General features: G+C 64.9%; 52 protein-coding genes (1 of these 52 only partly in view). 26 read left to right on the top strand and 26 right to left on the bottom strand.

The genetic code is table 11. The annotated features are described in order from the left end of the window. The 6 genes from AC27VE_RS00260 to AC27VE_RS00235 all read right to left on the bottom strand — a co-directional run. Nucleotides 1-828 carry the 5' portion of a M81 family metallopeptidase gene (locus AC27VE_RS00260; protein WP_488702779.1) on the bottom strand. It extends 618 nt beyond the left edge of the window, so only the first 828 of its 1446 coding nucleotides appear in the window; it begins with the start codon at nucleotides 826-828; its stop codon lies beyond the left edge, outside the window. 116 nt (nucleotides 829-944) lie between these two features. Then, nucleotides 945-1340, bottom strand: coding sequence for a RidA family protein (locus AC27VE_RS00255; RefSeq protein ID WP_488702778.1), 396 nt, complete (start codon nucleotides 1338-1340; stop codon nucleotides 945-947). A gap of 29 nt (nucleotides 1341-1369) precedes the next feature. Continuing rightward, on the bottom strand, nucleotides 1370-2506 hold the full coding sequence (locus tag AC27VE_RS00250; protein WP_488702777.1) for an NAD(P)/FAD-dependent oxidoreductase: 1137 nt from the start codon (nucleotides 2504-2506) through the stop codon (nucleotides 1370-1372). Nucleotides 2507-2680: 174 nt separating this feature from the next. Beyond that, nucleotides 2681-2986, bottom strand: coding sequence for a hypothetical protein (locus AC27VE_RS00245; protein WP_488702776.1), 306 nt, complete (start codon nucleotides 2984-2986; stop codon nucleotides 2681-2683). Nucleotides 2987-2990: 4 nt separating this feature from the next. Next, a complete protein-coding gene (locus AC27VE_RS00240; protein WP_488702775.1) occupies nucleotides 2991-3770 on the bottom strand; it encodes a tyrosine-protein phosphatase in 780 nt (259 codons plus the stop codon). 84 nt (nucleotides 3771-3854) lie between these two features. Next, a complete protein-coding gene (locus tag AC27VE_RS00235) occupies nucleotides 3855-4346 on the bottom strand; it encodes a MarR family winged helix-turn-helix transcriptional regulator (protein ID WP_424626737.1) in 492 nt (163 codons plus the stop codon). A 135-nt stretch (nucleotides 4347-4481) separates the two neighbouring features. Here AC27VE_RS00235 and AC27VE_RS00230 point away from each other — a divergent pair, with 135 nt between their 5' ends. The 3 genes from AC27VE_RS00230 to AC27VE_RS00220 are packed head-to-tail and all read left to right on the top strand — an operon-like array spanning nucleotide 4482 to nucleotide 7257. Continuing rightward, the gene (locus tag AC27VE_RS00230) at nucleotides 4482-5747 is read left to right on the top strand and encodes a flavin-dependent oxidoreductase (RefSeq protein ID WP_488702774.1); all 1266 of its coding nucleotides are present in this window, start codon (nucleotides 4482-4484) and stop codon (nucleotides 5745-5747) included. Next, a complete protein-coding gene (locus AC27VE_RS00225) occupies nucleotides 5744-6241 on the top strand; it encodes a DUF3237 domain-containing protein (RefSeq protein WP_280025769.1) in 498 nt (165 codons plus the stop codon). The genes AC27VE_RS00230 and AC27VE_RS00225 overlap by 4 nt, the downstream gene beginning before the upstream one ends. A 50-nt stretch (nucleotides 6242-6291) precedes the next feature. Next, nucleotides 6292-7257 carry a Bug family tripartite tricarboxylate transporter substrate binding protein gene (locus AC27VE_RS00220; RefSeq protein WP_488702773.1) on the top strand — a complete coding sequence of 322 codons (966 nt, stop codon included), beginning with the start codon at nucleotides 6292-6294 and terminating at the stop codon, nucleotides 7255-7257. Nucleotides 7258-7339: 82 nt separating this feature from the next. Here the strand turns inward: AC27VE_RS00220 and AC27VE_RS00215 are convergent, their stop codons facing one another. Further along, nucleotides 7340-8158: an aminotransferase class IV family protein gene (locus tag AC27VE_RS00215; protein ID WP_488702772.1), complete on the bottom strand. Its 819-nt coding sequence runs from the start codon at nucleotides 8156-8158 to the stop codon at nucleotides 7340-7342. A gap of 110 nt (nucleotides 8159-8268) precedes the next feature. Here AC27VE_RS00215 and AC27VE_RS00210 point away from each other — a divergent pair, with 110 nt between their 5' ends. The 3 genes from AC27VE_RS00210 (at nucleotide 8269) to AC27VE_RS00200 (ending at nucleotide 11249) form a co-directional block, all read left to right on the top strand. Then, nucleotides 8269-9192 carry a LysR substrate-binding domain-containing protein gene (locus AC27VE_RS00210; RefSeq protein ID WP_488702771.1) on the top strand — a complete coding sequence of 308 codons (924 nt, stop codon included), beginning with the start codon at nucleotides 8269-8271 and terminating at the stop codon, nucleotides 9190-9192. Between the two features lie 166 nt (nucleotides 9193-9358). After that, complete coding sequence (locus AC27VE_RS00205) at nucleotides 9359-9958, top strand: nitroreductase family protein (protein ID WP_006223672.1); 600 nt, start codon at nucleotides 9359-9361, stop codon at nucleotides 9956-9958. A 235-nt stretch (nucleotides 9959-10193) separates the two neighbouring features. Beyond that, a complete protein-coding gene (locus AC27VE_RS00200; protein ID WP_081534071.1) occupies nucleotides 10194-11249 on the top strand; it encodes a sensor domain-containing diguanylate cyclase in 1056 nt (351 codons plus the stop codon). 25 nt (nucleotides 11250-11274) lie between these two features. Here the strand turns inward: AC27VE_RS00200 and AC27VE_RS00195 are convergent, their stop codons facing one another. After that, entirely contained in the window at nucleotides 11275-11982 is a 708-nt protein-coding gene (locus AC27VE_RS00195) for a hypothetical protein (RefSeq protein ID WP_488702770.1), read from the bottom strand. 182 nt (nucleotides 11983-12164) lie between these two features. On the opposite strand from AC27VE_RS00195, the gene AC27VE_RS00190 reads away from it, so the two are divergent. The 3 genes from AC27VE_RS00190 to AC27VE_RS00180 all read left to right on the top strand — a co-directional run bounded on the left by AC27VE_RS00190 (nucleotide 12165) and on the right by AC27VE_RS00180 (nucleotide 14779). Then, the gene (locus AC27VE_RS00190) at nucleotides 12165-12593 is read left to right on the top strand and encodes a VOC family protein (protein WP_488702769.1); all 429 of its coding nucleotides are present in this window, start codon (nucleotides 12165-12167) and stop codon (nucleotides 12591-12593) included. Nucleotides 12594-12770: 177 nt separating this feature from the next. Continuing rightward, complete coding sequence (locus tag AC27VE_RS00185) at nucleotides 12771-13913, top strand: COG3904 family protein (protein ID WP_424626733.1); 1143 nt, start codon at nucleotides 12771-12773, stop codon at nucleotides 13911-13913. Between the two features lie 65 nt (nucleotides 13914-13978). Next, nucleotides 13979-14779, top strand: a complete 801-nt coding sequence (locus AC27VE_RS00180) for a lysozyme inhibitor LprI family protein (RefSeq protein WP_488702768.1) — start codon at nucleotides 13979-13981, stop codon at nucleotides 14777-14779. A 52-nt stretch (nucleotides 14780-14831) separates the two neighbouring features. On the opposite strand, the gene AC27VE_RS00175 is transcribed toward AC27VE_RS00180, so the two are convergent. Further along, nucleotides 14832-15818: a Bug family tripartite tricarboxylate transporter substrate binding protein gene (locus tag AC27VE_RS00175; protein ID WP_488702767.1), complete on the bottom strand. Its 987-nt coding sequence runs from the start codon at nucleotides 15816-15818 to the stop codon at nucleotides 14832-14834. A 58-nt stretch (nucleotides 15819-15876) separates the two neighbouring features. Further along, the gene (locus tag AC27VE_RS00170; protein WP_488702766.1) at nucleotides 15877-17298 is read right to left on the bottom strand and encodes a CoA transferase; all 1422 of its coding nucleotides are present in this window, start codon (nucleotides 17296-17298) and stop codon (nucleotides 15877-15879) included. Nucleotides 17299-17400: 102 nt separating this feature from the next. Here AC27VE_RS00170 and AC27VE_RS00165 point away from each other — a divergent pair, with 102 nt between their 5' ends. Beyond that, complete coding sequence (locus AC27VE_RS00165; RefSeq protein ID WP_488702765.1) at nucleotides 17401-18321, top strand: LysR family transcriptional regulator; 921 nt, start codon at nucleotides 17401-17403, stop codon at nucleotides 18319-18321. On the opposite strand, the gene AC27VE_RS00160 is transcribed toward AC27VE_RS00165, so the two are convergent. Next, a complete protein-coding gene (locus AC27VE_RS00160) occupies nucleotides 18293-19063 on the bottom strand; it encodes an extracellular solute-binding protein (protein WP_167390020.1) in 771 nt (256 codons plus the stop codon). The two genes, AC27VE_RS00165 and AC27VE_RS00160, sit on opposite strands and share 29 nt — an antisense overlap. A 191-nt stretch (nucleotides 19064-19254) precedes the next feature. Here AC27VE_RS00160 and proA point away from each other — a divergent pair, with 191 nt between their 5' ends. Both proA and AC27VE_RS00150 read left to right on the top strand, forming a co-directional pair. Further along, the gene (gene proA, locus AC27VE_RS00155) at nucleotides 19255-25242 is read left to right on the top strand and encodes an anti-phage protein ProA (protein WP_488702764.1); all 5988 of its coding nucleotides are present in this window, start codon (nucleotides 19255-19257) and stop codon (nucleotides 25240-25242) included. Nucleotides 25243-25577: 335 nt separating this feature from the next. Beyond that, nucleotides 25578-26300 (top strand): META and DUF4377 domain-containing protein, encoded by a 723-nt coding sequence (locus tag AC27VE_RS00150; RefSeq protein WP_234818231.1) that lies wholly within the window; start codon nucleotides 25578-25580, stop codon nucleotides 26298-26300. Between the two features lie 76 nt (nucleotides 26301-26376). Here AC27VE_RS00150 and AC27VE_RS00145 read toward each other — a convergent pair whose 3' ends face one another. From AC27VE_RS00145 to AC27VE_RS00125, 5 genes are all read right to left on the bottom strand, one after another. Further along, complete coding sequence (locus tag AC27VE_RS00145) at nucleotides 26377-26808, bottom strand: hypothetical protein (RefSeq protein ID WP_488702763.1); 432 nt, start codon at nucleotides 26806-26808, stop codon at nucleotides 26377-26379. A gap of 85 nt (nucleotides 26809-26893) precedes the next feature. Beyond that, nucleotides 26894-29356, bottom strand: a complete 2463-nt coding sequence (locus AC27VE_RS00140; RefSeq protein WP_488702762.1) for a penicillin acylase family protein — start codon at nucleotides 29354-29356, stop codon at nucleotides 26894-26896. A gap of 293 nt (nucleotides 29357-29649) precedes the next feature. After that, nucleotides 29650-30306, bottom strand: a complete 657-nt coding sequence (locus AC27VE_RS00135; RefSeq protein WP_488702892.1) for a cysteine hydrolase family protein — start codon at nucleotides 30304-30306, stop codon at nucleotides 29650-29652. 157 nt (nucleotides 30307-30463) lie between these two features. Continuing rightward, nucleotides 30464-31171 (bottom strand): TehB-like domain-containing protein, encoded by a 708-nt coding sequence (locus tag AC27VE_RS00130; protein ID WP_488702761.1) that lies wholly within the window; start codon nucleotides 31169-31171, stop codon nucleotides 30464-30466. 114 nt (nucleotides 31172-31285) lie between these two features. After that, nucleotides 31286-32005: a Crp/Fnr family transcriptional regulator gene (locus tag AC27VE_RS00125; RefSeq protein ID WP_488702760.1), complete on the bottom strand. Its 720-nt coding sequence runs from the start codon at nucleotides 32003-32005 to the stop codon at nucleotides 31286-31288. Nucleotides 32006-32066: 61 nt separating this feature from the next. Between AC27VE_RS00125 and AC27VE_RS00120 the strand changes: the two genes are divergently transcribed. The 6 genes from AC27VE_RS00120 (at nucleotide 32067) to AC27VE_RS00095 (ending at nucleotide 38253) form a co-directional block, all read left to right on the top strand. Beyond that, nucleotides 32067-33071, top strand: a complete 1005-nt coding sequence (locus AC27VE_RS00120) for a substrate-binding domain-containing protein (protein ID WP_488702759.1) — start codon at nucleotides 32067-32069, stop codon at nucleotides 33069-33071. Then, on the top strand, nucleotides 33068-33847 hold the full coding sequence (locus tag AC27VE_RS00115) for an ABC transporter permease (protein WP_088587887.1): 780 nt from the start codon (nucleotides 33068-33070) through the stop codon (nucleotides 33845-33847). Before AC27VE_RS00120 ends, AC27VE_RS00115 begins: the two co-directional genes overlap by 4 nt. A gap of 1 nt (nucleotide 33848) precedes the next feature. Then, a complete protein-coding gene (locus AC27VE_RS00110; RefSeq protein ID WP_488702758.1) occupies nucleotides 33849-34475 on the top strand; it encodes an ATP-binding cassette domain-containing protein in 627 nt (208 codons plus the stop codon). A gap of 34 nt (nucleotides 34476-34509) precedes the next feature. After that, complete coding sequence (locus tag AC27VE_RS00105) at nucleotides 34510-34953, top strand: CopD family copper resistance protein (RefSeq protein WP_088587889.1); 444 nt, start codon at nucleotides 34510-34512, stop codon at nucleotides 34951-34953. 32 nt (nucleotides 34954-34985) lie between these two features. Next, nucleotides 34986-37124, top strand: coding sequence for a TonB-dependent receptor family protein (locus AC27VE_RS00100; protein ID WP_488702757.1), 2139 nt, complete (start codon nucleotides 34986-34988; stop codon nucleotides 37122-37124). Between the two features lie 79 nt (nucleotides 37125-37203). Then, nucleotides 37204-38253, top strand: coding sequence for a hypothetical protein (locus AC27VE_RS00095; protein ID WP_488702756.1), 1050 nt, complete (start codon nucleotides 37204-37206; stop codon nucleotides 38251-38253). A gap of 25 nt (nucleotides 38254-38278) precedes the next feature. Here AC27VE_RS00095 and AC27VE_RS00090 read toward each other — a convergent pair whose 3' ends face one another. The 5 genes from AC27VE_RS00090 to AC27VE_RS00070 form a co-directional block, all read right to left on the bottom strand. Then, nucleotides 38279-38611: a DUF4148 domain-containing protein gene (locus AC27VE_RS00090; protein WP_488702755.1), complete on the bottom strand. Its 333-nt coding sequence runs from the start codon at nucleotides 38609-38611 to the stop codon at nucleotides 38279-38281. Nucleotides 38612-38824: 213 nt separating this feature from the next. Continuing rightward, nucleotides 38825-39910: a LuxR family transcriptional regulator gene (locus AC27VE_RS00085; protein WP_488702754.1), complete on the bottom strand. Its 1086-nt coding sequence runs from the start codon at nucleotides 39908-39910 to the stop codon at nucleotides 38825-38827. A 293-nt stretch (nucleotides 39911-40203) separates the two neighbouring features. Next, a complete protein-coding gene (locus AC27VE_RS00080) occupies nucleotides 40204-41307 on the bottom strand; it encodes an ABC transporter substrate-binding protein (RefSeq protein ID WP_488702753.1) in 1104 nt (367 codons plus the stop codon). Further along, nucleotides 41297-42706 (bottom strand): sensor histidine kinase N-terminal domain-containing protein, encoded by a 1410-nt coding sequence (locus AC27VE_RS00075; RefSeq protein WP_488702752.1) that lies wholly within the window; start codon nucleotides 42704-42706, stop codon nucleotides 41297-41299. Before AC27VE_RS00075 ends, AC27VE_RS00080 begins: the two co-directional genes overlap by 11 nt. Before the next feature lie 3 nt (nucleotides 42707-42709). Then, nucleotides 42710-43420, bottom strand: coding sequence for a response regulator transcription factor (locus AC27VE_RS00070; RefSeq protein WP_280025733.1), 711 nt, complete (start codon nucleotides 43418-43420; stop codon nucleotides 42710-42712). Between the two features lie 159 nt (nucleotides 43421-43579). Here AC27VE_RS00070 and AC27VE_RS00065 point away from each other — a divergent pair, with 159 nt between their 5' ends. Continuing rightward, complete coding sequence (locus AC27VE_RS00065) at nucleotides 43580-44920, top strand: CitMHS family transporter (RefSeq protein ID WP_006223695.1); 1341 nt, start codon at nucleotides 43580-43582, stop codon at nucleotides 44918-44920. A gap of 37 nt (nucleotides 44921-44957) precedes the next feature. Then, entirely contained in the window at nucleotides 44958-45698 is a 741-nt protein-coding gene (locus tag AC27VE_RS00060; RefSeq protein ID WP_315132623.1) for an SDR family oxidoreductase, read from the top strand. Between the two features lie 12 nt (nucleotides 45699-45710). Here the strand turns inward: AC27VE_RS00060 and AC27VE_RS00055 are convergent, their stop codons facing one another. The 3 genes from AC27VE_RS00055 to AC27VE_RS00045 form a co-directional block, all read right to left on the bottom strand. Beyond that, nucleotides 45711-46115 (bottom strand): hypothetical protein, encoded by a 405-nt coding sequence (locus AC27VE_RS00055; protein WP_006223697.1) that lies wholly within the window; start codon nucleotides 46113-46115, stop codon nucleotides 45711-45713. A 200-nt stretch (nucleotides 46116-46315) separates the two neighbouring features. Continuing rightward, nucleotides 46316-47611 carry a hypothetical protein gene (locus AC27VE_RS00050; protein ID WP_488702751.1) on the bottom strand — a complete coding sequence of 432 codons (1296 nt, stop codon included), beginning with the start codon at nucleotides 47609-47611 and terminating at the stop codon, nucleotides 46316-46318. Between the two features lie 59 nt (nucleotides 47612-47670). Next, a complete protein-coding gene (locus AC27VE_RS00045) occupies nucleotides 47671-48114 on the bottom strand; it encodes a hypothetical protein (protein WP_088587900.1) in 444 nt (147 codons plus the stop codon). Nucleotides 48115-48576: 462 nt separating this feature from the next. On the opposite strand from AC27VE_RS00045, the gene AC27VE_RS00040 reads away from it, so the two are divergent. From AC27VE_RS00040 to AC27VE_RS00025, 4 genes are all read left to right on the top strand, one after another. Further along, nucleotides 48577-48780 carry a cold-shock protein gene (locus AC27VE_RS00040; RefSeq protein WP_006223700.1) on the top strand — a complete coding sequence of 68 codons (204 nt, stop codon included), beginning with the start codon at nucleotides 48577-48579 and terminating at the stop codon, nucleotides 48778-48780. A gap of 40 nt (nucleotides 48781-48820) precedes the next feature. Continuing rightward, the gene (locus tag AC27VE_RS00035; protein WP_081534077.1) at nucleotides 48821-49078 is read left to right on the top strand and encodes a hypothetical protein; all 258 of its coding nucleotides are present in this window, start codon (nucleotides 48821-48823) and stop codon (nucleotides 49076-49078) included. Between the two features lie 131 nt (nucleotides 49079-49209). Next, nucleotides 49210-49746 (top strand): hypothetical protein, encoded by a 537-nt coding sequence (locus AC27VE_RS00030; RefSeq protein ID WP_175216751.1) that lies wholly within the window; start codon nucleotides 49210-49212, stop codon nucleotides 49744-49746. Between the two features lie 106 nt (nucleotides 49747-49852). Beyond that, a complete protein-coding gene (locus tag AC27VE_RS00025) occupies nucleotides 49853-50209 on the top strand; it encodes a gamma-glutamylcyclotransferase family protein (RefSeq protein ID WP_088587901.1) in 357 nt (118 codons plus the stop codon). A 16-nt stretch (nucleotides 50210-50225) separates the two neighbouring features. Here AC27VE_RS00025 and norR read toward each other — a convergent pair whose 3' ends face one another. Continuing rightward, complete coding sequence (gene norR / locus AC27VE_RS00020) at nucleotides 50226-51755, bottom strand: nitric oxide reductase transcriptional regulator NorR (protein WP_488702750.1); 1530 nt, start codon at nucleotides 51753-51755, stop codon at nucleotides 50226-50228. A 153-nt stretch (nucleotides 51756-51908) separates the two neighbouring features. Here norR and ytfE point away from each other — a divergent pair, with 153 nt between their 5' ends. Continuing rightward, nucleotides 51909-52580 (top strand): iron-sulfur cluster repair protein YtfE, encoded by a 672-nt coding sequence (gene ytfE, locus AC27VE_RS00015; protein WP_088587903.1) that lies wholly within the window; start codon nucleotides 51909-51911, stop codon nucleotides 52578-52580. A 212-nt stretch (nucleotides 52581-52792) separates the two neighbouring features. Further along, entirely contained in the window at nucleotides 52793-53710 is a 918-nt protein-coding gene (locus tag AC27VE_RS00010; RefSeq protein WP_488702749.1) for a DUF808 domain-containing protein, read from the top strand. Between the two features lie 42 nt (nucleotides 53711-53752). On the opposite strand, the gene AC27VE_RS00005 is transcribed toward AC27VE_RS00010, so the two are convergent. Next, a partial coding sequence (locus tag AC27VE_RS00005; RefSeq protein WP_488702748.1) for a TonB-dependent siderophore receptor occupies nucleotides 53753-56040 on the bottom strand: 2288 nt, incomplete at its 5' end.

Genomic DNA, 56040 nt, shown 5'->3' with positions numbered 1-56040 from the left:
GGGCGGCGCGAGCTGGTCGCGAAAGCCGATGATCTCTTCGCCCAGCGTGCGCGCCAGCGCCTCGGCCTGGCGTTGATCACCGTCGGTATAGACCAAGACCTTCGAGCCCATGTCCGGCGTATCGCCCCAGGGAAAGCCGTGGGCGATGGAGACCGACAGCACGCCTTCCTTGCCTTCCATGGCCAACAGGCGGTCGACGAAGCTGCGCATGGGTTCGCGGCTGGTGTGCATGATGGAGATCATCTCGCAGTCGAACACCGCGCGCGTGGGGGTGTTGCGGCCTTCGGCGCGGGCCACGCACAGGTCGACCAGGTCGAATGCGCGGTCCAGGATGTCGGTGTGCGGATATTCCTTGAAACAGACCAGGAAGTCGGCGCTGTCCACCATGGCGTCCGTCAAATGGCAGTGCGGATCCAGCTCGGCGCCGATGACGGTGTCGGGGCCGACGATCGCGCGGGCGCGGCTCAGAAGGTCGCCTTCGCAGTCGTCATAGCCGTCGGCCACCATGGCGCCGTGCAGGCCGAACAGGGCGATATCCACCTTGCCGGCGCGGCGCAGGTCTTCAAGCAGCTCGTCGCGCAGCGTTTCGTAGGCGTGGCGGGTGGTGACCCCCGCCGGGGTGGCGCCTGCGGTCATGCCTTCGATCAACGTCCAGTCCTTGCCCACCGCGCGCTGGCGCGCGGCCCACAGCGGGCCCGAGAACATCTGCATGCGGTCCGGATGCTGCCCGGCGGGGTAGTAGCCACGTGCCCGGTAGGCGGACAGGCCCGTCGGGATGGGGGAAAAAGTGTTGGTCTCGGTCGCCAGGGACCCGGAGAAGATCTTCATGGATGACGCTCCGCGCAAAAGTGGGATATCAGGGCGCGGGCATCAGGGCGCGCGCATTGGGGGCTGCCCCGCCAGGCACGCGGCCCGGCGGTGTCATGCAATCAAACGGCTGGGTTTCAGGCCTTCGAAGCCGGGGCTTGAACCGCGCCCAGCCACGCCTGCACTTCGATCTCTACGTCCACGTCCATCGCCAGCTTGGCCTCGACGGTCGAGCGCGACGGGAAGTCCGACGCGAAATGGCTGCGATAGGCTTCGTTGAACTGCGCGAACAGCGTCAGGTCCGACAGCCACACTGTCACGCGCACCACGTCTTTCAGGGTGGCGCCCGTCAACGCCAGCGTTTCCTTGATGCGTTCGATGGCGGCATGGGTCTGGACGGTGATATCGCCGCGCACGACCTGCCCGCTGGCATCCATCGGGATCTGGCCTGACAGGAAGAGGAAGCCGCCCGCCTGGCTGGCGCGCGAGAACGGCAGAGGCAGGGAGCTGGGGTAACGGGTGATGGCGGTCATGGGAGTCTCGTGGAAGGGGGGGATGAAGGTCAGCGCAGGCGCTCGGGGCGCACCGCGTCGGCATTGACGCCGTGTGCGTGCAAGTGGTCGGGAAGCGGCTGATGCGTCAGCAATGCCGCGGCCAGTTCGGAGGTGGCGGCGGCTGTCTGGATGCCGTAACCGCCTTGCGCCGCCAGCCAGAAGAAAGCCGGGGCGTGCGCATCCCATCCCACCACGAAGTCGCCGTCGCGCACGAACGAGCGCAAGCCCGCCCAGGTGTGCTTGGGACGGCGGATGGTGAGCGACGTGGCCGATTCGATGCGGTAGATGCCGGTCGCCACATCCAGCTCTTCGGGCACGACGTCATGCGCGGCCACCGGGTCGGCGTTGGCGGGCGACCCCAGCAACTGGCCGGCATCGGGCTTGAAGTAATAGCTTTCATCCACGCCGACCACGGCCGGCCAGTGGGAAAAGTCGGTGTCTTCGGGGCCCGAGAACGTGAACGCCGTGCGGCGGCACGGTTGCAGACCGATGGGGGCGGCGCCGCACAGGGCCGCGGCGTGGTCCGCCCAGGCGCCGGCGGCATTGACCAGCACCCGCGCCCGGAGGGCGCGGCCGTCCGCCAGCGTCAGGACCCAGGCGTCGTCCGCGTAGGCGGCGGACACCAGTTCCGCGTTGTTGTGCAGCACCGCGCCTTGCCGGCTCATGCCGCGCAGGAACCCCTGGTGCAGGGCATGCACGTCGATATCGCGCGCATCCGGTTCTTCGATCGCGCCGCAAAGCTGGTCGGCGCGCAGGCAGGGCACGCGCGCCACGGCCTGCTCGGCATCGATCAGCGTCACGTTGGGCGACTGGCGGTGGAAGTCTTCGAACACCTCTTGCAGCAGGTCCTTCTGTTCCGGCGTGGCGATGTACAGCACGCCCCGGGGGCTAAGCAGCGGATGCTCGCTGAACCCTTGGGGCGGCTGCTCGTAGAAGGCGCGGCTGGCGCGGGTCAGCGCCTTGATCTGGGTGGTGCCGTAGGTCTCCATGAACATGGCTGCGGAACGGCCGGTGGAGTGATAACCCGGTTGGGACTCGCGTTCCAGCACTGCCACGGACGCCGTGGCGCTCAGGCGGTAGGCCACGGACGCGCCGGCGATACCGGCGCCGACCACGGCGAAATCGTATAGGGGTTCAGCAGTCATTTTTGTCGGAAGCGAGAATTCTCTTATTTGATAATTCTCGAATACGATAGTTTTTTGACGGCAGACGGGTAATAGGGGAATGCCCTGATGGCGGGTGTCAGGGTTTCAACGCGAAGAAAAAAACCCGCTGGCACGGACCGTCAGCGGGTTTGATGGAAAGCGTCGGATGCGGGTCTAGGTCACATGGTGGCCAAACGCGACCAGCGACGCCACGAAGGTGGCCGCGCCGATCGCGGCCAGCCAGTACGCGCGTTTCGCCGCATGCGGGGTGCTGCGGCTCAGGCCCAGCAGCAGCGTGACCAGCGTCCACACGCCGGTGAATGCCAGCAGGGCCAGCGTGTAGACCCAATTCGACAGATCGTAGCCGCCGCCGCCGATGGATGGATAGCCGGAGTGCTTCGGCCACAGCAAGGCGATCAGCGTGCCGGCGACCAATGCGAACACGGCTAGCCAGATCTGGAATCCGCGGTCTTTCAACATGTGCTCAATCATCCAGATAGTGAGCACGCAGGACGTCCACATCCACGTCCAGCACGTCGCGCAGATACGTGCCCATGCCGCCGTACGCGTCGTCGATCGCCTGCACTGACGCCTCCAGGTAGGCAGGGGCGACTTCCAGCAGCGGCATCATGACGTCGTCGCGCACGCCGCGTTCCGCGGATTTGGCCAGAATCTCCTGGAAAAAGCGCGCGTTCCAGTGGTTCGATTCCAGGTAGTTCGCCACGATGTCGTCTTGCGACACGCCCAAGGCCGACAGCAGCAGCAACGAGGCGAAACCCGTGCGGTCCTTGCCGGCGGTGCAGTGGAACAACAGTGTCTTGCCGCTGGAGGCTGTCTTGAGAAAGCCGCCGAAGGGCGCCTGGTAGCGGGACGGGAATTCGCGGTAGATGTCCACCATCATCGCGTGGGCGGCGGCTTGCGTGCTTTCGCGCAGCTTGGGCAAGAGCACGGCCATGGCCATGTTGCCATCCAGCACGGGCGACGCGATCCAGGGGAAGCGTTTGCCGAAGTGGGGATCGTCCTGCGCTTTCTCGGTGTCGGCGCGAAAATCGATGACGGCTTCTAGCCCCAGCGTGCTCAGGAATTCCAGGTCGGCAGCACTGGCGCGGCCGGGATTGCCGCTGCGAAAGAGCTTGCCGTCACGCAGCCGCCGGCCATTCGCGCCGGTCAGGCCGCCCAGGTCGCGGGCGTTGTGCACGCTGTCCAGCGCGAGGCGGCGTCGGCCGGTGGCAAGCGGCGTGTCGGCAGGATTCGAACTGGGCATGGGGCAGGTTCCTTGGTCTTTGAGGCTTGCCGATGATCGTATCACCGTGCCCCGCGCGCGCCAGGTGGCGGGCTACCTGGCGGGCTACCCCAGCTTGCCCAGCAAGCCGATCAATTGGTGCTTTTGCGCGGGGCTCAGTTGCGCGCTGATACGCGCGTCATGCGCCTGGACGGCTTGGGTGATCTCGGCCAGCACCGTTTCGCCGGCCTGGGTCATCGCCAGCGAATACGCGCGCTTGTCGTGTTCGGCTTCCTGCCGCTCGACATAACCCAGGTCCTGCAGCTGGTTGACAATCTGCACGGCCCCTGAACGAGCGATGCCCAGGATGCGGGCCAGGTCCGTGAGCTTCAAATTGGCGTTGGCGGCGATCAGAGACAGCGACGAAAAACGCTGAGGCGTGATGTCCCAGGGCGCCAACGCATTCAGGAAGTCTTCGTAGATCACGATCTGGGCGCGCCGGATGGCGTAGCCGACCAGGTCGTCCAGCGCGCCGTAACGGATGCCGGGCACATGCGGATCGAAATGCTCGCCCCGCGCGGCGGGGCGCCGGGGGCGTTGGGATGCGGCTCTGGACATGGGGCGATCGCGATTAAGGGGCCTCAACACTAATGCACCTATTGTCGCCGCGCTACCGCATTACGGGAAATCCCCGGGGTGCGGAATCCACCTGAATTTTGTTATGTTGCATAACAAATAAAACCAGGAGCAGACATGCAAATCGTCATCGCCGGCGCCGGCATCGGCGGGCTGACGCTCGCCTTGATGCTGCATCGGCGCGGCATCGATTGCCGCGTCTTTGAAAGCGCGCAGGAACTCAGGCCCTTGGGCGTCGGCATCAATCTGCTGCCGCACGCGGTCAGCGAACTTGAACCTCTGGGCCTGCTGCCCGGCTTGGCCGAGCGCGCCATCGAAACCTCGCAACTGCACTACTACAACAAGTTCGGACAGCCGATCTGGCGCGAGCCGCGCGGCCTGGATGCCGGTTATCCGCTGCCGCAGTTCTCCGTGCATCGCGGGGATTTCCAGATGCTGTTGGCGCAGACCGTACGCGCGCGGCTGGGTGAGGATGCCATCGTCACGGGCCGGGTGCTGGAATCGGTGGAACAGGACGCCTCTGGCGCCACGGCGCATTTCCGGTGCCGGGCCGACGGGGCCCTGCAAAGCGTGCGGGCGGACATCGTGGTGGGCGCCGACGGCATCCACTCGGCCCTGCGCCGCCAATTGCATCCCACGGGTGACGAACCGCGCTTCTCCGGCCGCATGCTGTGGCGCGCCGTGACCGAAGCGCCGCCGTACCTGGACGGCCGCAGCATGTTCATGGCCGGCCATCAGGACCAGAAATTCGTCTGCTACCCGATTTCAGAACCGCTGCGCCGGCAGGGGCGGTCATTGATCAACTGGATCGCCGAACTGTCGGTGCCGGGCGCGGAGTTGCCCGCAACCGATTGGAACCGGCAGGTGGACAAGTCCGTGTTTGCGGACCGCTTTGCGGATTGGCGTTGGGACTGGATCGACATCCCCGCCATCATCGACGGCGCGCAAGCGATCTACGAGTTCCCGCTGGTGGACCGTGACCCGTTGCCGCGCTGGACGCGGGGGCGCGTGACGCTGCTGGGTGATGCCGCGCATCCCATGTATCCCATCGGTTCAAACGGGTCGGCGCAGGCGATCCTGGACGCGCGCTGCCTGTCCGACTGGCTGGCGCAAGCGTTGAGCGGCGCGGTGCGTACGCCGGAGATCGCCTTGCTGGAATACGAGGCGGAGCGGCTGCCGCGCACAGCCGGCATCGTGTTGCGCAACCGCCTGAACGGGCCAGAGCAAGTGATGCAGATGGCCGAAGAGCGTGCGCCGCAAGGTTTTAACGATATTGGCAACGTGATCGCGCCGCAGGAGCTGGCGGCGGTATCGTTGCGCTACAAACAACTCGCGGGATTCGATCCCGCCACCGTGCGCAAGAGCCGGGGGGAAGCGCCATGAACGACAAGACCCATGCACCCGCCGCTTCGGCGGACCCGTTGGCGCCGCAGCTAGAGCACGTGGCCACCGTCGTCGTCGAGGTCGGCGCGCCGCAGGAAGTGGGCGACACCCCGCAAGGCTGCCGCCGCGTCATTCCCATCACGGGCGGCACGGTGGACGGCCCGCGCTTGCGCGGCAAGGTCCTGCCGGGCGGCGCGGATTTCCAGGTGATCCGTTCGGCCACCTACACCGACATTCACGCGCGCTACGTCATCGAAACGCCCGACGGCGAACGCATCTATGTCGAGAATACCGGCATCCGCACGGGGCACGCCGACGATATCGCCCGCCTGGTGCGCGGCGAAGCCGTCGACCCCGCCCGGATCTACTTCCGCAGCTACCCGCGCTTTGAAACCGCGTCGCCGGGCCTGGGATGGATGAACGAAAGCCTGTTCATCGGCACGGGCGCGCGCTACCCCGACCGCGTCGAATTGCGCTTCTACCGCATCTGCTGAACCCGCGGCGGCCGCCGCGGCATGGATAACAAGACCACTCGGAGACAACCATGACATCGACGTTGCGCCGCTTGTTCGGCGGCTTCCTGCTGTGCCTGCCGTTCGCGGCGATGGCGCAATTTCCCAATGGCCCCGTGCGCCTGAACGTGGGCTTTCCGCCGGGTACGGGGCCGGACATCGTGGCCCGCACGCTATCGCAGCACATGGGGCCGCTGCTGGGCGAAAGCGTCGTGGTGGAAAACAAGGTGGGTGCAGGCGGGCAGATCGCCGCGCAGACGGTGGCGCGCAGTCCGGCGGATGGCCAGACGCTGCTGCTGGGGGAGGTCGGTTCCATCAGCATTTCGCCGGCGACCTATCGCAACCTGAACTACGACCCGCCGCGCGACTTCGCGCCTATCTCCGAAGTCGTGCGCGCCGACTTCGTGCTGGTGGTGCCGGCGGATTCGCCCTATCAGGATCTGGGCGCGTTCATCGACGGGGCCCGCAAGGCATCGGACCGCCTTAATTTCGCGACCTTTGGCGCGGGCACCCCGGGGCATTTCGGCGCCGAGCTATTCGCCCGCGAAGCCAGCATGAAGATCGAGGCCATCCACTACCGCTCCACGGGCGATGCCGTGTCCGGCCTGGTGTCGGGCGCGGTCCAGGCCGCCTTCGTGACCACGGCGCTGGCGGTGCCGCAGGTGCAGGGCGGCAAGCTGCGCGCGCTGGCGATCACCGGCGCGCAGCGTTCGCCGGCCCTGGCGTCGGTGCCGACGTTTGCCGAACGCGGCTTGCCCGCGATCAACTTCGGCGCCTGGTTCGCGCTGTTCGCACCTGCCGGTACGCCGGATGCCGTGCTGAACCGATTGCAGCGGGACAGCGCACAGGCGCTGCGCCAGCCTGCGGCGGTGCGCAGCCTGGGCGACGCCGGTTTCGTGGTGGTGGGGTCCGACCGGCAAGCGCTGCAAGCTTTGCTGGCGTCGGAATCCAGGCGCTGGTCAGACGTCGTGAAAGCGACGGGATTCCGCGCCGATTGAATCGCCTGAAGGGGGGGCAGGCCGCGGCGGATAGACCGCGGCGGTCTGCCGGATGCCGGGGTCAGGTCGGCCGGCACGGTTATCAAGGCGATACCGGTGCCTCCGCCCCATAGGCCGCATGCAGCAATTCCATGAAGCGGGGCGCGGCGGGCAGGGCGGCCGCGCCGATCCGGTGCACCGCCACCCCCGGCGTCCACGAGTTCATGACGACGGCGCCCCGCAGGTCTCGAAGGCTTTCCTGCGTGACGGCCTGCACCCGTTGCGGCACGCCCATTCGATCCAACTGGCGCCGCACGATGCCCATGGTCGTGCCGGTCAGCATCGCCGCATCCGGCCACACGACGGCCTCGCCGTCCCAGAAAGCCAGGTTCCAGATGGAGGCTTCGCTCAGGCGGCCTTGCCGATCCACGAACGCCGCATCATCGAAACCTTGCGCGGCGGCTTCGCGCAAGAGGTAGGTCTTGGCTACCTCGCCTACATGCTTCACCGAAGGCAGCATCCGTTCATGCGGGATCGCCGCCAACGCCAGCGGACCGTCCGGCCCGGTAGCGGGCGGGCCGGTCCGCACCAGCAGTTCCGGCTGCACCTCGGGCCCTGCCACCGTGAATTCACCGGCGGGCGAGTACACCGTGGCCACCAGCGAGACGTCCGCCGGCCCGGCCTGGATCGCCGCCCGCAGCGCCATCACGATCTGCTCGTCGGGCAAGGCTTGCCCGTACATCCCGATCGATGCCGCGCGCAGCCGTGCCAAATGCAAGTCCAGCCCGCGCACCCGCCCGCCCCGCACCTGCATGGCGGTGAAGTGGGCGTAGCCGGCAAACGCCAAGGGCGTCAGATCCTGCAAGGTGGCCGGCTGGCCATTGCGGTGCGTGACGAAGGAAGCGGGCGGAGAGGTCGGCATGGAGAAGCTCCTGGAACGGGTTGATCATCAAGGAGTTCTACTATCCGCAATTGAATCCCCCGGGGGAAACGAGTAATTTTCATCTGATCATTAAATTTGGCTTGAAGATCATGAATCGACTGCTGCCCGGCACGCGCGCCCTTCGAACCTTTGAAGCCGCCGCCCGCCACCTGAACTTCACGCGGGCCGCCGACGAGGTCGGGCTGACGCCTGCCGCCGTCAGCTACCAGATCAAAGAGATCGAGGACCAGCTGGATGTCGTGCTGTTTACCCGCAGCAGCCGCAGCATCCAGTTGACGCCGGCGGGCGCGATCCTGTTCGAAGCGGCAGCCGATGCGCTGCAAACGCTGCAGCGCGCGGCTGCCAAAGCCAGGCGCGTGAGCCGCGGATCCGAACATCTGCGCCTGTCGGTGGGCGCGCGCTTTGCCACCAACTGGCTGCTGCCCCGGCTGCCGCAGTTTCGTGCCGCGCATTCTGGGCTGGAATTGACGTTCGACATCAGCGACGAGGTGCGGGATTTTGACGCTGACGATGTCGACGTCGCGATCCGTTTCGGCGCGGGAAAGTACGACGGGGCGATTGCGCATCGCCTGTTCCATACCGAGGTGGTTCCCGTATGCAGCCCGGCGCTGCTGCGGGCCGGCCCGCCGTTGAAGACACCGCGCGACTTGTTTGCACACACGCTTTGCTACGTGGACTGCAAACCGGGCGGCGTGGTGTGGCCGAATTGGCCGATGTGGATGGCGGCAGCCGGCATCGATGGCTTTGACGACAGCCGTAGCGTCGCCTTCACCGAATCCAGCCACGTGGTGCAGGCCGTGATCGATGGCGGGGCGGTGGGGCTGGTGGAGTGGGAGCTCGTGGATCGGAACGTGCAGGCGGGCCGCCTGGTCCGGCTGTTCGACGTGGGTGTGCGGGTGGCGCCGGAGTACGCCTATTACCTGGTGCATCCGGCGGGCGCGGCGGCCGATTCCCGCGTGCAGGCGTTTCGGGATTGGATGCTTTCGGCCCTGGGGGAGTCAGCGCTGCAATAGCGTCGTAGGGGCGTGCTATCCATCCGATTGGGTTCATGAATAGAACAGTTTGTTCCGACCCCAAACCCCGGATTTTTGACGGGAATGGGTTTTCCGGTCACAGGCCTGCCGGTAGAATCGCCTCGCATACCACCCCTCTATCTACTGGTCGAAAGGTTATATTCTTATGAGCAACGCTTATCTCGACGCCCTCAAGAAGCGCCGCACCCAATATTCGCTGGGCCGCAACCTGTCGGCCTCCAAAGAGGAACTGGCAACGCTGATCCAAGACGCGATCAAGCACAGCCCCTCGTCGTTCAATTCGCAAAGCTCGCGCGCCGTCATCCTGTTTGGCGCCGAAAGCATCAAGCTGTGGGATCTGGCCATCGAAGCCGTGCGCAAGGTTGCGCCCGCCGAAGGCTTTGATAAGACCGAAGCCAAGCTCAAGAGCTTTGCCGCCGGCGTGGGCACGGTGCTGTTCTTTGAAGACCAGGACGTCGTGCGCAGCCTGCAAGAAAAGTTTGCCCTGTACGCCGACAACTTCCCGGTGTGGTCGGAACAAGCGGGCGGCATGGCCCAACTGTCGGTCTGGACCGCGTTGGCCAACGCCGGCGTCGGCGCCAGCCTGCAGCACTACAACCCGTTGATCGACGGCGTCGTGGCCAGCGAATGGAAGATCCCGGCATCGTGGAAGCTGCGCGCGCAAATGCCGTTCGGCTCGAACGAAAACGGCTTCGGCGACAAGGGTTTCATGGACGACGCCGAACGTTTCCGCGTGGTCGGCTGATCGGATTATCTCGGGCGCTGACTGGCGCTCGATATCATCCACGAATTCCAACCCGCATTTCCCGAACAGGGGAATGCGGGTTTTCTTTTTTTTACGGGATGCGACCAAGCGGCAGGCGCCACAAAACCCGCGCGATACGCAGTGCATAATGGCGGCTGACTGGCCCCCACCCGTTCCAGGGACGGGGCTGCAAATACTGCCGCATCAATAAGCGCGCGATTCGAGGAGATTGCTGTTGGATCCAATACTCGCCGGACTGTCGACTTCCCTGCCTCAGGCCAAATCGGTCGAGCAATTGACCCGCCCGTTGCTGGACATGCTGGGCAGCGTGACAGGATTGGAATCCACCTACCTCACCTCGATCGATCTGAAGGACGATCTGCAGCACGTGCGCTTTGCGCGCAACGTGGGCGATCTGCAGATTCCCGAAGGCTTGTCGGTCCCGTGGTCGGACACCTTGTGCAAGCGCGCGCTGGAAGAAGGCCGCATGTGCACCAGCGACGTCTCCCAATGCTGGCCCGATTCCGACGCCGCCCGCCAATTGGGCATCCAGACGTATGTCAGCGCGCCCGTGCGCACCGATGAAGGCATGCTGCTGGGCACGTTGTGCGCGGCCAGCGCGCAACAGCACCAGATCGCTCCGCAGGCCGAAACCGTGTTGAAGCTGTTTTCCAACGTGATCGCCAACTTCCTGGAGCGCGAGCTGTTGATGGAGCAACTGCACGCCGCCAACGTCCGCCTGATGTCCTACGCGCTGACTGATCCGCTGACGGGGCTGCCCAACCGCCGCGCGCTGTACGAAGAGCTTGAACGTCTGGAAAAGCGTGCCTTGCGCGAAGGCGGCAGCGTGCTGGTGGGCGTGATCGACCTGGATGGGTTCAAGGGCATCAACGACACGTACGGCCACCAGCAGGGCGACGTGTTCCTGCAGGAAATCTCGCGCCGCCTGGCCGGCACGCTGCGCACGTCGGACATGCTGGGCCGCATCGGCGGCGACGAATTCGTGCTGATCGGCCCCGGCCCCGCCATCGAACGCGGCAATACGGGCCCCGGGGGCGAAGCCCTGCGCGGCGAAGCCGAAGACGCGGCCCGTTCGCTGGAGGAACGCGCGACGGCGGCCACCATCGGCCGGTATCAGTTGGGCGACGCGGTGGTGCCCTACGAGGGAGCAAGCGTGGGCGTGGTGGCGGTGGACCCGCGGGGACTGGACGCCGAGGCGGCGGTTCGCCTGGCCGATGCGCGCATGTACGAGATCAAACGGGCGCGCAAAGGGGCGCGGACCATACATTGACCGCTAGTGCACGAACGCCAGCGGGTTATACCAGCTCGGCATTCTGTGCTTGTTTTTCCAACAAAGATGGGGTGTCCAGCTCTTGCCAATGATCGCCATTCCCGGAAATCAAAAATCCGCGGATGGAGGCCCTGCGTATTGACGTTTGGACCTGTGAGGAGCTCGCGCGGGGAGCTCCAAGTAGATGAATGAGCAGTACTCCAGAATCGGTGCAACCGGCTCGTTGATAGAGTTCGCGCAGTTGGTTGACGCGGCTCTCGACGTGATGTGTTTCGTTCTGATAGGGCAGGGAAGTGAAAACCATCACTCGATATTTGGTCCGAATAAGCATTAGCTTGAGATAGTCTTCGACCACATTTCTCATCACACCCAATGCGGAGGATGCGCTGACACCTCCAAGTTCTGACTCTACCGCCAGAAATACTCTCATGGGCCTTGATGCGATCTGAAGTCGAGTCGAGGCCTCGTTCCCGCCGTCGGCTGGCAGCACCATCTTTTTTGGATCAAAGGTGGTGACGAGGATATCGGCAATGTACTCGCTGGTTGCTCGTCCCTCAGGGTCCCTGTATCCGCAGAGTACCTGATGCGTATTCGAATACGTGACACGGAAGAACTTCTTGATTTTTTGCGTAATTTCTTGAGTGCTGACGTGCCTTTCCTCAGATACGTTTGCCACAAAGGACTCGAAAAGTTCTCGATAGAAGATATTGGGTGATATATCGGTCGTCGACATAATGACAGTCTGAATATGTTGGGGCTTGTATCCTTTAACGGCCGCGATAAGGAGATATAAACCGCGATTCGCTTGATCTCCAGCCACCTGATGCGCTGTACTTCAGAAATCAAGTTATCCAGAGATGTCATGTGTTCAAACATCTTCCCCCCTTTTAAATCCCCTAGAACCTGGAGCGTTCCATGCAGACCAACGAACTCCACCGCGGCCGCCTGATTGATCACATCCAGCTGGTCGTCCGCGATCTACCCGCCAGCCAGGCCTTCTATCAGGCCGTCTTAGATGCCCTGAAGGTGCCGATGGGCGGCACGGGCGACGGCTATTTCTGGGCCGATGAACTGTTCGTGTCCACCGCGGACAGCGAGGCGGCGCAAGGCCAGCTGACGGGGCGCCACCATCTGGCGTTCCAGGCGCAAGACCAGGCGATGGTCGACGCGTTTCATCAAGCGGCGCTGGCCCATGGCGGCAAGGACAACGGTGCGCCCGGATTCCGCAACTACCATCCCGGCTATTACGGGGCGTTCGTGCTGGATCCGGACGGCAACAACATTGAAGCCGTGTTCCACGGCGAAGCCCAGCGCAGCGCGCCCTCGGTCAAAGTCACTTTCTGACGGCCAACTCGCCCCGGTGGCATGCGCCAAGGGGCGAAGACTGATAAATTTGCGCCTCTCAGGGATGCAAGAGGGGGCGCGATGCCCCCGCAGCCCAGGCCGGGAAACGCCAGTTTCTCTACTTGCGATAGAACAGAACCGATGCTGAAAAGAAAACTAACGGCTTTTGGAATGGGCATGGCGCTGTCGCTGGGCGCCATTGCCGCCGCTTCGGCGCAGGCCCAGGCGCCCGCGCAGCCGCAGCCGGCCGAAGAGGCCGAGCGCTATGGCCCGTTCGTCTTTTTCCCCAGCGCGCCCAACTTGCTGATCTATCACACCGGCGTCGGCGCCAACGACATGCTGCACCTGAAAAAGGCGTTGCGCGAGCATCCCACCATCGGCACCCTGATCCTGCAGAACAATGGCGGCGGACTGGTGCATATTGGCCTGGTCGTGGCCGAAGAGGTCTACGAGCGCGGGCTGAATACGTTCATTCCGAAAGACAGCTATTGCGCGTCGGCGTGCGCGTTCGTGTTCTTTGCCGGCCGCCAGCGCCTGGCTGAAGGCCGCCTGGGCGTGCACCAGATCTCTGCCCCGGAAATGACGGGCGAGCAGGCCCAGTTCGGTGTTTCGGACATTGTCGCGACGCTGCCGAAATATGGCGTGTCGGCGGACGTGCTGGGCATCATGTTCAGCACGCCGTCCAAAGAGATGTATTTCTTCAAGCCGCAGGAAATCGCCAAGTACGGCATCAACCGCACGGGGCAGACGCAAGTCGCGCAAAATAGCGCGCCGCGTGCGGCCACGGGCGGCAGTCAGATCAATGCATCGGCTACCGCATCGGCGCCGGTGTCGCCGCCTTCGCCGCCTGTGCAGGCGCCGGCGCGGACCGCGCACCCTGCACCGGCCCCGGTCGCCAACCCGTATATGGAAAAGGAAACGGCGCCTGCGGCCCCTTCCGACGAGCAACGGGCCATCAATGCCGCAGCGCTGATGATCCAGACGGGCGCCGGTCCGAACGAAGAAGCGATGAATTTTACGCGCGAGTTCTATGCGGACACGGTCGACTATTTCAAGAAGAAGCGTCCCAAGTCCGAGATTCTGGCGGACAAGAAGGCATATTTCGCCCGTTGGCCGATTCGCCGCTTCGTGGTGGACCAAAGTTCGCTGAAGGCGAACTGCAAAGACCAGATGTGCCTGGTCATGGGCATCTACGACTACACCGTATCCAGCCCGGCACGCGGCAAGACCGCTTCGGGCACGTCGAACTTCACCTATGTGCTGGACCTGCGCAACCGCTACCGCATTGTGATGGAAGACAGCGAAGTCATCAGCCGTTAAGCCGACCCGGCTGGCCTTTGGAATAGAGAGACGTCATGCAATCCGGATTCCCCGCAGTAAGGTCTTTGCTTTTTGCTGGACTGTTCGTAGCGTCGGCGCCCGCCCTGGCGATCAATTGTGCGAAGGCCGGCACGGCCGTCGAAAAACTGATCTGCGCGGACAAGCAAACGGTGGCGGCCGATGCCGAGTTGAACCGAGCCTATCAAGCGATCCTGAAGCAGGCGCCCGACGCCGAGATCCGCACCATGCTGGTGGACAGCCAGAAGCGCTGGATCCATGCGCGCGACAAGGCGCTGGACCATTTGATCTCGGACCCTGATGCGCTGGCCGATGACAAGACCGTGGGTGAGGTCGCACGGGATCTGATCGGCAGCCGTGCGGCGCAGTTCAAGGAAACCCGGAAGGGATCGTCCACGCCGGAAATCATCGACCGCGCGGTGCAGCAAAGGCAGTTCCAGGCGCAATTCACCGGCGGCGAGTTCGCCGGCTACTGGACGTCTTGCGATGTGTTTCCCAACGATTATGGGTATTACGGCTGCTTCGCGATTCGCCACTACCAGAACAATGACCGCATCTGCTCGGTGGACGAATCCTGGGCGTCGGGCTCCGTGTATACCAAGCGCTATGTCGCCAACGTGGTGGGTGGCAAGCCGCGTGTCATCGCGTCCTGCTCGTTCAGCAGTTCGGACGAGGCCTGCGCCAACGTCGGGGACACCCCGGCGAAATGGAACCGGCAACCGGAACAGCCGGAATATGTCTATGCGTCCGAACCGCTGCCCAAAATCGACGGCGAGATCGACGGGTCGGATGACTATGAATGGGCGAAAGCCTGCCTGACGGATCCCGCGTTTCCGGGCGCGCAGTAACCGCCAGGCGCCAGCGTCCTAGGCGTCTTCGAACGCCCGGGCGCGGGCCCGATCAATTCTCGGCTTTCAGGCCCAGGCGTTTGATCGTTTCGCTCCAGCGGGAATATTCCGCGGCCACATACTCCTGGCAGGCCTTCGGATCTTTGTCCATCAGCTCGGCGCCCTGGAACCGCAGGCTTTTCTGCACCTCGGGGTCCTTCAGCGATTCCTGCAGCACCTGGTCCAGCTTGGCCAGGATGGCGGGGTCGGTGCCCTTGGGCGCGATCAGGACTTGCCAGGTGCCCGCATCGAACCCCTTCAGGCCAGGCACCGCTTCGCTCAGGCTGGGCACGTCCGGCAAGCTGGCCGACCGCTTTTCCGACGTGACCGCCAGCGCCCGGGCCTGGCCGTTCTGAATGAAAGGCATGGCGCTGTTGAACGAACCGGAATACATGAAATTCACGTTGCCGCTGACCAGGTCGGTCAGGGCCGGGCCGTTGCCTTTGTAGGGCACGTGCTGGATATCCAGGCCCATTCGGTTGGCGATATCCATGGATACCAGGTGATCGATGGCGCCATTGCCCGACGACCCCTGGAAATACTTGCCGGGATTCGCTTTGACCGTGTCGTAGAACTGGGTCGCGGACTTCTGGTCCATGGCCTTGTTCGTCAGCAGGATCAGCGGCACGCTGACCGAGCAACTGGCGGTCAGGAACGCCGTCTTGGGATTCAGGTCATCGCGCCCGAACAAGGGCGGCGCCGTGGTGATCGAAGAGGTGCCGTACAGCAGCGTGTAGCCATCGGGCTTGGCGCGCATCAATTCCGCGGTGCCGATATTGCCGCCCGCGCCCGGCTTGTTTTCGATGATGATGGGCACGTTCAGTTTCTGCGACACGGTCTTGAACAAGACTCGGCCTATCGCGTCGGTGGGGCCTCCCGGCGCAAAGCCGATGATCAGCGTGATGGGTTTGTTGGGATAGCCGTCGGCCGCGTGGGCAACACCCGCCATGCCCAGGATGGCAACGGCGGCAAGCGTGCCTGTGACTCGTTGAATGTTCATGATGTCTCCTCTGCTTTTTTTCTAAGGATGTAACGTCGTCGATCTGCAAGCGGTGGACCTACAGCCACTGCGCCGGATGTGCACCGTTTGGCGCCGGGGGCAGCACCCAGGCCGCGCGCGTCCGCGAAAACTGCGCCACGGGCGGAAACTGTTCCAGCACGCCATAGGCGGATTCGCGCCGTTCCAGGAGGGGTTTGAGTTCCAGCGCGAAATGGCGCCGCGGCTGCGTGGGATCGAAGTCGTTCAACAGCCCCAGGTCCTGCACCCACATCGAGGTGCGGGCCAACGACACCTTGACGTGGTAGCTGCCGCCTTCTTGCGCGCGGCGTATCAGCGCCTGCATGACGCCGGTGGCGCCCAGATATCCCGTCAGGTAATCATTCAACAAGTAGGGCGGCACGACGCGGGGTTTGCCCTTGCCGCCTTCGCGCACCGAAATGCCGCTGACGGTCTGCCCCAGTTGCTCGAAGCCTCCGCGTTGCCCCCACGGCCCCTCGTCGCCAAATGCGGTGACGGTGACATAGATCACGCCGGGCCGGATCGCGGCGGCGTCTTGCGGACCCAGGCCGCGGTTGCGCATGCTGCCCGGCCGCCACGATTGCACGACCACATCGGCACCCGCGATCAGGTCGCGCGCCGCCTGCAAGCCTGTCGGCGCATCGAAATCCAGGAAGGCCGAGCGTTTGCCGATGTTCGTGTCCACGGTTTGACGAAACGGGTCCTGCATGGCGGGCGAGGTGATGCGCAGGACATCGGCGCCGTGCTCGGCCAGCGAACGCGCCACGACCGGCCCCGCAATGACATGGCCCAGATCCAGCACGCGCAGCGCATCCAGGGGTCGGACGTTTGCGCGAGCAGGTTCCGGTTCGCTGTCGGCGATCTTGATGACTTCAACCGCCGGCAGGTCGGCCAGCAGCCGGCCCTGGGGATGGCTTAGCCACGCGTCTTGCGAACGCGCATAGACGCCCGGCAGCTTGCGTTCGGCAAATGCCGTTTCCAGATCGTCGCCGTTCCAACGCGAAATGGCCTTGGCCAGCGCCGCGTTGGTGTTCGCGCAGTCCAGCACCTCCAGCACGCCGTCGCGCAAATGCGGGTAGGAGCCGATAGGGAAGAACCAGCGGTCGTCGGCGGTTTGATAGAAATCGGCCTTCAGTTCCGTCAGCAGCGACAAGGCCGGCAGCGAAAACCCGCTTTGCGTTTGAAAGTGCCCGGGATTCAACGAGCTGGCCGCCTGCATCCAGTCGATGGCCACGGTCTGGTGCTGGGCGGTGGCCATGTGATGCCAGCGTTCTATCGCCAACGCGTACGCGCCGATGGCGCTGGCGGCGGCTACGGTCAATTTATGCGGGGAATCGAATCGCGGACTGACGCCATGGAAGCGCAGGCGGTGTTCGGGGGATTCTTGCTGGGTCCAATCGCGGCCCAGCAGCGCGGCGATGGCGCCATAGGCATCTTGGGCCTGGATGTTTGTCTCGCTCATTGTTTTTCCGGAACGGGCGGTATGAAGGAAACCCAGTCTAGAAGCGCATATTTTTCGTGTCCAACATATAATTCAATGCTCTGTAAGACAATAATTATCTTTATGTTGAACAGCCGATTACTGCGCCAATTCATTGCCGTGGCCGAAGAGCTGCATTACGGCCGCGCGGCCTTGCGTGTCGGGATCGCGCAATCGCCGTTAAGCCAGGCCATCCAGAAGCTGGAATCGCACGTGGGTACGCCTCTGTTCGTGCGCAATAAGCGCAGCGTGGCGCTTACTCCGGCGGGCGCGGTATTCCTTGAAGAGGCCTATCAATGGCTGCGATATGAACGCGTAGCCGTCGAACGCGCCCAACACGCAGCCGGCGGCGACATCGGCCAGTTGTCCCTGGGGTATATCGGCAGCGCCGGGTATGGCTTCATGCCGGACCTGATCGGCCAGTTCCGGCGCGACTATCCCCAGGTCAAGCTGCGGGTGTTCGAAATGACCACGCGCGACCAGCTGGAACGCATCAAGGGGCGATACCTGGACGTGGGCATGTTGCGCACGCCGCTGGCCGACGACGAAGCCCTGCTTGCGTCGATGCGCTACCAGCACGACCGCTTGATGTGCGCGTTGCCGCACACGCACCGGCTGGCAAAGCGCAAGTCTGTCGCGCTGAAGGAGCTGGCACACGAATCGTTCGTGGCCTTTACGCGCCAGCACGTGCCGGCCGCGCACGCGCAATTGATTTCCGCGTGCGCCACGGCCGGCTTCTATCCGCAGATCGACCAGGAAAGCGCGCAGATCGGCAGCGTGATCTGCCTGGTTGCGGCAGGATTGTCCGTGGCGCTGATTCCCAGCAATCTGCAGTCTTTGATTCATCCGAAAGTCAGCTATGTGCCGCTGTCGGACACGACCGAATTCCTGAAGCAGGAAGTCGGCCTGGCCTGGCGCCGCGACGACGCGAATCCGGCGCTGGCGTCGTTCCTGCAAGTGGCGACGCGCTTGTCGGTCAGTCCGTCTTCCAGCCCCACTTCTTGAAGATGGCCTTGCCGTCGGCCGACGCCAGATAATCCACAAAGGCCTGCGCCTGCGGGTTGTTCTTGCCCTGCCGGGTCACCACGGCACCGGCGTCGCGATAGATGCGGTAGGGTTCTTCGATTTCCACCACGCTGGCCAGCGTGGGGTTCGATACCTGCCAGATGTTCCAGATCAACCACGCGTCGATGCTTTGATCTTCGGTCCATTGGGTACGCGCCATGGCGCTGTTGGCGGCTTCGGGCAGGACCAGATTGGCGCGAAATGCGCGCACGGTGCCGATATCGCCCAGGCGGCCGGCCACGTCTTCCCACAGGCCGGTCTGCCCCGCGCCGGATACGGCCATGACCTTGATGCCCGGTTTGAGCAAGTCCTTAAAGCCGCTGATGCCCTTGGGGTTGCCGGGGCGCACCAGGATGGCCGACGGGCGCAGGTACAGCGTGCGGGCATCGCGCAGGTCGAACACGCCGGGCAGGGCGGTGGCGAAGCTGCTCATCATGTTTTCAGCGCCGCTGAACAGCACGTCGGCATCCTGCTTGGCCTTGTCGGCCCACGCCGGCGTGGGGCCGGCAGTGACGTTGACGGTGATGCCGTGGGTCTTGCCGAAAGCCGCGGCGGCTTCTTTCATGGCAGGCGCGGGGCCGCCGGGGCCGTACACATTCAGGTCTTGCGCGGCCCATGCGGAGGTGGCGGCCAAAGAGGCCAGGACCACCATGCCGCTGGCGAACGTTCTGAACGACTTCATATCCTTCACCCTCATTCAAGTGTCTTCGATCGGCGCCGAAACACGGCGTGCCAATACGATTGACGCTCACGCACACGCGAATATTCCGCTTGTAATGACTGTTACCCGGCGTCGCCATTCGATACGGCTTTAGAATTCGTCCTTGCAGATTAGAAATGGGGCCAGCGCCCCGTATTCGCAGAGAGATATCGATGGATAAGCGACAAGACCTGGAACCGCCGGCGATCCAGGAAGGCGCGGCGCATGCCGCTGGGTTGAACACGCCCGACGCCATCGCCATCACGATCGAATCTGACCCGACGCTGGGCTACGCGTCCATCCAGAATGCCGTCCCCATCGTCCGGTCCCTGGGGTTGACCAACCGTGCGCCGCAGGCCTTCGAAAACATCGAAGTGCATATCCGCTGCAATCCCGCTTTTGCGCAAAGCGTGAAGCTGCGCTTCGATAAACTGGCGCCAGGTGAAGTCCGCCGCATCTCGCCGTTGGACCTGACGCCCGACCATGCTTATGTGGCCGACCTGCAAGAGGCCGTGCGCGCCAGCATCGACGTGGCGGTGCAGGCCGACACGCAGGAACTGGGCCACGCGTCGCAGCCGATCACCGTATTGGCGTATGACCAGTGGGCCGGCACGCGCGCCTTGCCCGAGCTGCTGGCCGCGTTCTCGATGCCGAACAATCCCGCGGTGGACGTGCTGATCGGCAAGGCGTCCAAGCTGCTGCGCGCGCAGCATGCCGATCTGCAGATGAACGGATACCAGTCCAAGAGCCGCGATGTGGTCTGGAAGCAGGTGTCGGCCATCTACAGCACGCTGGCCGCGGAGTCCCTGCATTACGCCGAGCCGCCCGCGTCCTTCGGCGTGGATGGCCAGAAGATCCGCACCCCGGACCGCATCATGGAAGCCCGCGTGGCCACCTGCCTGGATCTGGCCATGCTGTTCTCGTCCTGCCTGGAGCAGGCCGGGCTGCGCCCGGTCATCCTGATGAAGGACGGTCACGCCTGGGTCGGCGTATGGCTGCATCAGGCGTGTTTCGCGGATCCGCTGACCGACGACGTGCAAGCGGTGCGCAAGCGCGTGGACAGCGGCGAATTCCTGGTCTTCGAAACCACCGGCATCGCACAGCACCCGAACTTCCGCCCATCCCTGCGCCTGGCGCTGGAGCAGGGCGCCGCCCATCTGCGCGAAGAGGACACGTTCCGCTACGCCATCGACGTGCACCGTGCCCGCGAACTGCAGATCAAGCCCTTGCCGTCGCGCGTGGTATCGGTGACGCCGGGCGACGCGGATGAGGTCGAACGTCCTGCGGCCATCGAGCCCACGCCCGACCTGCCGCCGCTGGACCCCGAGTTCGTCATCAGCCTGGAGCCCGCCGACGACACGCCGGAAGGCCGGCTGGCCAAGTGGAAATCGCGGCTGCTGGACCTGACGCTGCGCAACCGGCTGCTGAACTTCAAGCTGACCAAGTCCACGCTGCCCCTGGTCGTGCCCGACCTGGGCCGGCTGGAAGACGCCATCGTCGATGGCAGCGAATTCCGCATCCGCCCCTTGCCTGCCGCATTGATGGAAGGCAACGATCCGCGCGTGGCCGATGTGCACCAGAGCCGGGGCGGCCGCGCGCCGTTGGACGACATGGCGCTGGAGGCACTGGGCAACAAGGAACTGATCGCGCGCGTCACGCAGGAAGCGCTGGACGCCAACTTGCTGGCCATCTTTGGCGCGGCGCGCATCGGCCTGGAAGAGGGCGGCGCCAACACCCTGTACCTGGCGATGGGCATGCTGCGCTGGACGGAAAGCCCTGGCGCGGAAAGCGCGCACCTGGCGCCGCTGATCCTGGTGCCGGTGTCGTTGCAGCGCCAGTCGGTGCGCAGCGGCTTCCGCCTGGTCCGTCACGATGACGAGACCATCATCAACCCCACGTTGCTGCAGATGCTGCGCAACAACTACGAACTGCGCATCCCGGGCCTGGACATCCTGCCCGCCGACGACAAGGGGGTGGACGTGGCCCGCGTGCTGCAGGCCTTCCGTCTTGCCGTGCGCGAGATCGCTGGCTGGGAAGTGCTGGAACAGGTGCACCTGGGGATTTTCTCGTTCACCAAGTATTTGATGTGGAAGGACCTGCAGGACCGCACCGAGCAGCTGAAAGCCAACCGCGTCGTCAAGCACCTGATCGATCATCCGGGGCAGGCCTTCGCGAAGGAACCCCTGGATGCGCGCTTTGACCGGCTGGACGACAGCTACAAGCCTGAAGACCTGCTGACCCCGCTGCTGTCCGACTCGTCGCAGCTGAAAGCCATTTGCGCCGTCGACGCCGGCCGTGACCTGGTGCTGGAAGGCCCGCCGGGCACCGGCAAGAGCCAGACCATCACCAACCTGATCGCGCACTTGCTGGCGCGCGGCAAGACCGTGCTGTTCGTGTCCGAAAAAATGGCGGCGCTGGAAGTCGTGCACCGTCGGCTGGCCAACATCGGCCTGGGGCCGTTCTGTCTGGAACTGCATTCGTCCAAGGCGCGCAAAGCCGAGGTGTTGCAACAGCTGGGCAAAGCGCTGGACCATAGCGGCCAGCGCACCAGCGACGACTGGGCCCGCGAGGCCGAGCGCCTGTCCGTGCTGCGCCAGGACCTGAACGGACTGGTGGATGCGCTGCATCACGAGCATCCCAACGGCCTGACGGTATTCGACGCCATCGGCACCTGCATTCAGAACGCCGGACGCGACCCGTCGCCGATGTCGTGGCCGGACGGGCAGGCGCATGAGCGCCGGGAACTCGCGCAACTGCGCGAGACCGCGAGGCGCATGGCGACCTTGTCAGGCGAGTTGGGCACGCTGCTTGGCCACCCGTTGGCGCACATCGGCATGGCCGAGTGGAGCCCCAGTTGGCAGGATGCGCTGCTGGCGGCGGCGCAGGCGCTGGATCAGGCGATTGCCGGGTTCCAGCAGCACGCCATGGCGGCGGGCGACGACCTGGGCGTGCCGGCCGCCGGCCTGAGCCTGGACGCCTATGCCAGGCTGGACCAATTGATCGACGTGCTGCTGGCCGCCCCGCAAGTGCCCCTTGGATTGGCGGCGCAGGCGCACGATGCTTCGGCGCGCTTCCAGGTGCAGGCCATGGTGCGCCACGGGCTGGCGCGCAACGCGTACTGGGCGCAGGTGGGTGGGCAATGGAACGCGCAGTTGGCGGAATTGGACGCCAATGTGATGAAGGCCGAATGGCTGGCCGCGTGTTCGGCGTGGTGGCCGAAGTCCGTGTTCGCCAAGGGCGGCATCCGCAAGCGCCTGGCCGCCTACCGCACGGATTCCCAACGCCCGGACGACGCGGCGATCAGCGCGGTGCTGACGCCGCTGGCCTTGGTCAACCTCGAAGACCGCGAGCTTGCTGTCCTGAAAGCCGATGCCCAGCGCCTGCTGCAGGATTCCTATACGGGTCTGAATACGGATTGGGATCAGGTTCAACGCCACGAGCAATGGGCGCAGCGCTTTGCCGAGGCCGTCACGCGGGTCGCGGGTGATGCCGCCACGGCGGCCGATCTGCGCACGCGGTTGCAGGCGCTGGTGGGCGAGAACCGCGCCTTCCTGCAACCGGGCGCCGCCCTGGGCAAGCGGCTGCTGGATTACCGCAATGCATGGCGCGCCTTGCAGGACAGGCTTGCTGACGTCGACACGCGGGCAGAGCCCACCGAGGCCTTGTCGGGTGGCGCGGATGCCAACGGCGCGCTGGAACGCATCCAGGCGGTCATTGCCGGCTGGCGCCACAACAAGCAGTTTCTGATGCCCTGGTGCGTGTGGCGCGAAGCCCGCGAACAGGCGATCGGTGCACAACTGCAAGGCCTGGTCCAGTCGCTGGAACAGGGCCGCGTTCCGCTTGCGCAGGTGGAAGCCCATTTTGAATTCAGCTACCGCAATTGGTGGGTGAAGAAGGTCATCGATCATTCGTCGGTGCTGCGGTCGTTCTCCAGCGCCGACCACGAACGCAAGATCCGCGAATTCCGCGATGCCGACGACCGCTTCCAGACACTGACGTCGGCCTATATCGCCGCGATGCTGGCCGGCAAGGTGCCCGCCGGCAACGGCATCCTGGTCAGCCCCGACAGCGAGTTGGGACTGCTGCGGCGCGAGCTGCAGAAGAAGGCGCGCCACGTTCCCGTGCGCCAGTTGATGCAACGCCTGCCGTCGCTGTTGCCGAAGCTCAAGCCCTGCCTGCTGATGTCGCCGTTGTCTGTTGCGCAATACCTGGACGCCGGCCATTCGCAATTCGACGTGGTGGTGTTCGATGAGGCGTCGCAGATTCCGGTGTGGGATTCCGTCGGCGCCATCGCGCGCGGCCAGCAACTGGTGGTGGTGGGCGATACCAAGCAACTGCCGCCCACCAGTTTCTTCAGCAAGTCCGCGCCCGAAGAAGACGGCGCAGGCGACGACGGGCAGGTCGAGGACCTGGAGAGCATCCTGGATGAATGCCTGGGCGCCGACATGAACCGCCTGCGCCTGCAGTGGCACTACCGCAGCAAGCACGAAAGCCTGATCACCTTCAGCAACGTCACCTACTACGACTCGCAACTGATCACCTTCCCGTCGCCCGTCACCGACGACGTGGCCGTGCGCCTGGAGAAGGTGGCCGGTGTCTATGACCGGGGCGGCAGCCGCACCAACCGCCGCGAAGCCGAAGCCATCGTGCAGGGCATCGAACAGCATTATCTGGACAAGTCCCGCCGCCGTCAGACGCTTGGTGTGGTCACGTTCAACCAACCCCAGCAATCGCTGATCGAAACCCTGCTGGACGCCCGCCGCCGCGCCAACGCCGACCTGGACAAGGCCATTTCGGCCCAGTCCCGCGAGCCGCTCTTCATCAAGAACCTGGAGAACGTGCAGGGCGACGAGCGCGATGTCATCTATTTTTCGATCACCTTCGGCCCGGATGCCGCCGGCAAGATGACGATGAACTTCGGGCCGCTGAATGGCGAGGGCGGCCATCGGCGCCTGAACGTCGCAATTTCGCGCGCTCGGGAAGGCGTGGTGATCTACAGCACGCTGATGCCGGAACAGATCGACCTGTCGCGCGTGCGGGCGACCGGCGTGCGGGATCTGAAGCATTACCTGGAGTTTGCGTTGAAGGGGCCGCGCGCCCTGGTCGAGCAGTCGTTGCCCACGGGGCGCGAGCCGGACAGCCCGTTTGAAACCCAGGTCATCAAAGTGCTGCGCAATCACGGTTGGACCGTGCATCCGCAAGTGGGATGTTCGGGATACCGGATCGACATGGGGGTGGTGGATCCACGCGCGCCCGGCAGGTATCTGATGGGCATCGAATGCGATGGGCGCGCCTACCACTCGGGCGCCACGGCGCGCGACCGGGACCGCCTGCGGCAGGTGGTGCTGGAAGGGTTGGGTTGGCGCCTGCACCGGGTCTGGTCGACCGACTGGTGGATCAACCCCGAGCGGGAAGTGGAAAAGATCCTGGCCCGCTTGAACGCGGAGCTGGAGCGCAAGGTCGACGAGGAGCCGGAAGCGGAAGAGGTTGAGGAAGCCGTCCAGCCGAGCACGCCCGACACCGGCCGCCCCGTGGAATTCGTGATCACGACGGAGGAGGGCGCCTGGGCCGCCGAGCACGGCGCATCGGTTTCTGCCGGCACGCCTGGCGGGTTCGAGGTGTACCCCCTGGCGGCACTGGAAGGCGGGGATTCAGAGGCGTTCTACAGCCGCGTCAACAACAGCCAGGTGACCGAGCAGCTGCGTGTGGTGATTGAAACCGAAGGGCCGATTGCCGAAACCGTGCTGCACCGTAAGGTGGCGCGCGCCTGGGGCCTGGAGCGCACGGGCGTCAGGATCGTTGAACGGCTGCGCACGCTGACGCCGATGGACGTGGGGCAGACCGAGGAAGGCGAAACCACCTTCTACTGGCCGGCGGGCGTGAAGCCTGAGGAGTGGACGGGCTTTCGCGGGGCGGGCGACGACGACGCGACGCGCCGACGGATCGACGACGTGTGTGTCCAGGAACTGGCCAACGGCGTCTTGCATGTGCTGGCGATGACTGGAAACTCGCCCAAGGCGGATGTGATCAAGTCGGTGTGCCGGATGCTGGGCATGGCGCGGACCTTGGCGGATGCGGAAGCGCGGGTCGAGCGAGCGGTGTATGCGTTGGCGCAGCGGGGCTTGGTGCGGGAAGAGATGGGGATGCTGCGGGTCGCGTAGCCCGATGGCGTAAGGTGTCAGACTGTAAGCGCCCGCGGGTCGTCAGCGGCTTGTCAGGGCAGGCCCTGATTTCTGCCAGGGCAGCAGGGCAAACGGCTGCTTGCGGCGCGCAGCCGTCGCCATCCGGCCGCAAATCGGTTGGCAAGATTTTGAAACGGTCTGGAAGCAGGTTCTCCAAATTCGTCCACGCTGCGAACGTAGAATTCCGCTTTTCATCAGTGCCATCCGGCTTACAGGAACGAACCATGAAAAAAATAATCCTCCTTGCGTCCGCATGCGCCGCGCTGCTTCAAGCTTGCGCCCCGGTTTCCTCCCCTAGCGAAGGATCGTCCTCCATGCCCACTCCTGCCGTCACGTCGCCCGCCAGCCAATTGACTCTGCCCGCCTACTACTGGCGCCTGGCTTCCGCTACCGATACGTCGGGCAAGCCGGTCGCCGCGCTGCAGAAGGGGATCGAGCATCAGTTGCGCCTGACGTTCTCGAACGACGCCCTGAACATCCGTGGTGGCTGCAATGCGCAATTCGGCGGCTACCGTTATCAGAACGGCGTCCTGCATGTGAATAACCTGGCGTCCACGATGAAGGCGTGCGAACAAAGCCTGATGCAGCTGGATGCCGAGATCAACGAGCGGATGAAGGGCGACCTGCGCGCCACGCTGTCCGGCGATACCGCCGAGCCCGCGTTGGAGCTGGTCGGGCAGGACGGCACCGTCCTGAAGTTCGTCGGCGAACCCACGCCCGAGACGCTGTACGGCAGCGCCGGCGAAACCATCTTCCTGGAAGTCGCGGCCAAGAAGGCGGAATGCAGCCATCCGATGATTCCCAACTACCAGTGCCTGATGGTGCGCGAGCGCCGCTACAACGAAGCTGGCGTGCAGCAGCCGACGCAGGACAAGTGGCATCCGCTGTACCAGTCGATCGAAGGCTTTGAGCACAAGGACGGCGTGCGCACCGTGCTGCGCGTGAAACGTTACGACTGGAAGAACCCGCCCGCCGACGCGCCGTCGAAGGTGTATGTGCTGGACATGGTCGTGGAGCAGGACGCGTCGAAGAAGTAAGGGCCGACGCTTTGGCCCTTTGTCAGGATGCCCGAGCGCTGTGCGCGCTCGGGCCTGTTCCCGCTGGACTCCTGCGTCACCGCCGCTTTGCGCGGGCTCGCAGGTCGTCGCGCACTGCGGCGTAGCTGCAGTAGCGGGCGAAATCCCGCTTGGCGAACGCCAGGTACAGCCCCGTCGCGATCATGAAGGCGCTGAAGATCGATACGTACAGCAGGCGATCGGGGGCGTCTTGCAGCAGCCCTAACGCCAAGTACAGGTTGAGGACCCCGAAGCCCAGCAGCAGCGCCATCAAGATCCAGCGCGCCCACGGGCTGCCGCGGTACAGCCACGCCAGTAGAAGCGCGGGCAGCAACAGTTTCTTCACCGCCGAGAAATCGCCTTGCAGCACGGCCAGGATTTCGTAGCTGAGGGCGGCCAGCGTGCCGGCCAGGACGATGAACCAGAAGCGCCGTTCGCTGGGTTGCCGGCGCTCGGTGGGTCGGGCGCCGGTAAGCGTTCTTTGGGTCATGCGGTCTCCATTAAAAGATGAAAAGCGCTGGGCCGCGACATCGTCCTTGCGTCGCGGCCCAGCGCCGGTCCGTCATGCCGCCTTCTCAATTCCCGGACGGCCGCAGCGTCAGCGTATCCGCGCGCTCGCTGTCCACCTTGGCGCGGCTGAAGGCCATGGGGAAGTATTCCCCGGTGGCCCAGCCCTTCAGCAGATCCTGATAATGCGGGCTGCGCGGATCGGCCGATTGCCCCGGCACGTTCTGGACACGTGAGTTATCCCAGTTGGCCACGTCGATCACCTGGCGGTACGACGAGCCGCTGATCTGGCGGAAGTCGCTCTTGCGGAACGTGCCGCGATGCACCGTGTCGTTGTCGCCGCCCACCGGATAGCGCGGGGTGCCATAGGCCTTTGCCGTGTCGGGCGGCAGCAGGCTGGCCAGGCTGTGCTCGAACTGGATGTGATGCAGCTTGCCCCATTGCCATTGCGTCGAGTCCGGTCCCAGCGTGGCGCGCAGCTTCGTCACCCCATCAGCCAGCGCCTGCAGCAGCAGCGCGTCCCGCCCTTGCTCCGGCCGAGGGCCGAACGCGGCATCGGGGGTAGCCAGCTTTTCCAGCGTTTTGCGGGTGGAGAGTTCGCCGAAGGCGGCGCGCCCGTTTGCCGGCACGTAAAGATCCGTCACGCGCTTGACGACTTCGGGCAGCCAGAACGCGTAGACCGAGGCGGCTCGCGACTCGGTGCCCATGCGGGCGTCCCAGTCCTTGAGCAGGCCCAGGGCGTCATTCAAGGCGGGGTCGGCGGCGTTCAGGGACTTGGCATAGCCCAGCAGCGTGCGGGCGGGAATCGACAGATTGTCGTATTGCAGGTCCTGGGACTGCTGCACCGTCAGGCCTTTACCGTCGGCCAGCACCTCGCGGATGCGCTGCACGCGGTAGGGTTCGGCCCACGTGCGTGCCGACATTTCCTTGTAGGCGAAGTCGGCGGGCAGGTTGTACTCGTTGGCGGTCGCCACATAGCCTTCGGGCGGGTTGAATGCCCGGGGCAGCGCGCTGCCCGGCAGGATGCCGCGCCATTCGAAATCGCCGTTGCCCGGCACCGGCAACATGCCTGACCAGTCGCCGCGCGGACGGATCGGCGCGATGCTGCCGCCAAACCAGCCGATGTTGCCGTCCACGTCGGCATACACCATGTTTTCACTGGGCGTGTAGTGCTTTTCCATGCCGGCGACGAACTCGTTCCAGTTCTGCGCCTGATTCAGCCGCAGGCTGGCCAGATAAGCGGCGGTTCCCGGGTATTCCAGATAAGCCGCGCGCAAGGCATAGGCCTTGTGACGCACCAGGTCTTCGTGGATCACCGGGCCGTGGCGTGTGAATTTCAGGTTGCGGACGGCGGGCGTTGCGCCGCGCACGGGGATGGACTCGTCAACCTGGCGCATCTTTTCCCAGCCGCCCTGGTAGCGGTATTCGCCGGGATTGGCTGGGTTGGTGTCATAGACGTAAAGGTCTTCTTCGTCCCCGAATGCGAAGATGGTCAGGCCGAAGGCGATGCGGTCGTTGTGGCCCATGGACACGCCCGGCAGCGCGGGTTCTCCGGCGCCGATCACGTTCCAGCCCGGCGCGTTCAAGTGCACCATGTAGCGCAGGGACGGCATCGTGATGGACCGGTGTGGGTCGCCGGCCAGGATGGGCTTGCCGCTGGCGGTGCGCTGGCCGCCGATTGTCCAGTTGTTGCTCTCATAGCGGGTCGCCATCGGATCGAAATCCGCGTCCAGCGATGCCAGCCTGTTTTCCGACAAGGCGCTGGCGAGCTTCGCCCGTTCATCTTCCGCCAACGGACTGCGTGGGAAGTCGGCCGCGACGAATTTCTGGCCGTCGCGCGCCAGCGTGTAGTTGGCAAGTACCGTCTTGTCGATCTGGCGCACGTCCAGGCCCGCCGGCACCTGCAGCGCCAAGGGCGGCTCGAACGTGCTCAGCCCCTGCACGTTGTTCAGCCCCAAGCTGGCGACCTGCTGCGCCATCTTGACTTCCTCGTTGACGTTGCGCGTCAGCGCGTAGATGCGGATCAGCGAGGTCTCGGGGCTCCAGTATCCGGGTTCGGTGCCGGTCAGCTTGAATTCCGGCGGCAGTTGCTCCGGATTGGCCTTCACCCAGTTCACATAGGCGTTGATGCCGTTGGCGAACGCGGTCAGGATGGCCTTGCCTTCAGGGTGGTAACTGGCGAATTCGGCCTGCATGTCGCCACGGAAGAGGAACAGGCGCGCGGCGCGATCCTGTTCTATGAAGCGCGGCCCGAACTGTTCGGCCATCTTGCCTTCACCCTGGCGGCGCCACAGATCCAGCTGCCACAAGCGGTCGCGCGCAGCGGTAAAGCCCTGGGCGAAGAACAGGTCATTCTGGTTCTGCGCATAAATGTGGGACACGCCGTGCTTGTCCCTGACGATATCCACGGGCTGGGACAGCCCAGCCATATCGATGGTGTCGTTCTTGCCGCCGGGCGCGGCGCAGCCGGCCAGTACGACAATCAGCCCACTCGCCAGCAATGCGGCGATCCTGCGATTAAGAAAACGCATGGCTCCTCCTCCGGTTTATAGCTTTTGTATTCGCCTGCGGGCCCCGGAGCGTCGTGCCGCCGGATGTCCGTGCAAGCAAGCCATACAACTAAATCAGGCGTGGCGGCAGAGGTGTTTTATTTGATGAAATTTGGGAAAGCTTGTAACACGGAGAAATGCGGGGGCATGGTCGCCGTTTCTCGCCAGCCGGACTCGGGGCGTCGTTGCCGGTCAGAACGGGCGGCATGAACCCTCGGAAGGGAAATTGCAGTTTGATACTTATTTAGCCGGTCCGGGCGCGTCTACGCAACACGCTACGTGGGATCGAAATCATGGCCGGGCCGCGTGGATGGTCGGTCGAGCCATGACAAGGCGTCGGCCAGCGACAGCACCGTCGTGCGCGACGCGAACGCCGTCGCAAAAAGGTGGTCATGCACCACCTGATCGGGGTCGTAGCAGCAGTCCTTGACCGTCAGCAGGCGGAAGTCCGCATCGCTGGCGTACGCCACCGACGACAGCACGACGCCGGTTGACGCGATCCCCACCATCATCAACGTATCGATACCTTGCGCGGAAAGCCGGACCTGCAGGTCGGTGCCGAAGAACACGCTGGCGCGATGCGCGATGATGAGTGGTTCGCTGGCCTGCCTGCCGAGTTCCGGAGAGACTTGGTCGCCCACGAAGAGCCCCAGCTGCTTGATTCCTTGCCCGTTCTTGTTCAAGGGGCTGACTTCGGGATAGCCGGGGCTGAACTGGATATTGGCGAAATAGACGCTGACGCCGGTTTGCCGGGCCGCATCACACAGGCTGCGCGTGTTGGCAAGCAGGGCGGGGGCGACCGAGGGGAAGAGCCCAAGGATATCGGTCTGGTAATGCATGACCAGCAACGCGGTCCGCGCCGGCACGAGCGCCGGGAGTTGTCCGTCTGCACGCCGTCCCGCGACCGTGTCTTCCCCGTCGGGTTCCTGCATAGCCGAACCGGCCGGTCTGGGTTCCATGGAAGGCGACATGAGAAGGTCCGCGGTAGGAAAGACGATTGAATCTACCACGCCCCTCGTCAGGCATGGCGCATCTGTCAGGGACCTGTGTGCGCGGTTTGTTGTCGGCGCGACAGTCGTCAGACTATCGCTATTCGGCGTCCTCGGCCCGGCAGAATGTGATCTGGAAGCTTCCCGGCAGTTCAAACGCCACATGGTGCCGCGCCTGCGGCTGGATCAGCACCTGTTGTCCGGCAGCCAGCACCACCTGGGCGTGCGGCGGATCATCCTGCGTGTAGCGCAGCAGGCCGGCATGCACGGTCAGCAAACCCCAGGTACCGGCTTTGGTTGCATGCGCCGTTTGCAGGCTGGCCGGCAGGTTGTCCGGCGTGAACATCGGGCTGTCACGATAAGGCCGCACGCCGTCAGGCAAGGTGTTCGGCAGGGCGGGGGGCGTTGGGGCCTGCCGCTGCTGCCAGATGCTCCAGAGCTTGGCGGCAATGCGCTCGGCCATGGCGTCGGCCTGTGTTTGCAGGGCCGGGATGCCAAGTTCGGCGGTGACGCCGTGGAACAAGGCAAGCCAGCGCTGGAACAGCGGCCAGGACAGATCCGGGATCCGCGCATGCGCCGGGATGGGCGCGCCCTTGAAGCGACGCGTGCCCAGCAGCAGCGACGACCAGAAGTCGCACAGCATGTCCAGGTGCAGGTCCCAATCCGCGACCCGGGCGTTGAAAATGGGTCCCAGCGCATCGTCTTGGCGCACCTTGGCGTAAAAGCGGTGCACCAGTTGCCGGATGTCTGCTTCGGTGAAGGGAGGGGCCGCCTGCTCAGGCGTTGGAGGGAAGTCGGAGACGGGCATGGCGAGCCAGGGGAAAGGACTGGCCTGCATTGTGCGGCGCGGGCGGGTAGGGCGCCGATGACGAAAGTCATTGGAGGTGCGCGATCCCTTGCCGCGATGCGCGTCGCCCGCGACTCAAAACGGCCGTTTCGCTGTCGTCGCCAGCTTGGCCAGATGGGCCGGGTCGCGCACGGCCCATTGGCGGCGCTGTCCGCTGATGTAGCCCTGCGTCTGCCAGTCATTGAGCAGGCGGCTCAGGGTTTCGGCCCGGATGCCCAGGTGCGCGGCCAACTGGCGCTGGTTCAGCGGCAACGTCAGGGCGTCGCCCTGGCGCTCGCGCAGCCCCATCAAGTAGTTGGCCAGACGTTCGGGCGCGGAGCTGGACGTCATCCAGTCCACCTTGTTGACCTGGTCGTACAGGCTTTTGCTAAGGCCGGCCAACAGCTTGAGCGCCAGGTCCGGCCAACGCCTGCATGCCTCGTGCAATTGGTGCCGGCTTAGCCGCCAGCCCTGCAGCAGGGTGCGGGCGCGCGCCTGCATGGGGTAACGGCCATGCGGCATGAACATGGCCGCCTCGGCCATCAACTGGCCAGGCTCGAACACGCGGAACACGCGCTCGTCGCCGTTGTAGCTGTAGCGCATGACCTCGGCCTGGCCGCTTTCGATCAACAGATAGTAGAGGGCTTCGTCGCCTTCGCCGAACAGGACTTGCCCCGCGTCGGCGCGCAAGGCCATGGCGCCGCGCAACAACTCCGCGGCGACTTCCGGGCCCGTGCCGGGAGGCAGGCCCTGCAGCAGCGGATGACCTGCCAGCAAGGCGAGGGCGGCCGGCCCGGGCAGATTGATATTTGTCATTCTGGGTCTTTCAACATGAATGCGAGAATCTTAAATGATAACAATTCGTATTTGATATTTAATGACAAACTCGCATATGCGCCGCCGATTCTGCGGGGCGGCCCTGGGCACGGCGCTGCTGTCCGGCCTGCCCATCGTACGCGCGTCGCCAACGCGACGCCCTGCGACGCTGACACTGGCTGGCCCCGCTGCCGTGGTCAGCTACCCGTTGATGCACATGGCGGCCACGGGGGCACTGGCCGCCCACACCGAGCAAGTGCGCTTCCGACTGTGGCAAACGCCGGACCAATTGCGCACGCTGCTGGTCAACGGAGACCTGGATTTCAGCGCGGCGCCCAGCACGCTGCCCGCCTTGCTGCACAACCGTGGCATGCCGGTGCGGCTGTTGAACATTTCAGTGTGGGGGATTCTTTGGCTGGTCAGCCGCGATCCGGCCGTGCAGACCTTCGACGACCTGGCCGGCCGTGACTTGTTGGTGCCCTTTCAGCGCGACTTGCCGGCCGTGTTGCTGGATACCTTGCTTGCTGCCCATGCCGAACGCGGCATGGCGCCTGTGGCGCTGCGCCACACGCGCGACGGCCAGGACGCGATCGCGTTGATGCTGGACGGCCAGGCCAGCCAGGCGCTGCTGGTCGAACCGATGGCGTCGCTGCTGTTGTGGCGGGCGCAACAGACCGAGCGTGCTCCGGCACTCCATCGCGGCCAAAGCCTGGAACAGGCCTGGCGCACTGCTTTTCCCGCGCAGCCTTCGCTGCCGCAGGCAGGCGTGATGGCTGCCGCCGGTGTCGCAGGCAACGCGGAGCTGTGCCTTGCCGTGGAACAGGCCTATGCCGCATCGGCGCGCTGGTGCGTCGCGTACCCCGCCGAGTGCGCCGCGTTGGTCCGCGGGTATCTGCCGCATTTGCCTCAGCCGGCGATCGAGAACGCCATTCTTGCGACGCGCCTGGAAAGCCGTAGCGCCCAGGATGCGCGCCCCGAACTCGAGGCCCTGTACCGCTTGTTGGCCGGCCGTTTCCCGCAGGCCATCGGCGGCAAGCTGCCTCCCATTGGTTTCTACGGACCATGAGCCCCGTGCCTGCCGTGCCGGCGCGTACTTCGCGCACCTGGAGCGCCGTCGGCGTATTGCTGATCGTGCTGGCCTGGCATGTGGCCGCGCGCCAGCTTGGGCCGTTGCTGATGGCGACGCCGTGGGAAGCGCTATGCGCCATCGTCCCGCTGGTGCAAAGCCCGCAGTTTTTCGCCAATGCGGGCGTCAGTTTGATGCGCATCGGCGTTGGCGTGCTGGCGGGCGCCTCCCTCGGCTTCACGGCGGGGGTGCTGGCCGGGCACAGCGCCCGCTTGCGCGGATTGATCGAACCGCTGCGTTGGTTGCTGATGGCCATGCCGCCCGTCGTGATCGTGGTGCTGGCCATGTTGTGGTTCGGCCTGGGTTCACCGATGGTGATCTTCATCACCACGCTGATGATGGCGCCCGGCATGTACGTCAATACCGTCAAGGGCATGCTGCATGTGGACAGGAATCTTATCGAGATGACCCACGTCTATCGCTACGGCCGCTGGCTGCGCCTGCGCCATCTGTATTTGCCCGCGCTTAGCGCCCCGCTCCTGGCCGCCTTGCTGATTGCTGCTTGCGGCGGCGTGCGGCTGGTGGTCATGGCGGAAGTGCTGGGCGCCGAAAACGGCGTGGGTTACGCGCTGGCCAACGCGCGCAGCACCTTCGACACCGCGGAACTGTTCGCGTGGGTGCTGCTGATCCTGGGCCTGGTGGCGGTGCTGGAATTCGCCTTCCTGCAGCCTTTGCAGCGCCGGTTGGGCCGGTGGATGGAGTCCAGCCGTGCTTGAGATGCAATCCCTATCCCTGCGCTACGGCGCACTCACCGTGCTGCACGACGTCAATCTGCGCTTGCGCCCAGGCGAGCGCCTGGGTCTGATCGGGCCCAGCGGCGCCGGCAAGAGCAGCCTGCTGCGTCTGGCCGCCGGACTGGTCCCCCCCAGCAGCGGAGCGGTGCGCAATGCCTTCCGGCATCCGGTCCTGATGTTCCAGGAGCCCCGCCTGCTGCCATGGCGCCATGCGCTGGACAACGTCGTCCTGCCGCTGCGGGGCGCTGGATACCCGCCGGCCGAGGCCCGTGCGTTGGCCCAGCAGTGGCTGGCCCGCGTTGGCTTGGACGCCGCCATGCAGGCCTGGCCCGGCGAGCTTTCCGGCGGCATGGCGCAACGCGTGGCGCTGGCTCGCGCCCTGGCCCTTGCGCCCGATCTGCTGATGCTGGACGAACCGTTCAGCGCACTGGATCCCGCCCTGCGCCGGGAGCTTGCCGCTTGCTGCCGCGAGGAAATCGCCCGCAGCGGCGCTGCCCTGTTGTGCATCAGCCACGACCCCGAGGACCTGCGGGGGCTGGTCGACCGCTGCGTCATGGTGGACCGGGGGGGCGTCACGCCGATCGCGTTCGACGGTGCTCTTCAATCGTGACCGCTCGCCTGTCTTCTTTCCTTGGACCTTAGCCATGAACACTTATCCCTTGCTGCTTGTCCTGCACCTGTTCGCCGCGTTTGTCTTCGTGGGCACCGTCACTTTCGAAGTGCTGTTCCTGGAACCTGTGCAGAAGCGCTTGCCCGCTGACGTGCGCAAGGCGCTGGGCAGCCAGCTTGGGCCCCGCGTGCGCGCCGTGGTGCCGTGGGCGGTGCTGGTGCTGTATGCGGCCGGCCTGGGCATGGCCTGGCAATACCGCGGCGCGCTCGCCAGCCCCGGCAGTTCTTCCTTCGCGCTATTGCTGTCCATCAAGATCGCGTTGGCCGCCAGCGTGCTGATCCACGTCGTCGTTGCGATGACATTGGCGCGCCGCCAGCGCTTGCACAGCGTGTTGCGCCGGCGCGTGCACATCAGCGTTTTCTGTCACATGGTCGGCATCGTCTTGCTGGCCAAAGCCATGTTCCATCTGTCCTGGTAATCCAGCCATTCAGCTTTCGCGGAAGTACTGTCATGACGTCCCCCGTCTTGCGCCAATTGGCGTCCAGCCTCACGCTCAGCGCCCTCGGCTTGTCCGTGGCCTTCGCCCAGGAGGCCGCGCCCATCGCCCCGGCGCCGGCCAGCCAACCCGTGCCCTCGCTAGCCCCCGTGGTCGTCTCCGGCCAAACCCTGACGCAGGCCCTCGATCCCGGCCCGCAGCAAGTCAGGCAAGTCCTGCAGGCCGTGCCAGGCGGCACCAACCTGATCGAACCTCAGCAGGAGGTGCGCCTTGTCACCTTACGCGATGCCCTGGACTATCAACCCGGCGTCATCGTGCAGGAATTCTTCGGCGGCTTGGACCAACCGCGCTTGAACATCCGCGGTTCCGGCATTCAGAGCAATCCGTTAAGCCGCGGCATCCTGCTGATGCAGGATGGCGTACCGCTCAATGACGCCGACGGCTCGTTCATCATCAGTTTGCTGGAGCCCCGCAATGCCGGCCTGGTCACCGTGCGGCGCGGCGCCAATGCGCTGTCGCCCGGCGCCAGCACGCTGGGCGGCGAAGTCGATTTCCAGTCACTGGTGGGCACCCAGAGCGATGTGATCCGCTTGGGAGGCGGCAGCTTCGGCACGCGCAACCTCGCGCTCTCGAAGGGATTCGAAGACGAACGCATGGACGGCCGTATCAGCTTCGGCTACGACAAATCCGATGGTTACCGCCATCATTCCGCGTCCGAGCGGTCCAGCTTCCAGGGCAACCTGGGATTCCGCCGTGGCACGTTCGAGAACCGCACGTACCTGTCATATACCGACCTCAAGTTCGACATCCCCCAGCCCCTGCCCAAAGCGCGCATGTACGAGGATCCGCGCGGCGTGTTGGGCGACGGCGATTCGCCGCTGGATCTGAGCAACAACGTCTATAAGCGTGATCCGCATCGGGACACCAGCCAGTTCCGCCTTGCCAACCGCAGCTATTGGGGCAGTGATGCCCTTAACCAGACCGTTGGCCTGTACTGGCAGCGCACCGATGACGACTTCACCAATCCGCAGGTCGCGAACGTGACCGACGGTGATACCTATGGCCTGTTGTGGAAGTTGGCGGGCAAGGCCGGCAACGTCGACTACCGCGTCGCTCTCGACTGGCAACGCAGCGATATGGACCGCGACTTCTACGCCATTCGCCCCGCCGACGGCAGGCGCCTGCAGCGCTTCGGCGCCTACGACCTGCAAGCGGAAAACCGCAGCGCCCTGGTCGGCCTGGATTGGCATGTGACGCAGCAACTCAGCCTGGTCGGCGACCTGAAATACACCCAGGCGGTGCGCGATGCCCGCGAGCGCAACACGGGCAAGACCCTGGACCAGGACTGGAGCTACGCCACCCCGCGCCTGGGCATCGTATGGCAGCCGGCCACCGCGCAGCGGTGGTATGCCAACGTCAGCCGCAGCAATGAGGCGCCCACGTTCTGGGAAATCGTCAACGGCGAGGTGCCCGCGCCCATGAATCCCGCTACCGCCGTCACGTCGATGAGCAAGCTGGATTTGCAACGCGCGCTGACCTACGAATTGGGCGGCGACGGCGCCTTCAACCAGGCCGGCCGCGAGCAACATTGGACGGTGTCGCTGTACCGCAGCAAGGTGGACGATGAACTCATGTCCGTCACCAACGCCAACGGTACTCCGGCCGGCACCTACAACTATGGCGGCCAGACCCGGCACCAGGGCATCGAAGCCGGTCTCTACGGCAGTCTGCCCGCGCCGGGCGACGGCTTGCTCGATTACCGCGTGGCCTACACGTTCAGCGACTTCCGCTTCCGCTCCGGCGAATACCAGGGCAACCGCATTGCCGGCGTGCCGCGCCATCTGCTCAGCGCCGAAGTGATGTACCGCAAGGGGGGCTGGCGCGTGGGGCCGAATGTGCGCTGGCTGATGAGCGACACCGAGACCAACCATGCCAACGCCGCCGGTACGCAGCAGAAGGCCTATGCGTTGCTGGGCTTCAAGGTGGCGTATGAGCACGACGCCCACTGGAGCGGATACGTGCAGGCGGACAACCTGACGGACAAGACGTACGCCAGCAGTTATGCGATACGCAACACGGCGACGGTGGCCATGCCCATTTTCCTGCCGGGCAACGGCAGGTCGCTGAGCGCGGGGGTAGCCTACCGGTTCTGAAATAAACTGCAGGCAAAGACGGGCTGCGCGGGCTGGTGCCGGCGGCGCTCGCACCACGCCAACCCTTGCCGCCCTTCCCATGCCCATCGCAGATCTTGCCGCCGCGCTCACCGCCCCGATCCTCACCGCTGATGATCTGGACTCGCTCGAGCAATTCTTCAACCGCCCCGAGGTTCGCGCGTTTTACGTGCACGCCCAGGACGCGGCACACACCAGCACATCCCTGCAGACCTGCGTGGATCTGCTGCCCCGGCTGCACCCCAACCGCGCGTCGGCCCTGGCGCTGATGTGCGGGTCCCTGGTTGAAGACGATGCCGATCCCGCCATTCTTTTTCCGACGTTGCAATCGCTGCTGAGCCAGTGGCTGCAGACCCTGCGGCCCTATTGCGCGCAGGAAGTCGAAGCGGACGATGACGAGGTCGAGGAAGCCGACCGCCAGGCCTGGGCGGATGCGCAAGCGAAGATGGCCGCCGTTGCCGAAGACGAGCGCTGGCAGGTCGAAGCCCTGCATCAAGCCGTGGACGTCCTGGTCTTGCCCATGATGACGATGCTGATGCGCGACCAGGGCAACCATCAAGCCTTTGTATCGGACGACGCCTTGATGGGGTTGCTGCACCCCATGGCCACCAGCAACGACAGCCTGCCGTTCGAGCAACTGCATTATTTATGGATGGCGGCGCAAGTCAGCTACCTGGACGAATTGATCGTGGTGATGCCTGCGTCCCGATCCGGCTTCGTCGTGCAAGCCCACGCCGTCAACAATACCTTCCACGCCTTCACGTTGCTGCAGATCATCATTGGCGAGCATGCCGAGGCCTTGGGTGTGAAGCGGGACATCGCGCCGCGCCAGCCCGATATGGAGCGGGATACCGCCGACTTCCAATGGCTGCAGATCGGCGCCTATGCCGACGGCGAACTGGTCCAGCCGATGCTGTGGGCCTGGGGCGAAGCGGCGTTGCGCCTCAACATGGCCAAACATGGAAAGCGGGTGCTGGTTGCGCTGGAGACCGATGAGGGCACCCAGCGCAATTGGTCGGGATTCAACGGCATCATCCACGACGCGCAGCAGCCGTCGATGACGTTCAAGCGGTATTTGACGGCGGATGAGGTGACGTCTTATCTGGCTTGACCGCCCATGGCAGCAGGCAAACGTGTCACCACTTGCCCGGGTTTTGCGATTGCGATTGCGACTGCATTTGCGACGAGGTGGTGCCGGGCCTTACCGTTTCCACGTATTTTTTATAGCTGTCGATGTATTCCGGGCTGTTGATATCCGGCGTGTTGTCGCTATTCCAGTTTCTTTCGACGCCGGATTGCTTCCAGGCGGCCAGGTCGCGCATGACGTCGTCGCGGCTCAGGGCGACGTTCGGCTCGGGCGTGGCGGTGGTGGGGGCGGCTCCCATTTGTGCAGCGGCGGGGCCGGACAGCAGCGCAAAGGCCGCCAAGGCCACCGGGATGGCGGCGCGGAGGGTCAGGATAGGCTTCATGAAGTGCTCCTTGATGACAAGCGTGATCGCAGCTTTTCCTTGACGGGATGCGTGGGCGCAGGCTCGGGCAAGGACCGCTGCGGGACCGGATTGCCCCCTCTCTGATGGCTTCGGGCCCATCGTAGGGCCGCATGGGTGCAGGCCACATACTCAAAATTGGGTACGCCCGCAGGCGTCTGGACGGCGGCCGTTTGGCTTGGCGGGCAGGGCGGCCTACAGCAAGGAGGCTAAGCGCACCAGTTCCGCCTGCCGGTTGCATTCCATCTTGCTGAGCAGGGAGGCAACCTGTTTGCGCACCGTCAGCACCGAGGCCTGACGCAGGGTGGCGACTTCTTCCACGCTATGGCCGGCGGCAAGACCAGCGAGGACAGCCGCTTCGGCATGCGTGATGGCAAACACGGATTCCAGCTTGGCGACGTCGGGCATCGCGAAGGCGCTTTTCTTACGCATGCGGATCAGCAACATCCTGCCGCCGATCAGATTCAAGGCGTGAGGCGCGGGGCTGATGTCGATCCAGAAGAACTCTCCCCAGCCGGACGCGGTGGCCAGCGACCGCGTTTTGCCGTCCCGGACGGCTGCGGCGCAGTTGGCGTCGAACAAGCGCTGCACCTTGTGGTCGGCGTGCCGCAGCTTGCCGCCGCGCACCGTCCAGCCTTGGGCGTCGTCCAGATACCGTACCGCCAGCGCGGACATCTCGTTGACCATGGATTCCTTGCTGATCAGCAAGATGGCTTCGTCCAGTTCCGAGAAGGCGCGTTCAATGGATTGCCAGCCGACGGCCAGCGCTTTTTCGCGCTGCGCGAGGTGGCTTTGCAGCGTGCGGAAGTATTGGGCGAAATCACCGGACTGCAGGCGCTGACTGGCTTTGGGGTCGACCGTCGCGCGCTGGAATCCGATGGAGGCGTGCAGCACGGTGTTCGACTCGACGATCAGGCTCAGGATCTGCGCCATCCGGTGCTTGAGCATGAAGTCCGTATAGAACTCCGTGCGTTGCAGCTGGCCGGGGCTGTACATCTGCGCCGTGTCCAGCCAGGTGCCGGCAGGGGCCTGCCGGGAGTCCTGTTCCAGGATGTCGCAACGGTGGTAATGGCCTTGGTAGTCGGCGTAACACGCATCTGAAAAGCCGATGGCGGACAGATTCAGCAGCTTGTTGCGGGCATCGAAGACGATCAGCGTGCCGCTGTCGGCGCCGACCAGGTCGCGGGCGGTGCGCAAAATATCGTGCCAGGGCGGTTCGGGGTCGGTCAGGTGATGCACGGCGTCGATCGCGCGCCGCAAAGCAATCTGATGCTCGGCCATGGTGTGCCTCCAACGCTGGTTCAAACGTAAACGCTGCTACGTGTCTCAGGTGCTGGTGGGGAGCTTCGGCCTCTTCGGACCAAAGCGGTGCTCGGCTGCTGCGGATCAGAGCGGAAGGGTTGGCGGGGTGGGGCGCATGGATAGCGGCCGCCGCGGACCCAAGCGGAAATTATCCTCGCAAAATGGCGGCGAAGGACAAAATCGTTACGCCCTGGGGTCAGGAAAAATGCCCCTCGTGCCACGCGTGGTGCAGCCGCACCGGGGCATTTCGACCGGATGGGCAGGCAGGCGCCCTAAGGCTTGGCGTTTGCCGCAGCAGAAGGCAATACCGCGACCCGCCAGAAGTCCAGGAAATGGCGCTTTTTCAAGGGGTCCAGATACACCAGCAATCCCACGCCCAGGCCCATCGGACGCACGCCTGCCGCAGGGACGACGGATGCGCTGACGGGCCGCATGCCGGATTGCCGCGCGACCATTTCCTGTCCGCGCGCCGACAGCAGATAGTCCAGAAGCAGGGCGCCCAGGTCCGCGCGCGGCGCCTGCCTGGGAATGACCGCCGACCGTGACAGCATCAGCGTGTAGTCCTGCGGGTAGATGATCGCCAGCGGCGCGCCTTGGTCGATGCGGTGCCGGGTGTAGGACTCCAGCAGGTTGTAGGCCAGCGTGATATCGCCGCGCTCCAGCTTGTCCAGGGCGTCTTCGGTGGATTGATGGACGGTGACGCCGCTCGCGCCCAGCGCCGCCAGCAGCGCGCCGGCCATGCTGTCCAACCGGGTGTCCTGCGTGGCAGCCAGGTAACCGATGCCGCTGCCCTGGACGTCGTAAGTCGAGATCCTGCCGGCCAGGGGCTGGTCCGGGGCCTGCAGCAGGGACAGCAGTTCGCGTCGGGTGCGGGGAGCGCGGGCGGCGTCGAGCTTGCGCGTGTTGTAGACCATCACGATGGGATCGGTGCCGATGCTGAAGACCTCGTCCCGCCAGTTGGCCCAGGCGGGCAGCGACCGCGTCTCGGGCGAGACATGGGCTTGCGCGTAGCCGTCGTTGACGAGCTTGGTCTGCAAGTCCATGGCGCTGCTGATGATCAGGTCCGGGCCGGATCGGGCAGCGCCGGCCTGACCACGGGCCACGGTTTCAGCGTAGAGCTCCTGCGTGGTCAGTTCGGTGTATTCCAGGCGGATCATGGGGTTCAGCCTGCTGAAGTCTTCCAGCACGCCTTTGAACACCTGCACGCTGTTGGAGGCGTGCAGGACCAGCACGTGCTTGCTGTCGGCAGGCCCTAGCGTGAGACCCGCGCCGCTGGCTTCCTGGGCCTGCACCGTGGGCAGGAGCAGCAGCAAGGCGGCGATTGTGACCAGGCCGCGGCCGAACCCGCGCAGGGATGACAAGGCGCTACGCATCATGGGGGCTGGCCGGTAAGGTGATGACGGCGTCCAACCCGCCGCCCACGCGGTTGCTCAGGCTGAGCTTGCCGTGATGGATGTCCACTACGCGTTTGATGATGGACAGGCCAAGGCCGGCGCCGGGCGTGCGGGGATTGGGGCCGCGTGCAAAGCGTTCAAAGGCGGTGTTGGCCAAGGCCGGCGGAATGCCTGGCCCCTGATCGGATACGGTAATCCGCCAGGACGCGTCGTGGCGGTCAAGGCGGATGTCGATGTGGCCGTCGGGACTGGCGCCGTGGCGCAGCGCGTTGTCGATCAGGTTCTTGAAGGCCTCGCGCAGCATCAGGCTGTCGCCCTGGATGTGGGGCGCTTCGCCCGCCGCCGTGCCTGGCAGGTGCAGGCGCACGTCGGGCTGGGGGTCGGCTTGCGGGATGGTGTCGTAGGCCGCCTGGCTCAGCAGCTCGGCCAGGTTCACCGGTTGGAACTGTTTGACGTTGCTGCGGTGGATGACGCTGGCGTCGCTTAACAGCTGGTTCACCAGGCGCGACAGCTTTTCCGCATTGCGCAGCACGGCCAGCAGGCTGCGGCGTTGTTCGGCGGCGTCTTCCTCATCCAGCGCCACCTCCATCTGCGCGTGCAGCGCGGCCAGCGGCGTGCGCAGTTGATGCGCGGCCTCGGCGATGAACAGGCGCAGCGTATCCAGGTTGTCCGACAGGCGCGCCATGAAGCCATCCAGCGCGTGGACGAGCTTGTCCAACTCTTCAGGCACGGGCGCGTGGATGGGATGCAGGTCCGACGCGCTGCGGGCGGCAAGTTCGCGTTCAATGCGCTGGATGGGCGACAACGAGCGCTGCAGGCCCCAATACGCCAGGGCCAGCGCCGCCGCGGTGAAACCCATCAACGCCAGCGTGCCTTGCCAGAGGATGCCCTGGGCCAGCGCATTGCGCGCCTCGCGGGTCTGTGCCACCTGGATGACGGCCACCTCGGCGTTGCGCGGGCCGGCAACTTTGCGGGCCATCCAGGCAATGCGCACGGGCTCGCCCTGGTAGACGGCTGCGTACAGTTGGGGGACGCCGGCGGTGGTGGCGGCGTCCACGCCGGCCGGGGCAGGCAGGTCCCCATAGCCCGAGATCAGGGCGCCGTCACCGGCGGCCACGCGATAGAACACGCGATCGCGCGGGGCTTGCTCCAGCAGCGCCAGCGCGGCATACGGCATGTCCATTTGCCATTCGCCCTGCACCAGCTGCAGGCTGTCGGCCATGGACAGGACGGAGGCGCGCAGCAATTGGTCGTAGGTGGTGTCGGCAGTCTGCTGCGCATACCCGCGCACCAGCAGATAGAGGGCGCCCAGGCCCACGGCAAAAAGCGCCAGCAGCATGGTCAGCAGCCGGCGTCGGACCGAGAGGCGGCGGTGCTGCACAGCTTAGTCCTGCGGCGTGTCGGGCGCTGCGGTGCTACGGCCCGAGTCGTCGGCCGCGGTCAGCAGATAGCCGGTGCCGCGCTGCGTTTCGATGCGCAGCGGCGATCCTTCCAGCTTGCGGCGCAGGCGGGCGATATAGACCTCGATGGCGTTGGGGGCGGCATCGTCGTCGAAGGCGAACAGCTTGTTGGCGATTTCCGATTTGCTGACGGCGCGGTTCATGCCGGCCAGCAGGATTTCCAGCAGGCTGTATTCGCGCTTGGGCAGGTCGATGCGTTGGCCGGCCAGGGTCACCTGGCGGGCGGCGCTGTCGATGGTCAGGTCGCCGAAGCGCTGCACGCCCGTGGCCTGGGCGATGGGCCGGCGCAGCAGGGCGCGGCAGCGGGCTTCAAGTTCGCGGAAGTCGAAGGGTTTGGCCAGGTAGTCGTCGGCGCCGGTATCCAGGGCATGGACACGGTCCTCGATGTCGATGCGGGCGGTCAGCGCCAGCACCGGCGTCTTGCTGCCGCGGTCGCGCAGCCGATGCAGGATGTCGAAGCCCGACATGCGGGGCAGCCCGATGTCCAGGATGACCAGATCGAAGGTCTCGTATTGGAGGACGCCGTCGGCGCTGAGACCGTCGTTCTGCAGGTCCACGGCATGGCCGAGACGGCGCAGCCGGCGGACGATGGCGTCGGCCAGATCCTCGTCGTCTTCGATTACCAGGATGCGCATGGGCCCGATTGTAGTGCCGTCGGCTTTACCCCCGGTCTTGCGGGCTTGCTTACAAAAAAACGACAGGTTCCAGACAGCTTTTCTTCCTAGTCTTCTGCACCTGCTTCCCCCGCCGGAGGCAGTGCCACACATAACAACGACTAGTCGGAGATACCCCTCATGCTTCTGACCCTGCTTGGCTTCGGCATGGTGATCACGTTCATGACGCTGATCATGACCAAGCGCCTGTCGCCGTTGGTCGCCCTTATCCTCGTCCCCATTATTTTTGCGTTGCTGGGCGGCTTCGGCGCCGGCATCGACAAGATGATGCTGGACGGGATCCGCAAGATTGCGCCCACGGGCGTGATGCTGATGTTCGCCATCCTGTATTTCGGGGTGATGATCGACGCCGGCCTGTTCGACCCCATCGTGGGCCGCATCCTGCGCGCGGTGAAGGGCGATCCCTTGAAAATCGTGGTCGGCACCACCGTGCTGGCCCTGGTGATCTCGCTGGACGGCGACGGCTCCACCACCTACATGATCGTGGTGGCCTCGATGCTGCCGCTGTACCGTCGCCTGAAGATGAACGCGCTGTCCATGACCTGCCTGGCGATGCTGGCCAGCGGCGTGATGAACCTGACGCCGTGGGGCGGGCCGACGGCTCGCGCCGCCAGCGCCCTGCACGTGGACGCGGGCGACATCTTCGTGCCGCTGGTGCCGGTGATGGGCGTGGCGATTGTCTCGATCCTGGTCCTGGCGTTCTTCCTGGGCCTGCGTGAGCGCCGCCGCCTGGGCGTGCTGTCGCTGCCGGCTGGCGCGTCGCTGCATGCCGGCTACGACGAAGACGGCCCCAAGAACCTGCCCGAGATCGAAGTCGACCACGACCTGCGCCGCCCCAAACTGTTGTGGGTGAACGCGGGCCTGACGCTGGCGCTGATGGTCAGCCTGGTGATGGGCATCCTGCCGCTGCCGGTGTTGTTCATGATCGCCTTTGCGGTGGCGCTGATCATCAACTATCCGAACCTGGCCGAGCAGCGCCGCCGCGTCGCCCAGCATGCGGGCAACGTGCTGTCGGTGGTGTCGCTGATCTTCGCCGCCGGCATCTTCACGGGCATCCTGTCGGGCACGGGCATGGTGGAAGCCATGTCGCGCAGCCTGCTGGCCGTGATTCCGGATGCCATGGGGCCGTATTTGGCCGGCATCACCGCGCTGGTCAGCCTGCCGTTCACGTTCTTCATGTCGAACGACGCCTTCTACTTCGGCGTGTTGCCGATCCTGAGCGAAGCCGCCCAGGGCTATGGGATTTCGCCAGTGGAAATGGCGCGCGCATCGCTCATCGGCCAGCCGGTGCATCTGCTGAGCCCTCTGGTGCCGTCGACCTACCTGCTGGTCGGCCTGGCCGGCGTGGAATTCGGCGACCACCAGCGCTATTCGCTGAAGTGGGCCACGATGGTCTGCATGGTGATGCTGGCGGCCGCCCTCGCGTTCGGCCTCTTCCCCCTGGTGGGCGGGGTCGCTTGATCCGCGGCGCCTGCCGCACTTTCATAAAGGAACGTTCATGGCTTTGCGTATTGCTTACGTCACCAGTGGAATGGGCCACACGGGCACCGCGATCTGCCAGGCGCTGCATCATGCCGGACACCGCGTGGTGGCCGGCTGCGGCCCGCGCTCGTCGCGCCGTGACGGCTGGCTGAAGGAACAGAAGTCCCTGGGCTACGACTTCATCGCCTCGGAAGGCGACGCGACCGATTGGGCCTCGACCGAGGCCGCGTTCGCCAAGGTCCGCCGCGAAGTGGGCGAGATCGACGTGCTGGTCAACAACGCAGGCTCGATGCTGGACATGCGTTTTCGCCAGATGGCGTATGCGGACTGGTCGGCCGTGCTGCGCAGCAACCTGGACACCTTGTTCAACAGCACCAAGCAGGTGGTCGACAGCATGGCCGACCGCGGCTGGGGGCGCATCATCAACATCGGGTCCGTGGCGGCGGAAAAAGGCCAGATCGGCCAGATCAATTACGCCACGGCCAAGGGCGCGGTGATCGGCTTCACACGGTCGCTGGCGCAGGAAGTGGCGGCGCGCGGCGTGACGGTGAACCTGGTGTCGCCGGGCTTCATTGCCGACGATACCGTCAAGGCCTTCCCGCCCGCGCTGCTGGACCGCATCATCGAAAGCGTGCCCGTCGGACGGCTGGGCACCGCCCGCGACCTGGCCGGGCTGTGCGCCTGGCTGGCGTCCGACGAAGCGGCGTTCGTGACGGGCGCCAACTACGCGATCAACGGCGGCGTATACATGAGCTGACGGCCGGCGCGCCTAGTGCGCGCGGCGGTTCAGGAAATCCGGGATGGACGTGGCGGTGCGCTTGCTGTCGGCCAGCCACTCCACGCGCCATTCGGTGATCCGCGCTTCGGTGAAATGCTCGAAGACGCCCGGGGTGGGTTCGTTGATCGATTCAAACTGCCGGACCAGCACCAGCGGCTGCTCCGCGCCCGGCGTCTCGTTCGCGCATTCTGCCGCGTCCTCGAAGGTAGCGAACGCGTAGTAATAGTCGTCGCCGTCGTGCAAGTCTTCGCCGCCCGCATGCGGGTGCACCCACACGCGGTACTCCAGCACGTCGTCATAGAAATACCCGCCGCCGGACTTCGTCAGGGCGGGGTATTCGCCGACCTGGTCGGGATCGATGGCGGCGGGGTAGGGGGAAGGAGCGGAAGACGTCATAGTGCAGAATTCTTGCAGGGGTTGATGGGGCGCGAGATGCAGGGCGACACCTTATCCGATCTTTGGCGGGATTAGTGCGTCAACGCCAGGTGGGCGATGTATCCGGACCGGCTCTCTCCGGCAGCGCGCGCTTGTGATTTATCAGACGGTGCGACCAGCCAAAGGCCTCCGTGTGCGCAAGCGTTGGGGAAAACCGCAGGCTACGTGCATTGCCACAGCTGCCCGCTCACGCGGCAGCCCGAGCACCAGAACGTGTAATTGCAGCCCCCGCTGCCCCATAGCCATTCGCCGCCGTCGGCCTGGGGCAACCCGGAATCCAGCTGCATGACGGCAGCCATGTCCCGCTGGCAGTCGGGGCAGGCGGGGTAGTCGGCGGATTGCACCCAACTGGGCGCGCCGCCGACGCGGCTGAGATTCTGGCGGCCGTTCGATTCGCCCCAGTCCTGGCAGGTCCAACGGGCGGGCGCGGTAAAGAGCTGGACCTCGGCGTCCAGCAAGGCGCCGGCGACGAAGTCGGGTGTCGACGGAGCGTCCCGCTGCTGGGCCGGATGCGCGCTGGCGACGCCATCGGCATCGTGCCGGTAAAACAGCGCGCCGTCGCTCTCCCAACCCTGGCAGGACAGGCATGTCGCGAATTCGATCGGGTTGTCGCTGTCGATGCCCGCGCGGGCGGGTTCGGGCAGGGACAGCAAGCGATGCAAGGGCGCATGGCAAAGTCCGCAGGTGCTGGCAAGCTCGCCGCCCATGCGCGCATGCGTGACGGGCGGCATGCCCGCGTTCCAGGTGGGATGGGCCCTGTGGATGTCGCGCCGCCAGGCGGGTTGATCGGCGAGCATCCGCTTGCGCTGCGCGGCGTTGAAGCCGATATGCAGGGGCCGTTCCGTGTGCAGCGAGCGCAGGCCGTCGGCGTGCCGGGTGTAGCCGGCAAGCATCAGCCAGGACGCAGCAGCGGGATCCGAGGCATCGGGGAACAGGCGCGCCAACGCGTGCAGCACGGCATCGGGCCGGCGCGACCGCAGCAAGGCAATGGCGCGTGCGCGGCCCAGCGTTCCTTCGGTGGTGTCGTGCTCAAGCGCGGCGCCCCAGGCTTCCAATGTCGCGGCGTCCAACGCGCGCCAGGCCTGGCCATCCAGATATTCCGGACCGCCTTCGCCCGCGTGCGCAGCGGCCAGCAACGGTTCCCAGTTGCCCGCGAAGACATGAGGGTATTGCAGGGCGGCGGAATCCAGCACGGCAGACAGAAGGTCCGACCGGTCCCCTTGCATCGCGCGCTGCCAGGCCAGGCTGACCGTGGCCACGTACGTGTCGTCGTCCATCAAGTCGAGCGCGGCGTCGATGAACGTGGCGTTATCAAGCGACCGGTCCAGCGCCAGCGCGACCAGATCGCCCAACGCCTTGGGGTCTTCACGCTGCAGTTGCAGCGTTTGCGCCATGGGGTCGTTGTTCTTCCAACCCAGGCGTTCGAAAGCATCCAGAATGGCAGTGGGGTCTTGCATGGGCGGGCCCTGATAATTTTCAGGCCAAAAGCATATCCCATGCGGGCCAGGCAGGCGCCTTACCGCCCCAGTTTCATCGACACATCCGTATGCGTGCCGCGGTCCAGGTCTGCACCAAGAGACTGATCCCAGTCGGGCAGGTTCAACAGTTCCTTGCCGATTTCGCCCGCTTCGATGCGGCGGGCGATGTCGTCCAGCAGCAAGGTGCGCGTGGCGAAGCCCTTGCCTTGGAGGTCCCGCGCGAACAGCCGGTACGTCAGGTTGGGTTCCGCGCCTTTCATGACGCCCAGGTCCAGGATGCGACCTTGTTCATTGCGCATCAGCAGATGCCCGGGCCGGGCGTAGATGCGGTAGATGCGCCAGGGCGACGAGATGGCTGCGTGTTCGCGCTGTGCTTCACGCTTGGGCTCGCCGCTGTTGCCGCGAGGCGGCATGGATGCGGGCGGAAGCAGTTTGACGCAGGCGTTTGCGAATTTTGCGATCGACCTTCTGAATGCGCTCACGCGTATTCTGCGATCGGCGCGGACGCCATTGACGCGACGCGTGACATTGGAAGGGACTGCGAGAGGTTATTACGTTGAATGGGCATGACCATACTCCTGTATGGCGATACGGCGAAGGTAACGCACGTTCAAGCACCATCGCACCAGCATACGCGCTTTACCTCGCGCGCGTAGTTAAAAGCAGGGTTGGTTACGCAATAGGCAAACAATAAGGGGCATGCAGACATGCAGGCGCGTTTTTTTCGGGCCAAATTACCGCCAATTGGAACCGTAATAACTATTTGGTGGTAATCGGAAACGCCGATTGACTTTAAGAACCCCTGCACCCATAGTGGACTTGAAGCTTTTCGAGCATCGTGATTTTCGTCCGGTCTTGCACCCTTGGGGGCGCTTCATTGTTCGCAGTCCTTTCCTTGACAGGCTCATTTCGCGGGCGGTGCCCGCATTTAAAGGAAAGAGATTATGGAAACCGGAATCGTCAAGTGGTTCAACGACGCCAAAGGATTTGGCTTCATCATGCCCGAGAACGGCGGCAAGGATTTGTTTGCGCATTTCTCGGAAATCGTGAGCGACGGGCATAAGGTGCTGCTGGAAAACCAGCGCGTCAGCTATGTCACCGCGCAGGGCGCCAAAGGCCCGCACGCCACGCAAATCCGCGCTTTGTGAATGAAGGCCCTTGCGGCCTTTTGATCAAATAGGGGGTTTCATGTTTCACAACAATATGGTCTACAAGGGCTATCGGCTCACCGCTAGTGTTTCCCGGATTTCAGTCGGGGGCAGTGGCCGGCCCGCCTTCACCGCAACGGTTGCGGTGGAACTTGCGGCAGATCAGGACAAGCTCAACGAACATCATGCCGTACCGTTGTTCGAATCGGGTGGATTCGTTTCCAGCCCGGGAATGGCGGTGGATGCCGCGATCAATCATGGCAGGCTCGTGGTTGACGCACATGCCAGGCCAGTTTGATGTCCGGCAGCATCGCGCTGCGCATATGCCTGACCGGGCCGCCCTGAATTCCACGGGCGGCCTTTTATTTTCCAGCGGCGTCGTTTGATCCTGCCGTTGGTGCTTTTACCCCGCATGCCCAGGAGAATCGCATGTCGAATTCAACCGGCAGGGCAGGCAGGGCGCGATGGGACGATGAAGGCGGCGCGCGTTTTTCCGCGTTGGCCACGTCATTCGCGCTTGAGCAACTGGACGACGCCGAGCAGCGCATCCTGGCTTTTCTTGGCGCCTCTGTGCTGAACCAGTGGCAGGAACTTCCGCAAGACGCGCGGCAACGCATCCTGGCCCTTGGCATGGCGCAAGCCGACTTCAATCCCCCGCAAGTGAAGATGCGGATTGCGCGTTTCATGGCGGACGGCGGCAGCGGCCGGCCCGGGGACATGCCGCCCGTGCGCATGCGGCCGGGCATCACGCGCGTGGAGCGCGACGATGACGATTTTGTCGACCGCGCCAAGACGGCTTATAAGCAGGACGGTGGCGCTGAAGAACCGGCGCACTATAGCCACATCAACGAATTCGAAGGAAAACGTGTCGTCGTCCTGCGCAACAAGCGCGGGGTGCTTGCCGTATACGAAGACGTGCAAGGCCTGGTGACGCGGCTGGCGCGCTGGCCGGCTTCCTGGGTGTAAGGCAATACGGGCCGACGCCTGTTCAGCGCAGCGCGTCGACCTTTCGGATGCATCGTGGACGCACTGGTGTAAAGTCATTTCCCCACGATTTTTCCCTGAAGGAACGATGGTGAATGACTCCCACGAAACGTCGATACTGCTTTTCTCGTACGGGACGTTGCAGGACAAGGCGGTGCAGTTGGCCAATTTCGGCCGCGAGCTGACCGGGCGGCCCGATGCGATGACGGGATATGTCCAGCACTGGGTGGCCATTACCGACCCGGAGGTCCTGAAGACCAGCGGCAAGGCCGAGCACCCCATCGTGTACGCCAGCTACGACCCGAAGGACGAAGTCCACGGCACGGTGTTCGAGATCAGCCAGAAAGAACTGCACGCCGCCGACAGCTATGAAGTCGCGGACTACAAGCGCGTATCGGTGTTGCTGAAATCCGGCGTGCACGCCTGGGTGTACATCAAGGCCTGATGCGCCGTCTTCCGCCTTATTGCTTCAGCCCCAGGCGCCGCGCCAGCTTGTGCAGGTTGCTGGGGTCCACGTCCAGGGCGCGCGCGGCATGGGCCCAGTTGCCGTCGTGCGCTTGCAGCGCCCGGCGGATCGCCTGGCGTTGGCAGGCGTCCACCGTGTCGCGCAATGACGGCAGGCCGGCGGCCGGCACGTCATCGGGCGCCAGCGCTTCCGTGACGGGCATCGGCGCGTTGTGGTCCGACACGTCCAGCAGGCTCGTCTCCAGCGTGACGATGTCGTTGCGGTTGGCGCCGTGGCTGACCGCCTTGATGGCGGCCCGGCTGATCACGTGTTCCAATTCCCGCACGTTGCCGGGCCAGGAATAGCGACGCAGCATTTCTTCGGCGTCTTCCGACAGCCGCAGGCTGCGCAGGCCCAGCCGCGCGCGGTTCAGTTCCAGGTAGCGGCCGGCCAGCAGCAGCACGTCATTGCCGCGTTCGCGCAGCGGCGGAATCGGAACGGGGTAGACCGACAGGCGGTGATAGAGGTCGGCGCGGAAATCGCCTGCCTGCACCAAGTCGCTCAGACTGCGGTTGGTGGCCGCCACGATGCGCACGTCCACCGTACGCGGGCGGTCGTCGCCCAGGCGCTGGATCTCGCCGTTCTGCAGCGCGCGCAGCAGTTTGGCCTGCACCAGCAGCGGCAGTTCGCCCACTTCATCCAGGAATAGCGTGCCGCCGTTGGCCGCTTCGAAGCGCCCGGGCCGGTCGGTGACCGCGCCGGAGAACGCGCCCTTGGCGTGGCCGAACAATTCGCTTTCCGCCAGGGACTCCGGCAGGGCGGCGCAGTTCACGTGCACCAGCGGCTTGCCGCTGCGGCGCGACAGGCGGTGCACGCGATGCGCGAACAACTCCTTGCCGACACCGGTTTCGCCTAGCAGCAGGATCGGCAGGTCGGAATCGGCCACCACCTGGATTTCGTGCAGCAGCCGGGCGATGGGCGGACTGTTGCCCAGGATTTCGTGCCGGTCCGGCGCCACGCTGTCGGCGGGGGCGGGGCCGCGGGCGTCGCGCAAGGCGCGGATCTCGGTTTCCAGCCGTGTGGTGCGCAGCGCGGCTTCGACCAGCACGATGGCGTCGCGCAGTTCGGACTGCGCTTGCCCGTCGAAGGTGCCGACATCCAGCGCATCCAGCGTCAGCACGCCCCAGGGTTTGCCTTCGACGTGCAGGCTGGTACCCATGCAGTCGTGCACCGGCAGCGGCTCGCCGGCCATGCCGTTGATCAGGCCGTCATAGGGATCGGGAAGCGTGCTGTCGTGGTGGAAACAGGTGACGCCGCGCCGGGCCAGGATGGCGGCCAGGCGCGGGTGCTGGTGCACGGCAAAGCGCCGGCCCAGCGCGTCCTGGGTCAGGCCGTCCACTGCGATGGGGCGCAGATGGTCTTCTTCCTGTTGAAGCAAGGCCACCGCGCCGCAACGAAAATGCGCACGCAGGCTGGAGACCAGCCGTTGCAGGCGGATGGCCGGCGGCAGGTCGGCGACCAGATCGGCAAGCAAGAGGTTATGCATGGGGTGGATTTTACCGTCCAAGGGTGATTAAAACCCTATCGCGCAACGGTGCTATCTACCCTGTAATTTGCAGATGATTGATTTAACGCAAGATTTTTCTGGCACGCTTTTCGCTTCTATCCCAGTACCCGTCAAGATCACTGGAGAGACGCGATGAGCATGGTTGAGCAATCCCTGGGCCAATTGGCCCGCAGCATTCCGGGCGCCACGCAGGTGTTCCACGAATACGACCTGGATTTCTGCTGTGGCGGCAAGAAAAGCCTGGGCGAGGCAGCGGCCCAACGGTCGCTGGACCCGACCCAGATCGAGGCGCGCCTCGTCGCGCTGTCCCACAACCCGCCCCAGGAAACGGATTGGGGCCAGGCGTCGGCCGCTGAACTGATCGACCACATCCTGGCCCGCTATCACGACGTGCATCGCCAGCAGTTGCCCGAGCTGATCCGGTTGGCCTTAAAGGTCGAGCAGGTGCATGCCGACAGCCCGGATTGCCCGGCCGGCCTGGCGGACCACCTGCGCACGATGCAGCAGGAACTGGAAAGCCATATGCAGAAAGAAGAGCAGGTGCTGTTTCCCATGCTGGCCCGCGGCCATGGCGCGATGGCGACCATGCCGATCATGGTGATGCGCATGGAGCACGACGACCATGGCGTGGCACTGGAACGGCTGCTGGCGCTGACGCACGACCTGACGTTGCCGCGCGCCGCATGCAATACCTGGCGCGCGCTCTATTTGGGCATCCGCACGTTCAAGGAAGACCTGATGGCGCATATCCATCTGGAAAACAACATCCTGTTCGACGATGCCGCGGCGCCGGCGCGCAACTAAGCGGCCCGCCGCCCCGGGTTCCGCCTAGCGGTCCTGGGGCGGCACCCCGTCCAGGCTGCGGCGTAGCGCCTCGTGCGCGGCCAGATCCACGGGGCGGTGGTTGCGCCAAGCCCGATCTCGACACAAAAGGAATGAAAACGGCCAACCATGTTGCAGCCGGGCGGCGCTTGCCGCCTGTACACTCGGATCACCTTAGGCTCAGGGGATCCTAGATGGCCGGTAGCAGTTTCTTCGCATTGTTCGATGACATCGCCACGATTCTGGATGACGTCTCCGTCATGACCAAAGTGGCGGCCAAGAAGACGGCCGGCGTGCTGGGCGACGACCTGGCGCTGAACGCGCAGCAAGTGACCGGCGTGCCGGTCAACCGGGAATTGCCGGTCGTGTGGGCGGTGGCCCGGGGTTCCTTCATCAATAAACTGATCCTGGTGCCGTCGGCGCTTTTGATCAGCGCCTTTCTTCCATGGGCCGTGACGCCGCTGCTGATGCTGGGCGGCGCGTTTCTCTGCTTCGAAGGCGTGGAAAAATTGGCCCACAAGTTCCTGCCGCATGGCGAGTCCGCCGAAGGCAATCACGCTGCGCGCGCGCAAGCCCTGCAAGACGCGTCCGTGGACATGGTCGCGTTCGAACGCGACAAGATCAAAGGCGCGGTGCGCACCGATTTCATCCTGTCCGCCGAGATCATCGTCATCAGCCTGGACGCCGTGGCGAACGCCGATTTCACGCGTCAGGTGCTGGTGCTGTCGATCATTGCCGTGGCCATGACGGTAGGCGTCTACGGGCTGGTGGCCGGCATCGTCAAGCTGGACGACCTGGGCCTGTACCTGAGCCAGAAGCGGTCGCAGGCGACGGCGTGGCTGGGCAAGCGCATCGTGGGCGCGGCGCCCTACCTGATGAAGACCTTGTCGGTGGTGGGGACTGCGGCCATGTTCATGGTGGGCGGCGCCATCCTGACCCATGGCATCCCGCCTGTGCATGCCGCCGTGGAGCAGGCCGCCGCCGCGGTGGGCGGGGGCGGCGTGGTCCATGCGCTGACGTCCACCTTGCTCAACGCCCTGTTCGGCATCGCCGCCGGGGCAGTGGTGCTGGGCGTGGTCAGCGCCGTGAAGCGGCTGTTCAAGAAAGGCTGAATGCGGCGCGCCGCTATGGCGCGCCACATTTTCCTGGGCGCGTCAGAAGCGATACTTCATCGTCAGCATCGCGTTGCGCGGATCGCCATAGAAGCCGCCGAAGCCGGTCGAGTAGTACTTCTTGTCCAGCAGGTTGTTGACGTTCAGCGTGGCGGACAGATGCCGGTTGAAGTCGTAGCGGGCCATCAGGCCGACCAGCGCGTAGGCGTCCTGCTTGAAGGTCTCGTTGTTGGGGCCATAGTCTGCCTGGGCGATGCTGCTTTGCCAGGTGACGCCGCCGCCCACGGTCAGCGGATGCCATGCCCCCGGCAGCCGGTACGTGGTCCAGAGCCGGAACAGGCTGTTGGGCTGCCAAGTGTCGACGCGGCGGCCGTCGCCGTCCTTCAATTGGCGGTAGCTGTAGCCGGCGATCATCTGCCAGCCAGGCTGCAATTCGCCCGAGATTTCCATTTCGAAGCCTCGTGACGTGACCCCCTGCACCGTGCGGTACGCATAGGAGCCGCCACCGCCGCCGGTGACCCAGATGTTGTCCGGGTCCATCTCGGCCAGGTTGTCCTGCTTCAGTTCGAAGACGGCCGCGCTGGCGTTGAGCGCGCCGTTGAAGAACTCGCCCTTCACGCCCAGCTCGTAGTTGTCGCCCTCAAGCGGCGGCAGGAAACTGTTGTTGCGGTCGCGGTAGGCCTGCGGCTTGAAGATGCTGGTGTAGCTGGCATAGACGGACCAGTTGTCGTCCAGGTCGTAGACCACGCCGGCGAACGGAGTGATCTTGCCTTTTTCGCGCAGCTTGTCGCTGATGCTGGTGCCGTCGAAATAGTCGCTGTCGACATCGCGCTTCCAGTCGGTGTAGCGCCCGCCCAGGATGATCGAAAAACGGTCGGTGGGGCGCAGACGCGCAGTGGCGTAGACACCCAGTTCTTCTTCCCGGGTCGTGGAATTGCCGGTTTGCGTGCCGGCGTAGTCGGGCTTGGGCGAATGGCCGTTCCAGTTGAAGATATCGGGAATCGACGCGTCATAACCCGGCAAGCGCCAGTTGGGGAAGGTGGCCCCGCCTTGTTCGTAGCGTGACGCGCTGACGCCGAGCACCAGTTCATGCTTGCGGCCCAGCAGCGTGAAGGGCCCCGTAGCGTACAGGTCCACCGCCGTCTGCTTGGGGCGTCCATGCCAGTTGGCCAGCCACAGGCCCGCGCCGGCGCCGGTCTCCCGGTCGGGATAGCCGTTTTGCGCATAGCCTTGCAGCGCGTCGTAATCGTTCTGGGTGTAGTTGACGATGGCCTTGGCGGTCCAGTCGTTGGCGAACGTGTGTTCCAGGCTGCCGAAGACGGAGGTCTGCTTGCGGTTGTAGTAGCTCCAGTCCGCGGCGCCGTTCATACGACGCGAGAAGTCGGTGACCGAACCGTCGCTGAAGAAGGCGGGAAAGCCGCGGCTGGCGTTGTCCGTGCGGTCGTCCTGATACGTGATGCCTGCGGTCAGCAGCGTCGAATCGGTCAGGTCGGCTTCCACGATGCCGTAGAACACGTCCTTTTGCTGTTTCACGCGGCTGATGAACGAACCGTAATCCTGATGCGCCGCGACGATGCGGCCGCGGATGCGGCCGTTCTCGACCAGCGAGCCCGACAGGTCGGCCTCGGCGCGATAGCGGTCCCACGAGCCGGCGCTGGCCGACACCGAACCCGAGAAGTCGCGGGTGGGGCGCTTGCGAACCAGGTTGACCGCGGCGGCGGGGCTGCCCGTGCCGCTGACCAGACCCGTGGCGCCGCGTACCACTTCCACCCGGTCGTAGATGGCGGTGTCGAAGGTGATGCCTTCCAGCTGGCTCGACGTGGGGATGCCGTCGAACAGGTAGGTATCCACGGTGAAGCCGCGCGAATAGACCTGCGTGTATTCCTGCGTGGCTGTGCTCTTGTCGACCGAGATGCCGGTGGTCTGGCCCAGCACGTCCTGGATGGTGTTCAGGCCCTGGTCTTCCATCTGCTGGCGCGTGATGACGCTGACGGATTGCGGCGTTTCGCGCAGCGACAGGTTCAGCTTGGTGGCACTGGTCGATCCCGTGTAGGACTGAGTGTCTTCCGTCTTGCCGTCGCGCAGCGCATCGGCGCTGACGGTGACTTCGGACAGGGTGGTGGCATCCGCGGCGGCAACCGGACGCAGCACATAGCCGTCCGCGCCCGAGGGGTGGCCGGCCAGGCCGGAGTCCTTCAGCAAGCGGTCCAGTCCCGCGCGCGCGCCGAATTCGCCCGACAGCCCCTGGGTGCTGCGTCCCGCCACCAGCGCAGGGTCGATCGCCAGGTTGATGCCCGATTCGCCCGCGTAGCGCGACAGCGCCGGCCCGA

The organism is Achromobacter sp. 18P8.1.1 (assembly GCF_057799415.1).
The sequence above is the reverse complement of the archived record's forward strand: the minus strand, read 5'-3'. Positions and strand labels throughout refer to the sequence as shown.

Excerpts from the sequence above, each read along its gene's own strand:
- AC27VE_RS00255 (WP_488702778.1), bottom strand. The coding sequence starts at position 1,340 with ATGACCGCCATCACCCGTTACCCCAGCTCCCTGCCTCTGCCGTTCTCG.
- AC27VE_RS00115 (WP_088587887.1), top strand. The coding sequence starts at position 33,068 with ATGAGCCCCGTGCCTGCCGTGCCGGCGCGTACTTCGCGCACCTGGAGC.
- AC27VE_RS00220 (WP_488702773.1), top strand. The coding sequence starts at position 6,292 with ATGACATCGACGTTGCGCCGCTTGTTCGGCGGCTTCCTGCTGTGCCTG.
- AC27VE_RS00165 (WP_488702765.1), top strand. The coding sequence starts at position 17,401 with ATGTTGAACAGCCGATTACTGCGCCAATTCATTGCCGTGGCCGAAGAG.
- AC27VE_RS00040 (WP_006223700.1), top strand. The coding sequence starts at position 48,577 with ATGGAAACCGGAATCGTCAAGTGGTTCAACGACGCCAAAGGATTTGGC.
- AC27VE_RS00030 (WP_175216751.1), top strand. The coding sequence starts at position 49,210 with ATGTCGAATTCAACCGGCAGGGCAGGCAGGGCGCGATGGGACGATGAA.
- AC27VE_RS00125 (WP_488702760.1), bottom strand. The coding sequence starts at position 32,005 with ATGACAAATATCAATCTGCCCGGGCCGGCCGCCCTCGCCTTGCTGGCA.
- AC27VE_RS00190 (WP_488702769.1), top strand. The coding sequence starts at position 12,165 with ATGCAGACCAACGAACTCCACCGCGGCCGCCTGATTGATCACATCCAG.
- AC27VE_RS00230 (WP_488702774.1), top strand. The coding sequence starts at position 4,482 with ATGCAAATCGTCATCGCCGGCGCCGGCATCGGCGGGCTGACGCTCGCC.
- AC27VE_RS00025 (WP_088587901.1), top strand. The coding sequence starts at position 49,853 with ATGGTGAATGACTCCCACGAAACGTCGATACTGCTTTTCTCGTACGGG.
- AC27VE_RS00205 (WP_006223672.1), top strand. The coding sequence starts at position 9,359 with ATGAGCAACGCTTATCTCGACGCCCTCAAGAAGCGCCGCACCCAATAT.
- norR (WP_488702750.1), bottom strand. The coding sequence starts at position 51,755 with ATGCATAACCTCTTGCTTGCCGATCTGGTCGCCGACCTGCCGCCGGCC.
- AC27VE_RS00225 (WP_280025769.1), top strand. The coding sequence starts at position 5,744 with ATGAACGACAAGACCCATGCACCCGCCGCTTCGGCGGACCCGTTGGCG.
- AC27VE_RS00055 (WP_006223697.1), bottom strand. The coding sequence starts at position 46,115 with ATGACGTCTTCCGCTCCTTCCCCCTACCCCGCCGCCATCGATCCCGAC.
- AC27VE_RS00150 (WP_234818231.1), top strand. The coding sequence starts at position 25,578 with ATGCCCACTCCTGCCGTCACGTCGCCCGCCAGCCAATTGACTCTGCCC.
- AC27VE_RS00080 (WP_488702753.1), bottom strand. The coding sequence starts at position 41,307 with ATGATGCGTAGCGCCTTGTCATCCCTGCGCGGGTTCGGCCGCGGCCTG.
- AC27VE_RS00105 (WP_088587889.1), top strand. The coding sequence starts at position 34,510 with ATGAACACTTATCCCTTGCTGCTTGTCCTGCACCTGTTCGCCGCGTTT.
- AC27VE_RS00110 (WP_488702758.1), top strand. The coding sequence starts at position 33,849 with ATGCAATCCCTATCCCTGCGCTACGGCGCACTCACCGTGCTGCACGAC.
- AC27VE_RS00035 (WP_081534077.1), top strand. The coding sequence starts at position 48,821 with ATGTTTCACAACAATATGGTCTACAAGGGCTATCGGCTCACCGCTAGT.
- AC27VE_RS00060 (WP_315132623.1), top strand. The coding sequence starts at position 44,958 with ATGGCTTTGCGTATTGCTTACGTCACCAGTGGAATGGGCCACACGGGC.
- AC27VE_RS00135 (WP_488702892.1), bottom strand. The coding sequence starts at position 30,306 with ATGCAGGAACCCGACGGGGAAGACACGGTCGCGGGACGGCGTGCAGAC.
- AC27VE_RS00130 (WP_488702761.1), bottom strand. The coding sequence starts at position 31,171 with ATGCCCGTCTCCGACTTCCCTCCAACGCCTGAGCAGGCGGCCCCTCCC.
- proA (WP_488702764.1), top strand. The coding sequence starts at position 19,255 with ATGGATAAGCGACAAGACCTGGAACCGCCGGCGATCCAGGAAGGCGCG.
- AC27VE_RS00195 (WP_488702770.1), bottom strand. The coding sequence starts at position 11,982 with ATGTCGACGACCGATATATCACCCAATATCTTCTATCGAGAACTTTTC.
- AC27VE_RS00085 (WP_488702754.1), bottom strand. The coding sequence starts at position 39,910 with ATGGCCGAGCATCAGATTGCTTTGCGGCGCGCGATCGACGCCGTGCAT.
- AC27VE_RS00250 (WP_488702777.1), bottom strand. The coding sequence starts at position 2,506 with ATGACTGCTGAACCCCTATACGATTTCGCCGTGGTCGGCGCCGGTATC.
- AC27VE_RS00095 (WP_488702756.1), top strand. The coding sequence starts at position 37,204 with ATGCCCATCGCAGATCTTGCCGCCGCGCTCACCGCCCCGATCCTCACC.
- AC27VE_RS00240 (WP_488702775.1), bottom strand. The coding sequence starts at position 3,770 with ATGCCCAGTTCGAATCCTGCCGACACGCCGCTTGCCACCGGCCGACGC.
- AC27VE_RS00175 (WP_488702767.1), bottom strand. The coding sequence starts at position 15,818 with ATGAACATTCAACGAGTCACAGGCACGCTTGCCGCCGTTGCCATCCTG.
- AC27VE_RS00140 (WP_488702762.1), bottom strand. The coding sequence starts at position 29,356 with ATGCGTTTTCTTAATCGCAGGATCGCCGCATTGCTGGCGAGTGGGCTG.
- AC27VE_RS00185 (WP_424626733.1), top strand. The coding sequence starts at position 12,771 with ATGGCGCTGTCGCTGGGCGCCATTGCCGCCGCTTCGGCGCAGGCCCAG.
- AC27VE_RS00070 (WP_280025733.1), bottom strand. The coding sequence starts at position 43,420 with ATGCGCATCCTGGTAATCGAAGACGACGAGGATCTGGCCGACGCCATC.
- AC27VE_RS00145 (WP_488702763.1), bottom strand. The coding sequence starts at position 26,808 with ATGACCCAAAGAACGCTTACCGGCGCCCGACCCACCGAGCGCCGGCAA.
- AC27VE_RS00160 (WP_167390020.1), bottom strand. The coding sequence starts at position 19,063 with ATGAAGTCGTTCAGAACGTTCGCCAGCGGCATGGTGGTCCTGGCCTCT.
- AC27VE_RS00050 (WP_488702751.1), bottom strand. The coding sequence starts at position 47,611 with ATGCAAGACCCCACTGCCATTCTGGATGCTTTCGAACGCCTGGGTTGG.
- ytfE (WP_088587903.1), top strand. The coding sequence starts at position 51,909 with ATGAGCATGGTTGAGCAATCCCTGGGCCAATTGGCCCGCAGCATTCCG.
- AC27VE_RS00065 (WP_006223695.1), top strand. The coding sequence starts at position 43,580 with ATGCTTCTGACCCTGCTTGGCTTCGGCATGGTGATCACGTTCATGACG.
- AC27VE_RS00210 (WP_488702771.1), top strand. The coding sequence starts at position 8,269 with ATGAATCGACTGCTGCCCGGCACGCGCGCCCTTCGAACCTTTGAAGCC.
- AC27VE_RS00245 (WP_488702776.1), bottom strand. The coding sequence starts at position 2,986 with ATGTTGAAAGACCGCGGATTCCAGATCTGGCTAGCCGTGTTCGCATTG.
- AC27VE_RS00235 (WP_424626737.1), bottom strand. The coding sequence starts at position 4,346 with ATGTCCAGAGCCGCATCCCAACGCCCCCGGCGCCCCGCCGCGCGGGGC.
- AC27VE_RS00010 (WP_488702749.1), top strand. The coding sequence starts at position 52,793 with ATGGCCGGTAGCAGTTTCTTCGCATTGTTCGATGACATCGCCACGATT.
- AC27VE_RS00170 (WP_488702766.1), bottom strand. The coding sequence starts at position 17,298 with ATGAGCGAGACAAACATCCAGGCCCAAGATGCCTATGGCGCCATCGCC.
- AC27VE_RS00100 (WP_488702757.1), top strand. The coding sequence starts at position 34,986 with ATGACGTCCCCCGTCTTGCGCCAATTGGCGTCCAGCCTCACGCTCAGC.
- AC27VE_RS00215 (WP_488702772.1), bottom strand. The coding sequence starts at position 8,158 with ATGCCGACCTCTCCGCCCGCTTCCTTCGTCACGCACCGCAATGGCCAG.
- AC27VE_RS00090 (WP_488702755.1), bottom strand. The coding sequence starts at position 38,611 with ATGAAGCCTATCCTGACCCTCCGCGCCGCCATCCCGGTGGCCTTGGCG.
- AC27VE_RS00120 (WP_488702759.1), top strand. The coding sequence starts at position 32,067 with ATGACAAACTCGCATATGCGCCGCCGATTCTGCGGGGCGGCCCTGGGC.